This window comes from Planktothrix mougeotii LEGE 06226 (assembly GCF_015207485.1).
Taxonomy (GTDB): domain Bacteria; phylum Cyanobacteriota; class Cyanobacteriia; order Cyanobacteriales; family Microcoleaceae; genus Planktothrix.
Genome location: NZ_JADEWU010000010.1, coordinates 57,672 through 108,145 on the forward strand (window position 1 = coordinate 57,672; position 50,474 = coordinate 108,145).

General features: G+C 38.8%; 43 protein-coding genes, 1 tRNA gene and 1 pseudogene (1 of these 45 only partly in view). 32 read left to right on the plus strand and 13 right to left on the minus strand.

Translation table 11 applies throughout. The features are described 5' to 3' along the window. Nucleotides 1-194 carry the end of a heme-binding protein gene (locus IQ236_RS06920; protein WP_193868616.1) on the plus strand. Its footprint begins 325 nt before the window's first position, so only the last 194 of its 519 coding nucleotides appear in the window; its start codon lies off the left edge, out of view; it ends in the stop codon at nt 192-194. Nucleotides 195-586: 392 nt separating this feature from the next. On the opposite strand, the gene IQ236_RS06925 is transcribed toward IQ236_RS06920, so the two are convergent. Beyond that, nucleotides 587-1,138, minus strand: a complete 552-nt coding sequence (locus IQ236_RS06925) for an REP-associated tyrosine transposase (protein ID WP_193868573.1) — start codon at nt 1,136-1,138, stop codon at nt 587-589. Nucleotides 1,139-1,726: 588 nt separating this feature from the next. Between IQ236_RS06925 and IQ236_RS06930 the strand changes: the two genes are divergently transcribed. Then, a complete protein-coding gene (locus tag IQ236_RS06930; protein WP_193868574.1) occupies nt 1,727-3,682 on the plus strand; it encodes an alpha-amylase family glycosyl hydrolase in 1,956 nt (651 codons plus the stop codon). 60 nt (nt 3,683-3,742) lie between these two features. On the opposite strand, the gene IQ236_RS06935 is transcribed toward IQ236_RS06930, so the two are convergent. Further along, the gene (locus IQ236_RS06935; RefSeq protein ID WP_193868575.1) at nt 3,743-4,159 is read right to left on the minus strand and encodes a hypothetical protein; all 417 of its coding nucleotides are present in this window, start codon (nt 4,157-4,159) and stop codon (nt 3,743-3,745) included. Nucleotides 4,160-4,360: 201 nt separating this feature from the next. On the opposite strand from IQ236_RS06935, the gene IQ236_RS06940 reads away from it, so the two are divergent. The 3 genes from IQ236_RS06940 (at nt 4,361) to purQ (ending at nt 11,904) form a co-directional block, all read left to right on the plus strand. Further along, nucleotides 4,361-10,819 carry a DUF4347 domain-containing protein gene (locus IQ236_RS06940; protein WP_193868576.1) on the plus strand — a complete coding sequence of 2,153 codons (6,459 nt, stop codon included), beginning with the start codon at nt 4,361-4,363 and terminating at the stop codon, nt 10,817-10,819. 44 nt (nt 10,820-10,863) lie between these two features. Then, a complete protein-coding gene (gene purS, locus IQ236_RS06945) occupies nt 10,864-11,136 on the plus strand; it encodes a phosphoribosylformylglycinamidine synthase subunit PurS (RefSeq protein WP_193868577.1) in 273 nt (90 codons plus the stop codon). A gap of 90 nt (nt 11,137-11,226) precedes the next feature. Continuing rightward, nucleotides 11,227-11,904, plus strand: coding sequence for a phosphoribosylformylglycinamidine synthase subunit PurQ (purQ, locus tag IQ236_RS06950; RefSeq protein ID WP_193868578.1), 678 nt, complete (start codon nt 11,227-11,229; stop codon nt 11,902-11,904). 72 nt (nt 11,905-11,976) lie between these two features. Here the strand turns inward: purQ and IQ236_RS06955 are convergent, their stop codons facing one another. From IQ236_RS06955 to moaC, 4 genes are all read right to left on the minus strand, one after another. Further along, entirely contained in the window at nt 11,977-12,681 is a 705-nt protein-coding gene (locus IQ236_RS06955; RefSeq protein WP_193868579.1) for a glutathione binding-like protein, read from the minus strand. Between the two features lie 83 nt (nt 12,682-12,764). Beyond that, nucleotides 12,765-13,070, minus strand: a complete 306-nt coding sequence (locus IQ236_RS06960) for a DUF3181 family protein (protein ID WP_456107202.1) — start codon at nt 13,068-13,070, stop codon at nt 12,765-12,767. Nucleotides 13,071-13,121: 51 nt separating this feature from the next. Beyond that, complete coding sequence (locus tag IQ236_RS06965) at nt 13,122-13,376, minus strand: 2TM domain-containing protein (RefSeq protein WP_193868581.1); 255 nt, start codon at nt 13,374-13,376, stop codon at nt 13,122-13,124. A gap of 64 nt (nt 13,377-13,440) precedes the next feature. Beyond that, the gene (moaC, locus tag IQ236_RS06970) at nt 13,441-13,941 is read right to left on the minus strand and encodes a cyclic pyranopterin monophosphate synthase MoaC (protein WP_193868582.1); all 501 of its coding nucleotides are present in this window, start codon (nt 13,939-13,941) and stop codon (nt 13,441-13,443) included. A gap of 94 nt (nt 13,942-14,035) precedes the next feature. On the opposite strand from moaC, the gene IQ236_RS06975 reads away from it, so the two are divergent. From IQ236_RS06975 to IQ236_RS07010, 8 genes are all read left to right on the plus strand, one after another. Then, a tRNA-Arg gene (locus tag IQ236_RS06975) sits at nt 14,036-14,109 on the plus strand. A 299-nt stretch (nt 14,110-14,408) separates the two neighbouring features. Then, complete coding sequence (locus IQ236_RS06980; RefSeq protein WP_193868583.1) at nt 14,409-16,727, plus strand: VMAP-C domain-containing protein; 2,319 nt, start codon at nt 14,409-14,411, stop codon at nt 16,725-16,727. A gap of 21 nt (nt 16,728-16,748) precedes the next feature. After that, complete coding sequence (locus tag IQ236_RS06985; protein WP_193868584.1) at nt 16,749-17,795, plus strand: AAA family ATPase; 1,047 nt, start codon at nt 16,749-16,751, stop codon at nt 17,793-17,795. Further along, entirely contained in the window at nt 17,792-21,238 is a 3,447-nt protein-coding gene (locus IQ236_RS27995) for an SAV_2336 N-terminal domain-related protein (RefSeq protein ID WP_193868585.1), read from the plus strand. Before IQ236_RS06985 ends, IQ236_RS27995 begins: the two co-directional genes overlap by 4 nt. Before the next feature lie 782 nt (nt 21,239-22,020). After that, the gene (locus tag IQ236_RS06995; RefSeq protein WP_193868586.1) at nt 22,021-22,440 is read left to right on the plus strand and encodes a XisH family protein; all 420 of its coding nucleotides are present in this window, start codon (nt 22,021-22,023) and stop codon (nt 22,438-22,440) included. Beyond that, a complete protein-coding gene (locus IQ236_RS07000) occupies nt 22,428-22,766 on the plus strand; it encodes a XisI protein (protein WP_193868587.1) in 339 nt (112 codons plus the stop codon). Before IQ236_RS06995 ends, IQ236_RS07000 begins: the two co-directional genes overlap by 13 nt. A 314-nt stretch (nt 22,767-23,080) precedes the next feature. Further along, nucleotides 23,081-23,314, plus strand: coding sequence for a hypothetical protein (locus tag IQ236_RS07005; RefSeq protein ID WP_193868588.1), 234 nt, complete (start codon nt 23,081-23,083; stop codon nt 23,312-23,314). Next, nucleotides 23,307-23,705 carry a type II toxin-antitoxin system VapC family toxin gene (locus IQ236_RS07010; RefSeq protein WP_193868589.1) on the plus strand — a complete coding sequence of 133 codons (399 nt, stop codon included), beginning with the start codon at nt 23,307-23,309 and terminating at the stop codon, nt 23,703-23,705. The genes IQ236_RS07005 and IQ236_RS07010 overlap by 8 nt, the downstream gene beginning before the upstream one ends. A gap of 605 nt (nt 23,706-24,310) precedes the next feature. Here IQ236_RS07010 and psaB read toward each other — a convergent pair. Together psaB and psaA are read right to left on the minus strand one after the other, a co-directional pair. Further along, nucleotides 24,311-26,539, minus strand: coding sequence for a photosystem I core protein PsaB (gene psaB / locus IQ236_RS07015; protein WP_193868590.1), 2,229 nt, complete (start codon nt 26,537-26,539; stop codon nt 24,311-24,313). 91 nt (nt 26,540-26,630) lie between these two features. Further along, nucleotides 26,631-28,886, minus strand: coding sequence for a photosystem I core protein PsaA (gene psaA / locus IQ236_RS07020; RefSeq protein WP_193868591.1), 2,256 nt, complete (start codon nt 28,884-28,886; stop codon nt 26,631-26,633). A 661-nt stretch (nt 28,887-29,547) separates the two neighbouring features. On the opposite strand from psaA, the gene IQ236_RS07025 reads away from it, so the two are divergent. Next, on the plus strand, nt 29,548-31,245 hold the full coding sequence (locus IQ236_RS07025) for a ribonuclease E domain-containing protein (protein WP_193868592.1): 1,698 nt from the start codon (nt 29,548-29,550) through the stop codon (nt 31,243-31,245). 125 nt (nt 31,246-31,370) lie between these two features. Beyond that, the gene (locus tag IQ236_RS07030) at nt 31,371-32,297 is read left to right on the plus strand and encodes an alpha/beta fold hydrolase (protein ID WP_193868593.1); all 927 of its coding nucleotides are present in this window, start codon (nt 31,371-31,373) and stop codon (nt 32,295-32,297) included. Nucleotides 32,298-32,476: 179 nt separating this feature from the next. Here the strand turns inward: IQ236_RS07030 and IQ236_RS07035 are convergent, their stop codons facing one another. Continuing rightward, nucleotides 32,477-34,075, minus strand: a complete 1,599-nt coding sequence (locus IQ236_RS07035; RefSeq protein ID WP_193868617.1) for an ABC transporter permease — start codon at nt 34,073-34,075, stop codon at nt 32,477-32,479. Nucleotides 34,076-34,285: 210 nt separating this feature from the next. Between IQ236_RS07035 and IQ236_RS07040 the strand changes: the two genes are divergently transcribed. The 5 genes from IQ236_RS07040 to IQ236_RS07060 all read left to right on the plus strand — a co-directional run bounded on the left by IQ236_RS07040 (nt 34,286) and on the right by IQ236_RS07060 (nt 36,951). Then, nucleotides 34,286-35,374 carry an ABC transporter ATP-binding protein gene (locus IQ236_RS07040; RefSeq protein ID WP_193868594.1) on the plus strand — a complete coding sequence of 363 codons (1,089 nt, stop codon included), beginning with the start codon at nt 34,286-34,288 and terminating at the stop codon, nt 35,372-35,374. A 100-nt stretch (nt 35,375-35,474) separates the two neighbouring features. After that, nucleotides 35,475-35,771, plus strand: coding sequence for a hypothetical protein (locus IQ236_RS07045; protein ID WP_193868595.1), 297 nt, complete (start codon nt 35,475-35,477; stop codon nt 35,769-35,771). Between the two features lie 8 nt (nt 35,772-35,779). Next, complete coding sequence (locus tag IQ236_RS07050) at nt 35,780-36,184, plus strand: type II toxin-antitoxin system VapC family toxin (RefSeq protein ID WP_228041465.1); 405 nt, start codon at nt 35,780-35,782, stop codon at nt 36,182-36,184. 109 nt (nt 36,185-36,293) lie between these two features. Continuing rightward, nucleotides 36,294-36,521, plus strand: coding sequence for an antitoxin family protein (locus tag IQ236_RS07055; protein WP_193868596.1), 228 nt, complete (start codon nt 36,294-36,296; stop codon nt 36,519-36,521). Next, nucleotides 36,508-36,951 (plus strand): PIN domain-containing protein, encoded by a 444-nt coding sequence (locus IQ236_RS07060; RefSeq protein ID WP_193868597.1) that lies wholly within the window; start codon nt 36,508-36,510, stop codon nt 36,949-36,951. Before IQ236_RS07055 ends, IQ236_RS07060 begins: the two co-directional genes overlap by 14 nt. A gap of 86 nt (nt 36,952-37,037) precedes the next feature. On the opposite strand, the gene IQ236_RS07065 is transcribed toward IQ236_RS07060, so the two are convergent. The 3 genes from IQ236_RS07065 to IQ236_RS07075 form a co-directional block, all read right to left on the minus strand. Beyond that, nucleotides 37,038-37,364, minus strand: a complete 327-nt coding sequence (locus IQ236_RS07065; protein ID WP_193868598.1) for a type II toxin-antitoxin system RelE/ParE family toxin — start codon at nt 37,362-37,364, stop codon at nt 37,038-37,040. Beyond that, nucleotides 37,348-37,638 (minus strand): type II toxin-antitoxin system Phd/YefM family antitoxin, encoded by a 291-nt coding sequence (locus IQ236_RS07070; RefSeq protein ID WP_193868599.1) that lies wholly within the window; start codon nt 37,636-37,638, stop codon nt 37,348-37,350. Before IQ236_RS07070 ends, IQ236_RS07065 begins: the two co-directional genes overlap by 17 nt. 198 nt (nt 37,639-37,836) lie before the next feature. Further along, nucleotides 37,837-39,417, minus strand: coding sequence for a DNA methyltransferase (locus IQ236_RS07075; RefSeq protein WP_228041466.1), 1,581 nt, complete (start codon nt 39,415-39,417; stop codon nt 37,837-37,839). Nucleotides 39,418-39,542: 125 nt separating this feature from the next. Here IQ236_RS07075 and IQ236_RS07080 point away from each other — a divergent pair, with 125 nt between their 5' ends. The 10 genes from IQ236_RS07080 (at nt 39,543) to IQ236_RS07125 (ending at nt 48,049) form a co-directional block, all read left to right on the plus strand. Further along, on the plus strand, nt 39,543-40,880 hold the full coding sequence (locus IQ236_RS07080) for an ATP-binding protein (protein ID WP_193868600.1): 1,338 nt from the start codon (nt 39,543-39,545) through the stop codon (nt 40,878-40,880). A gap of 629 nt (nt 40,881-41,509) precedes the next feature. Continuing rightward, nucleotides 41,510-42,943 carry an MFS transporter gene (locus IQ236_RS07085; RefSeq protein ID WP_193868601.1) on the plus strand — a complete coding sequence of 478 codons (1,434 nt, stop codon included), beginning with the start codon at nt 41,510-41,512 and terminating at the stop codon, nt 42,941-42,943. A 119-nt stretch (nt 42,944-43,062) separates the two neighbouring features. After that, entirely contained in the window at nt 43,063-44,298 is a 1,236-nt protein-coding gene (locus tag IQ236_RS07090; protein ID WP_193868602.1) for an LL-diaminopimelate aminotransferase, read from the plus strand. A 92-nt stretch (nt 44,299-44,390) separates the two neighbouring features. Next, the gene (locus IQ236_RS07095; RefSeq protein ID WP_193868603.1) at nt 44,391-44,945 is read left to right on the plus strand and encodes a J domain-containing protein; all 555 of its coding nucleotides are present in this window, start codon (nt 44,391-44,393) and stop codon (nt 44,943-44,945) included. A gap of 2 nt (nt 44,946-44,947) precedes the next feature. Further along, nucleotides 44,948-45,976 carry a hypothetical protein gene (locus IQ236_RS07100; RefSeq protein WP_193868604.1) on the plus strand — a complete coding sequence of 343 codons (1,029 nt, stop codon included), beginning with the start codon at nt 44,948-44,950 and terminating at the stop codon, nt 45,974-45,976. Beyond that, a complete protein-coding gene (locus tag IQ236_RS07105) occupies nt 45,966-46,238 on the plus strand; it encodes a hypothetical protein (protein ID WP_193868620.1) in 273 nt (90 codons plus the stop codon). The genes IQ236_RS07100 and IQ236_RS07105 overlap by 11 nt, the downstream gene beginning before the upstream one ends. A gap of 1 nt (nt 46,239) precedes the next feature. Continuing rightward, nucleotides 46,240-46,776, plus strand: a complete 537-nt coding sequence (locus IQ236_RS07110) for a hypothetical protein (RefSeq protein ID WP_193868605.1) — start codon at nt 46,240-46,242, stop codon at nt 46,774-46,776. A gap of 101 nt (nt 46,777-46,877) precedes the next feature. Next, nucleotides 46,878-47,102, plus strand: coding sequence for a hypothetical protein (locus IQ236_RS07115; protein ID WP_193868606.1), 225 nt, complete (start codon nt 46,878-46,880; stop codon nt 47,100-47,102). Then, nucleotides 47,095-47,520: a type II toxin-antitoxin system VapC family toxin gene (locus tag IQ236_RS07120; RefSeq protein WP_193868607.1), complete on the plus strand. Its 426-nt coding sequence runs from the start codon at nt 47,095-47,097 to the stop codon at nt 47,518-47,520. The genes IQ236_RS07115 and IQ236_RS07120 overlap by 8 nt, the downstream gene beginning before the upstream one ends. A 163-nt stretch (nt 47,521-47,683) precedes the next feature. After that, the gene (locus IQ236_RS07125) at nt 47,684-48,049 is read left to right on the plus strand and encodes a hypothetical protein (RefSeq protein ID WP_193868608.1); all 366 of its coding nucleotides are present in this window, start codon (nt 47,684-47,686) and stop codon (nt 48,047-48,049) included. Between the two features lie 35 nt (nt 48,050-48,084). On the opposite strand, the gene IQ236_RS07130 is transcribed toward IQ236_RS07125, so the two are convergent. Beyond that, nucleotides 48,085-49,614: a YifB family Mg chelatase-like AAA ATPase gene (locus tag IQ236_RS07130; protein ID WP_193868609.1), complete on the minus strand. Its 1,530-nt coding sequence runs from the start codon at nt 49,612-49,614 to the stop codon at nt 48,085-48,087. A 108-nt stretch (nt 49,615-49,722) separates the two neighbouring features. On the opposite strand from IQ236_RS07130, the gene IQ236_RS07135 reads away from it, so the two are divergent. Together IQ236_RS07135 and IQ236_RS07140 are read left to right on the plus strand one after the other, a co-directional pair. After that, nucleotides 49,723-50,064, plus strand: a complete 342-nt coding sequence (locus IQ236_RS07135; RefSeq protein ID WP_193868610.1) for a histidine triad nucleotide-binding protein — start codon at nt 49,723-49,725, stop codon at nt 50,062-50,064. Nucleotides 50,065-50,254: 190 nt separating this feature from the next. After that, nucleotides 50,255-50,474: pseudogene (locus IQ236_RS07140) on the plus strand (photosystem II q(b) protein); the annotation flags it as partial.

Below are 50,474 nucleotides of genomic sequence, written 5' to 3' on the forward strand. Positions count from 1 at the left end.
GTATTGGTATCCAAGGCGCTTATACTTGGGAGAGTTATCAAATCCATTTACAACGGTTAAAAAATTGGTTAAAACAACATCCTGAATATGAAATAATTGGTTCTCCTCGTCGATTATTTTATAACTCTCCCATGACCCCTGAACATTTAAAATATAGTGAGGTGCAAATTCCAATTCAGGATTCTTTAACATAAAATATCATAATTCTTCATCATCCCCCGTAGGGTGCGTAAGCGCACGCGCACGCACCAATATTAATTAAAAGCGATCGCCTTTTTAATAATAACAACTTTTATTCATATTATTGATATTTCGCGATCGCTGTTTTTGGTGCGTGCGCGGAGCTTACGCACCCTACGGATGGGTAAATTAGAAGGTCTGAATACAAAACCACTAACCCAGTTAACTTTCCCATCTCTATATATACCAATCACCCCGTAGGGTGCGTAAGCGCACGGGCACGCACCAATATTGATTAAAAGCGAGATCACCTTTTTAATAATAACAACTTTTATTCATATTATTGATATTTCGCGATCGCTGTTTTTGGTGCGTGCGCTGTCGCTTACGCACCCTACGGGGTTTGTTATTCATAGTTTTCCGAATTAGGGAGATCAGGAATAAGATTTTTTCCCCAATCTTGAGGATAAATTCCTTTTTCTACAAATTGGTGAAAAGTAGAAAATTGCCATTGTTCAGGAGATTCACATAAACCATGTTTGACAGGATTATAATGAATATAATTACAATGGTTAGCAAAATCTTCTTCATTCCTGATCGTATGTTCCCAAAAACGAGTTTGCCAAAGGTTACTTTCCTTTCGTTTTTGACGAGATTTTGTTAAAGATAAATTTAAATTCAATTTTTCAGAATAATTTTGAGTCACATATTTTTTTATTTCTAAAATTCGATACGAGTAATTAGAATCTCCTTCCGGTAAAGTTAAAATAAAATGAACGTGATCAGGTAAAAGAACAATAGCATCTAGGAAAAAGGGACGGTGTAGACGGACATGATTTAAGGCATTTCTTAATCCTTCCCTTCCAATTTTACTACATAACCAAGGGTAACGTTGATAAGTGATAATGGTAATGAAATAAGTTCCTCCACTAACTCTCCAACGTCTATAATTCGGCATAAATAATCTCCTTAACTCTCCCATCTCTATATCAATCACCCCGTAGGGTGCGTAAGCGCACGGGCACGCACCAATATTAATTAAAAGCGATCGCTATTTTAATAATAACAACTTTTATTCATATTATTGATATTTCGCGATCGCTGTTTTTGGTGCGTGCGCGGAGCTTACGCACCCTACGGATGGGTAAATTAGAAGGTCTGAATACAAAACCACTAACCCGGTTAACTTTCCCATCTCTATATCAATCACCCCGTAGGGTGCGTAAGCGCAAGCGCACGCACCAATATTAATTAAAAGCGCGATCGCTATTTTAATAATAACAACTTTTATTCATATTATTGATATTCAGCGATCGCTGTTTTTGGTGCGTGCGCGGAGCTTACGCACCCTACGGATGGGGAAATTATAAGTTAAAATAGATGAAGGTGCGAATCAAATTCCGTAATAAAAATCAAAAGAGGGGTATAACTTACCTCAATCAATATATTCTTCTTTCTTTGGACAGATGTTGAATCTGCTGAAGGTGAATAATACTGAGGAGAAGGTGCAAACCCAACCATTAAATTTTTCTCCTATACTATCCCCATGTCAAATACAGTCTTTCCTCCCCAAGCTACATCCCCCAAAGAAGAAGTTTCTAGCGTTGAAGCTCAAAGTGAAATTCAGGAACTTGTTCAAGACCATAAGGCGGAATTTGATATTGATTTAGAGTTTCTTTATACCCGTGATATTGAATTTCGCCAAGAAACGATTTATTTTATTGTTGTAGATCGATTTTATGACGGTGATCCCAATAATAGTGAAGGCCCTAATCCTGAACTTTATGATCCAAAACAACAAGATTGGGGTAAATATTGGGGAGGCGATTTACAAGGAGTTATTGATAAACTTGATTATTTAAAAAACTTAGGAGTAACCGCAATTTGGTTAACGCCTTTATTTGAACAAATCGAAGATTTATTCTGTGAAACGGCGGCAGTTCATGGCTATTGGACAAGCGATTTTAAACGCTTTAATCCCCGTTTTATTGGCAAAGATGAAAACCCTTCTCTGAATGCGACTCAAGACACCCGTAACACAACTTTTGATCGCTTAATCGAAGAAATTCATAGTCGTAACATGAAGTTGATTTTAGATATTGTGTGTAATCATAGTAACCCCGATATTAGTGGAAAAAAAGGGATATTATATGATGATGGAGTCAAAATTGCTGATTTTAATAATGATGAAAAGAACTGGTATCATCATTATGGAGAAGTCACGAATTGGGAAGATGAATGGCAAGTCATGAATTGTGAATTGTCAGGATTAGCCACCTTTAATGAAAATAATATTGAATACCGAAATTATATCAAATCTGCCATTAAACAATGGTTAGATCGGGGTGTGGATGCGTTACGGGTTGATACGGTTAAACATATGCCAATTTGGTTTTGGCAGGAATTTAACGCCGATATTAAAACCTACAGACCCGATGTTTTTATCTTTGGTGAGTGGATTTATTCGAGTCCAGAACAAGATCGATCTGTGGAATTTGCCAATGAGTCTGGAATGTCGATTTTAGACTTTGGATTTTGTGTTGCAATTCGTCGAGCATTAGGCGCATTTGAAGAAGCCGGATTTCACTTAATTCAAGATGTTTTAGATTTGGATCATCGCTATTATAGTTCAACGGAATTGATTACATTTATCGATAATCACGATATGCACCGATTCCAAACCTTAAATCCTGATCCTGAAATTTTGCAAATGGCGATCGCTTTAATTATGACATCTCGTGGCATTCCGTGTGTTTATTATGGCACAGAACAATTCCTGCATAATGATACCAATGGAGACGGAAATCCTTATGGAAATAATGACCCTTATAATCGTCCGATGATGGAAACTTGGGATACGGATTCTCCCCTTTATCGAGAGCTTCGATTATTATCAGGTTTAAGACGCTTAAATCCTGCCGTATCATTAGGAAGTCAATGGCAAAAATATATTACTCCTGATGTTTATTGTTATGTTCGTCGCTATCGAGATTGTCTGTTATTTGTAGCGATGAATCGGGGAGAAACAGTAACTCTTGAAGAAGTCGAAACCGAGTTAAATGATGGAGAACATACGGATGTCATGTCTAAGAATAAATATGAAGTCAAAGACGGAAAAATTTATAACCTAGAACTCGCTTCTAAACAGGTCATTATTTTGTCTCAAGTCGGGGAACGTTTGAAAGCACAAACCATTGTTCGAGTCCAATTAAATGGAATTCAAACTCAACCCGGAGAACGAGTGGTTGTCATTGGGGATTGTCCTGAATTAGGAAATTGGGATATTGCCAAAGCTTATCCTTTAGAATATATCAATACCAACACTTGGTTTGGGGAAATTCCCTTTAATGAAAGTGCAGGGAAATTGATTAATTATAAATATGTAATTTTACGAGAAGGAACATCCCCATTACGCGAAAATTTAGTATCCCGTCGTTGGGTTATTGCCAATGAAGGTATTGTTAAATGGCGGGATCTTTGGGCATCAGGACGAGAATCATAAATCAGTTATCAAGTATCCGCATCATCAGTTGTCAGTTATCAAGTCTCCTGGTCAGAAGTGCTATTTCTGATCTGTAATTAACAGCCGATAAGGATTTTGATTTTGTTGACGATCACCGATATAAATGTTATAATTACCTGGGATTCCATAACCGGAATATTGTAAAATTCCACTGTTGGCAGAACCCTCTGGTAACATACAATAACGTCCGCTAGGGCCATCAATTAATAATGTAGGTGAACCAGAGGTTGTGACCATCACTCGCCAATACGGTAAATCTTCAGTAATTTCAATAATATGATTGGGGGTTTGAGCAATAAATCCGCAATCTTGACTATTAACAGGCCCTCCAGAGGTACCTGATAAGGAAAGAGAACCCCCTTGGGTCATTTGTTGGCGATCAGCCCAAGCGTTGGGTGCTAAAGCTAAAACCATCCCGAAAACACATCCCAATACAGTTAAATTGCGTAGTTTCATTTTTAAGCTTCTCCTGAAGTCAGTAAACCCTATTTAAACCATACTGACAGGAAATTAGGCTTACAGGTTCATTTGTTACTCCTAATACCTTGATCTGAATTGATACTGCATAAGTGATCTAGGGCTAGACATATATTCAATTAACCGTTTTCCAATTCCCACAACCTATTACAGGGATTAACTTTTGGGTTAAGTCTGGCTATGAATTCTTCCCCCCTTGGATTTGCATCTTCCTATTGTGCATCGACCTCTGGCACCACCTTAGTGTTTATCGATCCTAATGTCACAGAGTGCGATCACTTGCTAACAAGTCTAATTCCAAACACTCTAGGAATTCTTCTCAATGCTGATGAAGATGGGGTTAAACAAATTACCACATCCCTCAGCCGTTATGCTGACCGGACACCAATTACTGCGTTGCATTTGGTGAGTCATGGGAGTCCAGGTTGTATCCAACTCGGTAATATCGCGTTAAGTTGGATAACAATCGATTATTATGCTCAACAACTCCAACACTGGAAAAATTATCTCAGTCCTGATGCGTCTTTAATTTTTTATGGTTGTGAAGTTGCAGCACAAAGTCGAGGTGCAGTATTTATTGAAAAGCTGCGGACTTTAACAGGTTTAAATATTATTGCCTCAACTCAAAAAGTCGGAAATCCTCAATTGGGAGGAAGTTGGGAATTTAATATTAATAGCAATCATCTGAACACAGCCATCGCCTTTCAACCGCAAATTTTAGCAACCTACTCCGGTATATTAGAAACAGAACGAGTATCGGTTAGTTCAACCGAAATTCAAGGAAATAATGATTCAGGACGATTTTCTAATTCCGATATTTCAGGAGATGGACGTTTTATTGTTTTTGCGTCAAATGCCAATAATTTAGTTGCTGGTGATACCAATAACGCTACTGATATTTTTATTCGTGATCGAGATCCCGATGAAGATGGCATTTTTGATGAAGTTAATAGCGTTACCCGCCGACTTTCTGTTAGTTCTGGCGGAGTTCAAGGAAATGGCACTTCATCTAATCCCAGTCTATCAACTGATGGGCGGTTTGTTGCTTTTACCTCTAGTGCTAATAATCTAGTTGCTGGCGATAGCAACAACACTTCAGATATTTTTGTTCATGATCGTGACCCGGATGAAGACGGTATTTTTGATCAAGGGAATGGTATCACAACCCGTGTTTCCCTTAGTTCTGGAGGTATTCAAAGTAATGATATTTCTAGTGAAGCAGAAATTTCTGGCAATGGTCGCTTTGTTACGTTTACCTCAGAAGCAGATAATCTGGTTTTAGGCGATACCAACGAACTGGCGGATATTTTTGTTCATGACTTGCAAACAGGTAACACCATCCGTGTTTCCGTCAGTTCAGAGGGCACAGAAAGAAATGAGGGATTTAGTTTTGGCTTAGATAGCGATGATATCGGCGCACCGACTATTTCGGCAGATGGTCGTTTTATTGCTTTTCACTCAAACTCAACAAACCTAGTCGCCGAAGATATTAACCAAGCAACGGATATTTTTCTGCATGACCGTGATCCCGATGAAAATGGGTTATTTGACGAAGGGAACAACACCACCACCCGTGTTTCTGTAGACTCAGAGGGAAATCCCAAAACAGGGAATTCTGTTGATCCTGTCATCTCTGCTGATGGACACTATATCGCTTTTCAATCTCAAGATGAGCAGTCCTTATATTCTATTGCAGATCGCAGTGTTTTTGTCTATGACCGACAAACGAAAGTGAGTCAGCGCGTTTCCGTTATAGGAGGAAGAATACCAGAACCCAGTAATTTAGCCACCGGAACACCTGATATTTCAGCCGATGGACGGTTTATAACCTTTGTGACGTTTGGTAATAACCTGGTTTCTGGAGATACAAATCAAAAACAAGACGTTTTCATCCATGACCGTGACCCCGATGGAAATGGGGTCTTTGATGATGGTAATGCAATTACTAATCGAGTTTCCATTAGTTCAACGGGAAATGAAGGAAATAATAGTTCTGAATCTCCAGCTTTATCGGCTAATGGTAATTTTATCACATTTACTTCCTTTGCCAATAATTTAGTTGCTGGAGATACTAATAACACAACCGATGTTTTTGTAGCGAATACTCTACCAACCGGAAACCCAAAAATTAGTGTAGTCCGGGGAATTACAGCAACTGAAACGGGAGCATTTAATGGCACATTTGAAATTCTCCTTGATCAACCTGCACCTGCTGGCGGAATTACCGTTAATTTTAATCTCGCTGGAACTGCCTCTAGTGGGGATGACTATACTGTAGTTCAGGGAAATAATGTTACGAATTTAACTATTAATAGTTTGATTATTCCCGAAGGTGCAACAACCGCAACCTTAGAAATTAATGGCATTGATGATGGCGTTCCTGATGCTAATGAAACCATTCAATTAACCTTACAAGGGGGTACAGGATATGATCTCACCAGTTGGAATAATGCTAATTTATTTCTCTGGGAATCTTTAACTGTTGTCAATACAAATGATTCGGGTGCAGGTTCCCTACGACAAGCTTTAATTGATAGCTATTATTTACCGGGAACCGATACGATTAGATTTAATATTCCCACAACTGATCCGGGTTTTAATAATTTAACCAACACCTTTACCATTCAACCGGATTCTAAACTTCCCAACATTGCTGATTCCGTTATTATTGATGGAAAAAGTCAACCGGGATATATTGATAAACCCATTATTGAATTGGATTTTGGTAACGCAGTTACGGTTTCACCCATTGATAGTTCAATTACATCTTCTACAACTTCTGGCTTAACCCTTACCGCAGGCAGTAGTACCATTCAAGGTTTAATTCTTAATAACTCTCAGCTTCCTGCTATTCAAATTAGAAATAAAGGGTTCAATTTAATTGAAAATAACTGGATTGGTACGAATGAAACGGGCACAGAATCCGTTCGAGATGATGGCTGGGGAGGCGGAATTTCTATTTTGGACTCTGCGAATAATACCATTAAAGATAATGTCATTTCTAGCAATGCTGTACCTGGAATTGGTAGTGGAGAAATCAGTATTACTGGGGGAAGTGCGTCTAACAACAAAATTATTGGGAATTTAATTGGTACAGATTATACAGGTACAGTTTTCCTAAGCGATAAAAGTTGGGGTATTACTCTTACTGATGCACCTAATAATATTATCGGTGGAAAAACCCCAGAAGAACGCAATATTATTGTTGCTAATTTCGGAATTTTGATGGGTTTATTAGCACCTGGTTCTCATAACGAAGGGGTTGCTAGTGGAAATAAAATTATTGGGAACTATATTGGCACAGATATTACGGGAACTCTTGCATTAGGTCGGACTGGAATTGATGGCAGCTTGGGTTTAGCACTGTTTGACAATTTGAATTATACTGAAGATCTTCCTCCTAATATTATTGGAGGTACAACTGCTGCTGAACGAAACATTATTTCTGGGAATAGTGTTGGTGTCATTTTTCAAAGTTCAAAACCAGCATACAACTTAATTGGTAATTATATTGGAACTGATCCAAGCGGAACAATTGCGGTCGCAAATGGAACAGAAACAGACGGTGCTGGTGTTATTATTGCGGGTTCTAATCTAACAATTGGTGGAAAAAATTCCGGTGAAGGAAATTTAATTTCGGGTAATACCGTTGGTGTTTTAATTTCTGGTGATCCCGGAATTCCTGATGATGTTGCTAATAATAAAATTTTAGGTAATTTAATTGGAACTCAAGCGGATGGTACTTCTCCGTTAGGGAATACTCAACAGGGAATTTTAGTTCAAGGTGCTGGAATTGGTAATATTATTGGGGGAACAGAAACAGGCGCGGGTAATACAATTGCTTTTAATGGCGGAAATGGCATTGAAATCCAAAATACAGATCGTTTTGCCATTTTAAGAAATTCTATTTTTGACAATAATAGTTTAGGCATTGATTTAATTGATGCTGCTAATAATAATCAAGTTGCACCTTCTCTGATTTCGGCAATTTCTGCCAATGATAAAACCACCGTTAAAGGGAGTTTAAATGATACCCCAAACACAACCTTTACCTTAGAATTTTTCTCAAATTCTATTCTTGATCCTTCCAGTAACGCTGAAGGAAAAACGTTTATTGTTTCTAGTACCGTGACCACCGACACCACAGGAATAGCCAATTTTAATTTAGAGCTTCCCGTTGATATATTAGAAGGTCAATTTATTACGGCAACAGCTACCGATCCTAATAATAACACTTCTGAATTTTCAACAGGGATTGAAGTGTTTCGTGTTGATATTAATATTGTTCCAACTGATGGAAATACAAATATTAGTGAAGATGGCGCTACCGATCAATATAATGTTGTATTAACACGACAACCGACAGCAGATGTTGCGATCGCAATTAATCCCGATAGTCAGTCAACCACCGATGTTTCGACTCTAACATTCACTTCCGCTAATTGGAATATTCCTCAAACCGTTACAATAACTGCGGTAGATGATACAGAGGTTGAAGGTGAACACGGTAGCATAATTCAGCATAGTGTTACAACAACGGATGAAAATTATGCTGTGGTTTCTATTCCTGCGATCGCAGCTACAATTACAGATAACGATATACCTCAACCAACACCAACACCAACTCCTCAACCAACACCAACACCAACTCCCCAACCAACACCGGAGCCTACACCGGAGCCTACACCGGAGCCTACACCGGAGCCTACACCAACACCGGAGCCTACACCGGAGCCTACACCGGAGCCTACACCGGAGCCAACTCCCCAGCCTACACCGGAGCCAACTCCCCAGCCTACACCCATACCAACTCCTCAACCTACACCCATACCAACTCCCCAACCTACACCCACACCAACACCTACACCCACACTGACTCCTCAACCAACGCCTACACTGACTCCCCAACCTACAGCAACACCAACTCCCCAACCTACACCCACACTGACTCCCCAACCAACGCCTACACCTACACCTACACCTACAGCAACACCAACTCCCCAACCTACACCCACACTGACTCCCCAACCAACGCCTACACCTACACCCACACTGACTCCCCAACCTACACCCACACTGACTCCCCAACCTACACCCACACTGACTCCCCAACCTACACCCACACTGACTCCCCAACCTACACCCACACTGACTCCCCAACCTACACCCACACTGACTCCCCAACCAACGCTGACTCCTCAACCTACACCCACACTGACTCCCCAACTAACGCTGGAGTTAACTCCTCAACCTACACCTACACCAACTCCTCAACCTCAACCTACACCCACACTGACTCCCCAACCAACGCCTACACCTACACCCATACTGACTCCTCAACTAACACTGGAGTTAACTCCTCAACCTACACCTACACCAACTCCTCAACCTACACCCACACTGACTCCCCAACCTACAGCAACACCAACTCCTCAACCTACGCTCCAGCCTACACTGACTCCCCAACTAACACTGGAGTCAACTCCCCAACCTACAGCAACACCAACTCCCCAACTAACACTGGAGTCAACTCCTCAACCTACACCTCAGCCTACAGCAACACCAACTCCTCAACTAACACCGGAGCCAACTCCTCAACCCACAGCAACACCGCCTATAGAAACTCAAGTTTCTTTAAACTCTGCAATAAGACAACAGAAAGAGTTTGACATTTTTGACCCGACTAACTTTATTATTCCTATCGTTTTCCCCACCTTAAAAACGGACTTGACAAATCCGATATCCCAAACTTCCAGTGATGAACCCGATTATCTTGTGGGAACCTCTAATGCTGATAACATCTTTGGTTTAGCCGGAAGCGATTATATTAAAATGGGTGATAGTGATGATTGGATTCAGGGAAATCAAGATAGTGATTTTATCGATGCTGGAAGGGGTAACGATACAGTTTTAGGAGGTAAAAATAGTGACCAAATTAACGGCGGTGAGGGTGAGGATAAAATTTTCGGTAATCTAGGAAATGATACGATTTCCGGGGGACTAGGAGATGATTGGCTCAACGGGAATCAAGAGAATGATTGGCTCAACGGTGGAGAGGGAGCCGATCAAGTCTATGGAGGTCAGGGAAATGACCAATTACAAGGGGGTTTGGGAAATGATACCGTCTCTGGGGATCAAGGATCTGACTTAATAGAAGGAAATGAAGGTGATGATCTTTTGGAAGGTGGACTAGATCACGATACACTGTCTGGGAACTCCGGTGATGATAGCCTTTATGGGGGTCAAGGAGATGACTGGCTCGATGGTAATGAGGGAAATGATCTGTTATGGGGAGAAAGCGGAGACGATACCTTGGATGGGGGTGAAGGGAATGATCAACTCAACGGAGGTCAAGGTAACGATGTGCTTGTGGGTGCACAAGGAATAGATAGTTTAACCGGAGGTGAAGGTCGCGATCGCTTTGTCCTCATTCCCGGCTATGGCTGGGATCTGATTATGGATTTTCAACAGGGTCAAGACTTACTGGTTTTGAGCGGAGGTTTGACTTTCGAGCAAATTAGCATGATTCCCTCTGCTGACGGGGTAACGATCCAAGTTGGGTTAGAAATTCTGGCTCTTTTACCCGGAGTTAATATAAACTTATTCACGGTTGAGGACTTTGTTTCTTCAGTGATCTAATAAAAAGTGATAATAAGAACTGTGCAGTTTAAGGAGGGATTGTTGTGACCCATCACTACCAAGCTAGAATTTATATTACCCTCCGTCCTTCTGTTCTTGATCCTCAAGGCGTGGCGGTCAAATCTGGCATTCAACATTTGGGATATGACAATGTTGAACAGGTGCGAATTGGTAAATATATAGAAATGACGCTTTCTGCAACCGATGAAGCGGAAGCGAGAACCCAGCTTGACCGTATTTGCGATCAAGTATTGGCAAATCCTGTGATTGAAATTTATCGATTTGATCTGACGGAGGTTGCAGCCGTTACAGCTTAATTTCTGAACAGGTGGGTTGATCAAAGATGAGGTGAAATATCTTTTTTTGATCAACTCGTTTCTATTTGTAATTTACTACATAAATTAACTATGAAATTTGGCGTTATTGTTTTTCCGGGTTCTAATTGCGATCGAGATGTGGCTTGGGTAACTCAAGGATTATTGGGACAACCCACCCGCATGATTTGGCATGAAGATACGGATTTATCGGATATTGATGTGGTGGTAATTCCGGGGGGGTTTAGTTATGGGGATTATTTGCGTTGTGGTGCGATCGCAAGGTTTTCAACCGTGATGCGTTCAACAATTGAACACGCCAACCAAGGCAAATTTGTCCTGGGAATTTGTAACGGATTTCAAGTGTTAACAGAAGCCGGATTATTACCCGGTGCGTTAGTTAGAAATCGGGATTTACACTTTATTTGTGAGTCTGTTCCGTTGACAGTAATTAATAATAATAGTCCCTGGATGTCTGAATACCAAGCTGGGGAAGTGATCAATTTACCCATTGCTCATGGAGAAGGGTGTTATTATGCGGATGAAAACACTTTAGCAGAATTAGAAGATAATCACCAAGTTCTATTCCGGTATGGAACAGATAAAACCCCAAAACCTGAAGAAAATCCTAACGGTTCTTTAAATAATATTGCTGGAATTTGTAACCGTCAAGGCAACGTTTTAGGAATGATGCCTCACCCAGAACGTGCTTCTGATCCAATGTTAGGAAATACGGACGGAATTAAGTTGTTTAAAACCGTATTGCGTTAGGAATTATGTCCCCTATCCCCCAAACTCTCTTCTGAAAGGTGAGGGGGAAAATAATTCCCTATTCCCTATTCCCTATTCCCTATTTTGAAGCGTTTTTGCACTTTGACCAAAGAGAATCTTTTTCGCTTCATCGGTCATTATTGCACCAGAAGAATAGGATTGTCCTTTTTCGTAAGCTCGGATCACCGCCGGACGAGATTGAATACGATTAAACCAAGCTTTTAAATAGGGAAAATCGTCTAAATTTTGCTGTTGTTTTTCATAAGGGACAATCCAAGGATAACAAGCCATATCTGCAATTGAATAGTCCCCTGCAATATAATCTCGCCCTTCTAATTGACGATTTAAAACCCCATATAAACGATTAGTTTCCTTTACATAACGATCAATCGCATAGGGAAGTTTTTCCGGTGCATACTGTAGAAAATGATGGTTTTGTCCTGCCATTGGCCCTAGTCCTCCCACTTGCCAAAATAACCATTCTAAAACGGTTTTGCGATCGCGCCAATTTGGGGGGAGAAATTGTCCGGTTTTTTCGGCTAAATAAATTAAAATTGCGCCAGATTCAAAGACAGATAAAGGTTCCCCACCATCAATCGGATGATAATCAATAATAGCGGGCATTCGGTTATTAGGAGCAATTTTAAGAAATTCCGGTTTAAATTGATCACCAACCCCAAGATTAATCGGAATAATTTGATAGTCTAATCCGGTTTCTTCCAAAAATATCGGGATTTTGTGACCGTTAGGAGTAGGCCAGTAGTAAAGTTCAATCATGGTTTTTATTAGGAAATATTGTAACAGATGACTGGCGCTTGACTCTAAAAATTCAGAGAGGCGTGAACGCCTCACTACAAAGTTTACAGTTCTTCTTGGAAGTCTTTTAAAATTCTCACCAAGTCTTGAATTCCCGAATTAGGAATTAAATTGACAAGGGAGGTGGTTTGTTTTCCTCCTCCTAAATTAACATAAATTTTTTGCAACACTTGTTGAACTTCGCTTTCGGTAAAGTCACCCTTTTCTAAAAGGGGATACAGTTGTTCAGCTAATTGAGTATGTAAATGCGCTTCAGCTAAATACAGATGCCATTTAGCGACATCAATATAGATATTTTCTCCAATTTCAGCCGCTAATTTTTCAATGTTTCTTGTATCTAAAACAGACATCATTAATCTCCTAAATAATTGAGGGTTAACGGTTAACCGTTAACTTTAATGTTATCGCTTTGAAGTTACAGGAGAATAGTCGGCGATCGCAAAAATATAAAAACCATGAATAGCGATCGCCAATAACCAAACGCCCGTAAATCCAATTAACCAAGACCAATCAGCCGATTGTAAATTATGAAAAAACCATAAACCTGAATTAATCGCTGCAAAAATAGCAACATGGATGGCAAAATTCATCCGATCATCTAAACGACGATAATCAGGATCTTTGCGATCGGGTTTACGGGGCCAACGAGGAGGCATAGACAGTTAATTCCCAAGCTTTTTCTATTCTATTTTAGGCTGAATGGGGCTTGACTTCTTCTATCTAGTGGTGGTAATCTCCCGATTTTCCCCCCGTTTTACTCAACAGGCGAATAGACTCAATCACAATCGACTTTTCTAAGGCTTTCGCCATGTCATATAAGGTCAGCGCCGCCACCGAAACGGCTGTTAACGCTTCCATTTCCACTCCAGTTTCAGCTTTGGTAATCACTTCCGCTTGAATTTGATACCCCGGTAATTCGGCATCGGGCAAAATTTGGACATCGATTTTACTTAACGGTAAGGGATGACACAAAGGAATTAACTGGGCTGTTTGTTTAGCCGCCATGATTCCCGCTAGTTTCGCTGTCCCTAAAACGTCTCCTTTGGGTGCGTTTCCGGCTTCAATGGCGGCAAAAGTTGTAGGTAACATCCGCACTTGTCCCCCCGCGATGGCTTGACGACGGGTGGCGACTTTCTCGGACACATCCACCATGCGGGCTTCCCCCGTCTCATCAAGGTGGGTGAGGCGATCAGAAGAATTTTCAGAAAAATTGCTTGCCATTTGGGAAAAATGTGTTAATATAAGAAAGCGGTGAAGAAAACACCCTCGTTCAACAGTGTATATTGTTCCTGGGGTTGTTGTTCAGAACTGGCAAGGGCTTGTAGCTCAGTGGACTAGAGCACGTGGCTACGGACCACGGTGTCGGGGGTTCGAATCCCTCCTAGCCCGTTTCAAAATCAATTATCTAACACAGGGGCGAGATCATCTCGCTCCTGTATTTTTGTGCGTAGGCTTTAGCTCCCTGCTAATATTAGAAGATGACAAAAACCCGGTTGTGAGGTATCCCCAAGAGGAATCACACACCGCTATATTTTGACAAAATTGCGATCGCTCTTATTAGAGGTATCCGGTTGTTTTTAGGTGTCTAATTCAGTAATAATAATTAAAGGTGAAGTATCGAGATTATTGATTAAATTAGAATCAATGCGATCGCCTGACTCAAATATTAACTAGACAAGGCTATAGGGATGGAAAAGTTAGTTATCATCAAAATTGGGGACGGCGATTTTCAACAGGGTTTTCCAGTAACTTTGTATATTGGGAAACAAGGCGATCACTTTCCCTGTAGTTGGGACGGAAAACTGCCTCCAGAACCCCAACTTCCTGTATTATATAATGAGTGGCAGTTAGAGTATGATGAATTTATCTACGACAGACAAACCAAGCTGCCAAGTCTCAAACAGAAAAAAGAAGGAAAAATACAAAAAGTTCGCCATCAAGATTTTATTGATGGTGTCAATAAATCGGCATCGGAATTAATTAAAACATTAAATAATTGGCTCAACTCAGAAACATTTCGCACTATTAAAGAAAAGTTACTAAAAGAATTGGACAAAAATGATATTGTACAGATAATTATTCAGACGGAAGATCCTATATTGCGACGACTCCCTTGGTGTCAGTGGAATTGGTTTGAGGACTACACTAAAGCTGAAGTTGCGATTAGTTTACCCAACAATGATCTCCCCTCTCAATTCGTGCAACCTAAACCCAAAGTCAGGGTATTAGGGATTTTAGGTGAATGTTCTCATCCTAACACAAATATTGCGATTGATACAAATCCAGATCAACAGTGTTGGGAGAATTTATCGAATGATGCTGAAATCGTATTTTTAGAAGAACCGACCCGACAAGAATTTAATCAAAAACTTTGGGATAAAAACGGATGGGATATTTTATTTTTTGCGGGACATAGTTGGAGTAACAATGATGCAACTACCGGAGAAATGAAGCTCACCCAGAATAATAATGTAACCATAGGCGATTTAAAGTTAGCTCTAAAAAAAGCAATTGAACGGGGGTTACAGTTAGCGATTTTTAACTCCTGCGATGGGTTAGGAATTGCACGAGATTTCGCAGAATTACACATCCCCCAAATGATTGTAATGCGAGAACCTATTCCTGATTTTGTTGCTCAAGAATTTGTGAAAAATTTTCTCACTGAATTTTCTAGTGGCCAATCTTTATATATGGCTGTCAGGGAAGCACGGGAAAAATTACAGGCATTAGAAAAGCAATTCCCTTGTGCGTCTTGGTTGCCTGTTATTTGTCAAAATCCGACCGTAAAACCTGTTACTTGGAAAGGATTTAATCAATCTCTTACATCTTTGTTAGTCGGAAATACTGTTAAAGATTTTTCTCAATCTCTTAGTCCTTTTGATGTAGCTTGGTTTTGTTCTCTTGTCAAAGATAAAAATCTTGATGAAACTATTAAAAAGGCATATCAAAACTCTTTACCTACCGATGCAAGATTGTACTTAGAAAACAATAATATTAAAAAAATGTTACAAATACTTGAAGGATTTAAAAAATTACCTCAGTTTTTAAATTGTCTTATTCAAGATGAAAATTTACCTGAAGAAATTCGGGATAAATTGCGGGATTTAAAAATAGAAGAAATGCGACTTTTTAGCAGTGATCAACTTTTAGAATCCTATTTAATTGTCACCGTTAAACCTGATGATAAGCCTAAAGAATTTGTACTGAATGCTTGGTTAATTATGGATGACTCAGTACCATTGGATCATAACCCCTATCGGTTTTTGTCTCTAATTGATGATCAAAATCAAACCGAACCAGAAATTAAATGTAAATTAGATAAAATTCCCGAATATTTAGACAAATTAATCGCAAAATCTGAGGAATATTTACAAACCCAAAAATATAACTTAACTCTTGAATTTTTCTTACCGATTGATTTAATATGTCAAGAAGTAGATCGCTGGAAAATTACTGATCCATTAGTTAAAGAAATACCTTTAGGATTTAGGTATCCAATCAGATTACGTTCACTCGAACGTCAGGAGAGGAGTTATTTACTTCGTTATGAATCTAATTGGCGCAAGACTTGGGATAAAGTTAGAAATGTTTTAGATCAAAAACCAACCCCAGAATTATTTGAACATCTTCAAGAAATAGAAAATTTTAATAATTGGAAAAAATTAAGCAGCAGCTTAAATGAAAAAATAGGACTTAAGTTAACTTGTGCTCCTCCTCAAGCTCCAGCTAAAAGAAAGGATTTATTTCTAGCAATTTTACAAGCTACAACACCTATAGCAATTTGGACAAGATGCAATCTTAAAAATTGTGATTTAGCAGCAGAAATAGAGAGAGTTTTAACCTTAAACACCTTAAGTTGTTTATGTGAATCTGTTCGGAAAGTTAGAGAAGAAGCTAACGCTGAAGAAAACGAGCAACATTTAGGGTTTCATTTAGCTCTAATGTGGGAAAATCCCTATCGTCTTATACCTGATGTTATGATACCATTAATCCCACCTGGACAATAATAAGGAGTTTAAACTAAAACCATGAATAACTGGAAAATATTTAAAGGAAATAGTCAACCCCATGATGATATTAACTGCCTTCCCCCTCCCCCTAGTTGGCGTAAATTTACGGGGGTAGATGAAGCAATTGTTACAGAAATTGAACAACGTTGGCTAAAATTTTGTCAAGGTTTAGAAACAAATACCAGGGATGAACAACGAGGTCAAAGTTTTCGGATTCAAACTGATAAGAGTAATGACCGCAATAGTGTGATTAATATGGTCAATGCGGCTTTATATTTAAGACGACCTTTATTAGTGACAGGAAAACCAGGGACGGGTAAAACGTCTTTAGCTTATGCGGTGGCTTATGAATTAAAATTAGGGACAGTTTTACCTTGGTATATTACTGCTCGTTCAACATTACAAGAAGGATTATATCGTTATGATGCGATCGCTCGTCTTCAAGATGTCCAAATGGGTGATAAAAGTAAAGATATCGGTCGGTATATTCAATTAGGGCCATTAGGAACAGCGTTGCTTCCTTCCCGTCGTCCCCGTGTATTATTAATTGATGAAATTGACAAAAGTGATATTAATTTACCCAATGATTTACTCAATTTATTTGAAGAGGGAGAATTTGAAATCCCCGAATTAGCCCGAATTTCTCAACAAGTAAATCAAGTTGAAGTTAGAACTTATGATGGCATAGATGTACCCATAAAAGAGGGTAAAGTCCGTTGTCTGAATTTTCCCTTTATTGTTTTAACCAATAACGGTGAACGAGATTTCCCTCCCGCATTTCTCAGGCGGTGTTTAAGGTTAAATATGCCTTATGATCCTGATGCAACTGCATTAATGGAAATTGTCAAAGCTCATTTAGAAACCGATGAATTAACTCAAGATCAAACAAAAATAGAGAATTTAATCCAAAAGTTTATAGAATTACGAGAAGGGGGAGATATTGCTACGGATCAACTTTTGAATGCAATTTATATGGTGACTCGTGAATTTAAACCCGAAGCAGCAGAAGAAAATGATCTCATTGATGTGTTAATGAAATATTTAAGCAGTGCGGAGGACAGATGATTAATCGATTAATTACAGCGTTGAGTCAAGAACTAGAATTGTCAGCCGAAGAAATAGCGGATACAATTTGGTTAGCACTGCAAATTGATCAATTTTCTTCTGAAGATATTGCTCCCACCCAACCTCAATTAGAAAGAAGGGAGTTAGATCAAGAAACAGTAAAAGGGAGTGATCCCCCCCAGCCCCCCTTAAAAAGAAAGGAGTTAGAGCAAGAAACAGTAAAAAATCACCCACCAGAGGAACAAAAAGCGGGTATCTACCCCCGAAATCAACAACAAACCCCAAAAACTTCAGGTTTAGTTTTAAAGGTTCCTGATGCTTCTTCTTTGCGGGAACCCTTAATATTAGCACGGGCATTTAAACCTTTAATGCGTCGGGTTGCTTCCGGTCAAAAATGGGTTTTAGATGAAGTTGCGACGACTGAACAAATTGCGGAAAAAGGGATTTGGATACCAGTATTAAGACCCACATTAGAACCTTGGTTAGATTTAGAATTAGTGATTGATGAATCGATCTCCATGCAGATTTGGAGACATACCATTAAAGAGTTAGAAAGACTGTTAAAAAATTATGGAATTTTTCGAGATGTGCGAATTTGGGGACTGATGACTAATGCTAATCAACAAATACAAATTCGTCGGGGTATTGGTGCTACTGCTAAGAATCAATCTCCCCGGAGTCCCAAAGAATTAATCGACCCCAGTGGTCGGCGTTTAGTATTAGTTGTGAGTGATTGTGTGTCATCTTTATGGCGCAATGAAAAGGTGACACCTATATTAGAATTATGGGCAAAACAAGGGTCAATGGCAATAGTTCAAATGTTGCCTAAATGGATGTGGAAAAGAACCGCGTTAGGGAAAGCTTCAGAAGTGAAATTGCGGGGATTAAACCCAGGGGTATTTAATCAGAATTTAATCGCTCAGAAAGTATCTTTATGGGATGAAATAGATGGGGGGGTGAAAGTTCCTGTATTTACTTTAGAACCCGATAAAGCTGGAAATTGGGCACTGATGTTATCAGGAAAGGGAAGTATTTGGGTATCGGGATATGTGTTTAAATTAGAGACAATTGCTGTTAAAAACGAAAGTGAGTTATTGAATTTAGCGGGAGATTTGAGTGCAGAATATCGCGTCCAAGGGTTTCGGGTGACAGCTTCACCAATGGCGCGAAAATTGGCGGGTTTATTAGCATCTTCTCCTGTGATTACTTTACCCATTGTCCGATTAATTCAGGAAACTTTCTTAAAAGATTCTCTCCAAGTTAATGTAGCTGAGGTGTTTTTAGGGGGATTATTAAAGCCGTTATCTGAAATTAATCCAGAAACAAATCCTGATCAAGTTCAATATGATTTTATGGAGGGAGTACGGGAGTTATTGCTTGATTCTGTTCCTTCTGATTATGTGTTGAATGTTGTTGATGAGGTGTCGAAATATGTGGCGAAGAAACTAGGTTTTTCGGTGGCGGATTTTGCGGCTGTTTTGAAAAAAGAGCAACCTATTATCAATAGTGATATTGTTGAGGAAGTTGGTTATTTTGCGACGGTTACGGCTCAAGTTTTGCGGCGTTTGGGTGGGGAGTATGTAAAGGTTGCGGATGAGTTAGAGGGTGGTAATAAACAAACTCTTAATTTTCTATGGAAAGAAGGTAATACAAAAATTTATAGTTTTTGTACAGATGAACCTTGGACTTTACCATTTGATGCTTTGGTGATTCCAAGTGGTTATAGAATCGGGTTTGGCGGTCAGTTTGCAAACAGTTTTATCAGTTTTTTAGGTAATGAAAGTTTTAGTTACGTAAATATTGCCATCAATAAAGCCAAAGATGAAAATAAACAAGCCGAAATTAGTCCTGAATTGCCTTTGCTTGTTCCTTTACCTTCTGAAATAAAATCTACATTCTCTAAAAGATATGCTGCTGGCTCTGATTTTTGGATCGTTTTGGCTACTGTAGAAGATTTACGACCTAGCGTTTCTAATGCGTTTCAAGCTACTCAATCAATAATTTTAAAAATAGCAGATAAAGGAATTAACCGTCTAGTGATTCCCTTATTAGGAACAGGAAATAATCATATACCTATAAATAAAGTGGTTATTGCCATGTTATCAGCAATTGTTGAATCTTTAAATAATCTATCATCTAATCCACTTAAAGAAATTATTTTTGTAGATAAAAGCGAAAACACTATTGAAATTATTAATCAAGTTACTCAGAGTTTATTAGCTCAGAAAAATATAGATGATGTTCAGCTACTTTCAGCCCAAGGAATTGACTACACTCAATTACGGGATTTATTAGCAGAAGGTAAATGGAAAGAAGCTGATGAAGAAACAGCAAAGGTAATACTTCAAGCATCCGGTCAAGAAAAAAGAGGCTGGCTTGATAAACAGGATATGGAAAAAATTCCCTCTATAGATTTACAAACGATTGACCAGCTTTGGTTAAAATATAGTAATGGAAAATTTGGATTTAGTGTACAAAAGCAGATATGGTTAAGTGTTGGTGGTCAACCTGGATACTATAATGATGAAATTTATGAAAAATTTGGTGAGAATGTAGGTTGGTATATCAAAGATCAGGAAAAATGGCTACTTTGGGATGAACATATTTTTACTTTAGATGCTCCTCAAGGACATCTACCCAGATATCTTCCCAGTCAACAAAAACGTATTAGACCTGATCTTTTTTCTCGTAATGATTTAGTTGTTTTAGAGAAACCTAATAATTTGGATAACTTAGATACAGATGTCAATCAAGTTGAGCTAATTTCAGAAAAAGAGATTGATTTTACTCAACTATCATTTGCCACCAATCCTGAACCAGCCCTTCCAATTGTACTACTCCTTGATACGTCAGGTTCGATGTCGGGTCAACCTATTAATGAATTAAATCAAGGATTAGTTACTTTTCAGAAAGAACTGAACAAAGATGCCTTGGCTTCTATGCGTGTAGAAGTTGCGATTATTGCCTTTAATAGTTATATAAACATTGTTCAAGATTTCGTGAAAGTTAATCAATTTCAACCTCCTCATCTCTTTGCTGAAGGTACAACTGAAACGGGCAAAGCTATTGAATTTACACTCAATTTGATTGAAGATCGCAAAGTAGTTTATAAAAAGAGTGATATTCAGTATTATCGCCCTTGGGTCTTGCTAATTACGGATGGTATGCCAACTGATAACTGGCGCAATTCCGCAAAAATGGTGCGAGGATTAGCTGCTAATAAAAAAATCAACTTTTTTGCGGTTGGTGTTGATGGAGCAGATTTCTCTATTCTCTCAGAGATTGCTCCTATTGATATGCCACCTCTTATGTTAAGAAAGTTGGCGTTCACTCAGTTATTTAAGTGGCTATCATATTCAATATCCACAGTATCTAGGAGTATACCTGGTGATCAAGTTACGCTTCCACCAACAATCTCATGGGCAAAAAGTAACGGAAATTAGGTTGTACAAATTCAAAGAGAGGTTATGAGTTTTGAACCGCTAAATAATATCCTCGATCTCGTTACCAATAATCAATATTCTGATATTAACATAATTGTTTTGAGTTTGTTTTTGAATTGAAGCGATCGCCCAAAAATTATAAGCACACCGAGAAACCGGGTTTCTGCGATCGCTTTTTGTGTATAACAGAAAGATAGTGGAAGAAACCCGGTTTCTGAGCCCCTATAAGCATACCGAGAAACCGGGTTTCTGCGATCGCTTTTTGTGTATAACAGAAAGATAGTGGAAGAAACCCGGTTTCTGAGCACCGATAAACATACCGAGAAACCGGGTTTGTGCGATCGCTTTTTGTGTATAACAGAAAGATAGTGGAAGAAACCCGGTTTCTGAGCCCCTATAATACACCGAGAAACTGGGTTTGTGCGATCGCTTTTTGTGGATAACAGAAAGATAGTGGAAGAAACTTGGTTTTTGAGCCCCGATAAGTACACCGAGAAACCGGGTTTCTGCAATCGCTTTTTGTGTATAACAGAAAGATAGTGGAAGAAACCCGGTTTCTGAGCCCCTATAAACATACCGAGAAACCGGGTTTGTGCGATCGCTTTTTCTGAATAACAGAAATATTGCGGAAGAAACCTGGTTTCTGAGTCCCTATAAACACATCGAGAAACCCGGTTTCTTTGTCTTGAGTTGGTTTTTGAATTGAAGCGATCGCGCCCTTAACCCCACCAATTTATAACAGAAAAAGTACAATTTCAAGTGAACTGGAGTAAACACTTTAGATGCCTGCCCTCGATATCTACCACAATACCGTAAAAACAGCGATTCAAAAGGATGGATGGTCAATCACTCATGATCCTTATCGGATTAAACTAACACGGGGTAAAAATCTGTTTGTTGATCTCGGAGCAGAGCGCTTAATCGCCGCAGAGCGAGGACTAGAAAAAATCGCCATTGAAATCAAAAGTTTTCGGCGAGCCTCTGATATGCGAGATTTAGAAGAAGCGTTAGGCCAATATATTCTTTATCAACGATTATTGGCTCGCTATGATTGGGATCGTAAACTCTACTTAGCGATTCCAGAAGAAGTTCGAGAATCAGTTTTTGAAGAAGAAGCCGGATCTGTTTTAATTGAAGATGGTTTAATTCAGCTTGTTACTTTTGATATTATAGAGGAGGTTATCATTTCATGGATTCCTTAACTCAAACTTTGCGTCAAGCCATTCATCAAATCCTGCAAGATTACCTAGAATTTTTGAAAAATGATCCTGAAGTAACTAGCGAAATGGTATTAGATATTGATCGAGATCGCTATCTACTGGTTGAAATCGGTTGGCAAAATAACAGACGCATTTATGGTGTACTGATCCATATTGATATTATCGATCAAAAACTTTGGATTCAACAAGATGGAACAGAAGAAGGCGTAGCCAACGAACTCGTTAACCTGGGCATCCCCAAAGATCGAATTGTATTAGGTTACAAATCATTAGAACGCCGTAAGATCACTGAATTTGCAGTTTTTTAGGCAACTCTTATGGCTTCTGTAATTCTCCTGCATAGACGCGACGCGATCGCATTGCTAATCATCAACATCCTGATGTTAACATAACTACCTTGAGTTGGTTTTTGAATTGAAGCGATCGCCCAAAAATTACAAGCGCACCGAGAAACCGAGTTTGTGCGATCGCTTTTTCTGAATAACAGAAATATTGCGGAAGAAACCCGATTTTGGCATTAGGTGGCTGTGTGATCCGAAACCCGCGATATGCCTCCTCAAAAATGCTATTATGGGATTAATATAAATCATTAAAAAACTTGCTTGAGAGCATTTTAATCATTATGATTCAAGAAATCAATGCCATATTTGATGGTAAATCCCTGCAACTGGAATCTCCCTTAAACCTGGATGTAGGTACAAGGGTTAAAATTATTGTTGAAACAATATTACCCCAAAAACAGCCCCCTAAAACATTTCTTGAAACCGCTCAGTCTTTACAGTTACAAGGGAATCCAGATTGGTCAGAGAAAATTGATCAGTATTTATATGGGGAAACTGTTTCTGATTATGAATGAAGTTTTTTTAGATACTTCTTTTGCGATTGCGCTTTCTTCAATTACGGATCAACATCATGCACGGGCTGTTCAATTGGCTGATCAACTGCAAGCTAGTCAAGCCCATTTAGTCACTACTCAAGCTATTTTACTGGAAATTGGTAATGCACTTTCTAAATCTAAATACAGAATGGGTGCTATCCAACTGTTAGAATCCCTTGAAGCCGATCCCCAGGTTGAAATTGTATTGTTGACCAATGATTTGTATATGGCTGCATTCAATTTGTTTAAACAGCGAAAAGATAAAGAATGGGGTTTAGTAGATTGTCTGTCATTTATCGTCATGGGAAATCGAGGAATTACTGATGCACTAGCTGCTGATACTCATTTCCAGATCCTGATGTTAACATAACTGCCTTGAGTTGGTTTTTGAATTGAAGCGATCGCCCAAAAATTACAAGCACACCGAGAAACCGGGTTTCTGCGATCGCTTTTTGGATATAACAGAAATATTGGGAAAGAAACCCGGTTTCTGAACCCCTATAAATACACCGAGAAACCGGGTTTCTTAAATAAGTTGTGGCTATTAACCGAAAATTTAAGGCAGAAACAGGGTTTCTTGGAAGGGTGCGATCACGTTAATTATAACCTAAGTTGCGTAAAGCTTTGACCATTTCTAAAGGAAAATTTTCATTAGCATAAAATTTAATCATCGATTTCTATATCTGCATCATCTTGATGGGAAGCGATCGCCCGATCTATTTCTGGTTTATGGGTTTCATAATAAGCCTGTACTTAGGACATATTCTTCAATCTCTAAAGAATCAATTAATTGCACTAAAGAATCAATTAATTTACTGTTCATTTTTCTATAAATGGGTTACTCGTTGGGGTTCGTGCTCTAGTGGAAAAAAACCCAGTTTCTGAGATCGCTTTTTCTGTAAAATCAAAATCCCCCACCCGAAGGTAGGGGATCTTTTTAATTACCTATCAAACGAGGATTCAGTTAACGTTACATCAACCGAACTTACCCGCAGTCGAGGCAATTAGGAAGGCTGCGTAGGTAATGATATAGCCAACGGTGAAGTGAGCTAAACCAACCACACGAGCTTGAACGATAGACAGAGCAACCGGTTTATCTTTCCAACGAACTAAGTTCGCTAGAGGAGTGCGCTCATGTGCCCAGACAATCGTTTCGATTAACTCTTGCCAGTAACCCCGCCAAGAGATCAGGAACATAAATCCAGTTGCCCAAACCAGGTGTCCTAATAAGAACATCCAAGACCAGACCGACAGGTTATTCGTTCCGTAGGGGTTGTAGCCGTTAATTAACTGAGCCGAGTTCAGCCACAGATAGTCACGGAACCAGCCCATCAGGTAGGTAGAGGATTCGTTGAACTGAGCAACGTTTCCTTGCCAAACGCCCAGATGCTTCCAGTGCCAGTAGAAGGTTGTCCAACCAATGGTATTCAGCATCCAGAACATCGAGAGGTAGAAAGCGTCCCAAGCAGAGATGTCGCAAGTTCCGCCACGGCCAGGGCCATCACAAGGGAAGGCATAGCCGAAGTCTTTCTTGTCGGGCATCAGCTTAGATCCACGAGCATCCAACGCACCTTTGACAAGAATCAGGGTGGTGGTGTGCAGACCCAGAGCGATCGCATGGTGAACTAAGAAGTCCCCAGGGCCGATCGTCAGGAATAAAGAGTTGCTACCAGAATTGATAGCTTCTAACCAACCGGGCAACCAAACGTTACCGTAGTTGGGCCAAGCGGTGCTGGCGATGCTGTCAGGGTTTGACAGTAGCACATCCATTGCATAGAGTGCTTTACCGTGAGTCGCTTGAATGAATTGAGCAAAAACCGGTTCAATCAGAATTTGCTTTTCAGGAGTTCCAAAGGCAACCACGACATCGTTATGGACATATAAGCCCAGAGTGTGGAAACCGAGGAACAGAGACACCCAGCTTAAGTGAGAGATGAGGGCCTCTTTGTGCTGTAACATCCGATCCAACACATTGCCTTTGTTTTGTTCGGAATCATAGTCGCGCACCAGGAAGATTGCCCCGTGAGCGAAAGCTCCGACCATTAAGAACCCAGCAATATATTGGTGGTGGGTATACAGCGCCGCCATCGTGGTGTAATCCTTAGCGATGAAGGCGTAGGGGGGCATGGCATACATATGCTGTGCCACCACAGAGGTGATCACACCCAGCGCCGCCAGAGCAAATGCTAACTGGAAGTGCAGAGAGTTGTTCATGGTGTCGTACAACCCTTGGTGTGGCAGGTTGAACGGCCCTTCATTTTTGAACCCGAACAGAGGATCTTTGGAATTCATCATTTCTTTGATGCTATGACCAATTCCAAAGTTTGTCCGGTACATATGGCCCGCAATGATGAACAACACTGCGATCGCCAGATGGTGGTGAGCCATATCCGTCAACCAGAGAGACTCGGTTTGAGGATGGAAGCCACCTAAAAAGGTCAGGATTGCAGTTCCAGAACCTGTAGAGGTTCCGAAAATGTGACCTGCGGTATCTGGGTTCTGGGCATATACACCCCAGTTGCCCGTGAAGAAGGGAGCCAGACCAGCCGGGTGGGGCAGAGTGCTGAGGAAGTTATCCCAACCGACGTGCTGTCCACGAGATTCAGGAATGGCAACGTGAACCAAGTGACCTGTCCAAGCCAGGGAACTCACCCCGAACAGACCTGCCAAGTGGTGGTTCAAACGAGATTCAGCATTCTTGAACCAGGACAAACTGGGACGATACTTGGGTTGAAGGTGGAGCCAACCTGCGAACAGGAAGATCCCAGCCAGAATCAACAGGAAGATAGACCCTTGATACAGGTCAGCATTTGACCGCATCCCAATGGTGTACCACCAGTGATACACCCCAGAGTAAGCGATATCAACAGGGTTAGAAGCACCCGCTTGGGTAAAGGCTTCTACCGCCGGTTTGCCAAATTGGGGATCCCAAATGGCGTGAGCAATGGGGCGAATATTTAAAGGATCTTTCACCCATTGTTCAAAATTACCTTGCCAAGCGACATGGAATAGGCTGCCTGAAGTCCAGAGGAAGATGATAGCGAGGTGACCGAAGTGGGAGGCAAAAATCTTTTGGTAAAGATTTTCCTCTGTCATGCCATCATGGGTCTCGAAATCATGGGCTGTGGCAATCCCATACCAAATCCGACGTGTTGTCGGGTCTTGGGCCAAGTCCTGGCTAAATTTGGGGAATTTAGTTGCCATAAGTCCTAACTAAATCGTGTTCTTTTTTGTTCCGCTTCAGGGGGAAGAAGAAAAGCGATTAAGCCTTCTCCCGCCCCTGAGCAGAGAGTTTTCATCCTACTGAAATAATTCGGGCTAGGAAGAATGCCCAGGTTGTAGCAATTCCCCCTAAGAGGTAGTGAGCTACACCAACCGCACGACCTTGAGTAATACTCAGAGCGCGAGGTTGAATTGCAGGGGCTACTTTCAGCTTATTATGGGCCCAAACAATAGACTCAATCAATTCTTGCCAGTAGCCACGGCCACTGAACAGGAACATTAAGCTGAACGCCCAGACGAAGTGGGCACCCAAGAACAACAGACCGTAGGCAGAAAGGGCTGACCCGTAGGAAGTGATTACCTGAGCAGCTTGCGCCCACAGGAAATCACGCAGCCATCCATTAATCGTAATGGCGCTTTGGGCAAAGTTGCCGTTGGTGATGTGAGAAATAGTGCCGTCCGCACCAACTGTTCCCCACACATCGGATTGCATCTTCCAGCTAAAGTGGAAAATCACGATGGAGAGAGAGTTGTACATCCAGAACAGACCGAGGAAAACGTGATCCCAGCCAGAAACTTGGCAAGTACCACCCCGACCCGGGCCGTCGCAGGGGAAGCGGAAACCTAATTCACTCTTATCAGGAATCAGGCGAGAGCTACGGGCGAATAAAACGCCTTTAAGCAGAATTAAAACCGTAACGTGAATCGTGAAGGCATGGATATGGTGAACCATGAAGTCCGCCGTACCTAACACGATGGGCATCATTGCCACTTTGCCACCGACGGCAACAACACCGCCGCCGAACACTGGACTGACACTCGCTAAAGCATGGGGTGCAGTGCTACCGGGTGCTAAAGCGTGAATGTGTTGAATCCATTGGGCAAACACAGGTTGGAGTTGAATGCCTGTATCAGAGAACATATCTTGGGGACGACCAAATGCACGCATTGTGTCGTTATGGACGTACAAGCCGAAGCTGTGGAAGCCCAAGAAGATACAGACCCAGTTCAGGTGGGAGATAATTGCATCGCGGTGACGAAGCACACGGTCGAGCAAGTTGTTGACATTGTTAGCCGGAACGTAATCGCGCACCATAAAGATGGCAGCGTGAGCGCCCGCACCCACAATCAGGAAGCCGCCGATCCACACATGATGGGTGAACAGAGACAACTGCGTGGGGTAATCCGTCGCAATGTAAGGATAGGGAGGCATTGAGTACATGTGGTGAGCCACAATGATGCTCAAAGAACCCATCAATGCGAGGTTAATCGCTAACTGAGCGTGCCAAGAGGTGGTCAGGATTTCGTAGAGTCCTTTATGGCCTTCTCCAGTGAAGGGGCCTTTATGGGCTTCTAACATTTCCTTCATGCTGTGACCAATGCCCCAGTTTGTCCGGTACATATGGCCAGCAATGATGAACAGGACTGCGATCGCCAGGTGATGGTGTACTGTGTCGGTTAACCACAGACCGCCTGTTTGTGGGTTTAATCCCCCTTTGAAGGTTAAGAAGTCAGAATAGACTCCCCAATTCAAGGTAAAGAATGGGGTTAACCCTTCTTTAAAGCTGGGATACAGTTCTGCCATCAGGTTGGGGTTGAGGATGAATTCATGGGGTAAAGGAATATCCTTTGCCGCTACTCCCGCATCCAGCAACTTGTTCACAGGTAAGGACACATGAATTTGGTGACCTGCCCATCCCAAGGAACCCAGACCTAATAATCCAGCCAGGTGGTGGTTCATCATCGACTCCGCATTCTGGAACCATTCCAGTTTGGGAGCGCGTTTGTGGTAGTGGAACCAACCAGCAAACAGCATTAAACCGGCCATTACCAGTGCACCAATGGCGGTGCAGTACAACTGGTAGGAGTTTGTGAAACCGGAAGACCGCCACATTTGGAATAATCCAGAGGTAATCTGAATTCCGTGGAAGCCACCGCCCACATCACCGTTTAAAATTTCTTGGCCGAAAATTGGCCATACAACTTGAGCGCTGGGCTTAATCCCCGTAGGGTTAGCCAGCCAAGCTTCGTAGTTTGAAAACTTAGCGCCGTGGAAGTAGGCGCCACTTAACCAGATAAAGATCACGGCTAAATGGCCGAAATGGGCGCTAAAGATTTTACGCGAAATATCTTCTAAATCGCTGGTATGACTATCGAAGTCGTGAGCGTCGGCGTGGAGGTTCCAAATCCAAGTGGTTGTACTTGGCCCTTTGGCTAAGTCACGGCGGAAATGTCCAGGTTTAGACCATCTTTCAAAAGAGGTAGGAACCGGATCGTTGCTAACCGTAACTTTTACTTTTGCCTCACGCTCTGGAGGACTGATTGTCATTTAGACTCTCCTCGACCTGTGACAAAAAATAAGTAACGTTGCAGATTTTGACAGAAGTTATACCCCTTTTTCAAAATCCTTCACAAAAGTTAGCGTTTCGTACAATTGTTTCATAGATAAATTTCTATGAGACGATTTATTCAGGTTTATGCCTGAACCTAAGACTAACCTTTGTTCGGGGGCAACAAGACACCCTTGTAGTTGCCATAAGGCTTTTTTATTTTTATTTCAACAGCAACGCCCAACTCAAAGCCTTACATAGCAAGGACTTCCCTGTGCAGTCGCTGTTGTCTTTAAATGATATATCATCTTTCTCAATCTGGGGGGAATGACTTGGTAACAATAATTAAAATTCACTCAGATTCTCTGACGATCATCAATTTAGCGTTCACAAGGGTTTAAAAAAGTCAAACTATTCTCGATAAATGTTACAAAACTTAAAATTTCTCCGACGGTCAAATTTTAGGGTACGGTAGCAGAGGATAGTGAACAGCAACCTGTGATTCCTTCAGTGATCAAAGTTACAAAATGTTGCTGATGTTTCACAAATTAGAAACATCATCTTCCAGAATTCCTCAAGGAACTGCAAATCGCCATGAACCCCCAGAACTGACGGATCAAGGTTGACTGCCATTGGCCGATCATTCTCAATGGAAGAGTTATGGACAAAACTGGATTAGGGTTTCTTCACAGGATTAACCTGTTAAAGCTTCTGCTTCAGGGGTGGATAACAATCAAAACCCCACTCACGACCTTATTAGCGGTATTAATAATAGGAACAATGGTTGGATGTGGTAATTCTGCGGTTGCGCCCCAGAGTTCTCCACCCCTGAGCGTGACCCAATCCACCGAACCCATTGGCGATGTTTCTCCACCCAAACTGATCCAAAAACTTCATCAAGTTCTCGATAGTTACCAGCCTCAAGTCAGTATTCTCAACCCCAAACCCGATGCGATTATCGAAGACGATACGATTAATCTGCAACTTCAGGTTCAAGGTTTACCCCTCTTCAAAGACCCGAAATCCGGTTTAGGGCCCCATTTACAGGTGATCCTCGATAACCAACCCAATCTCGATATTTACGATATTTCTACCCCCATCACTTTCTCTAACTTAGACCCCGGAACCCATACCCTGCGGGTCTTTGCCACCTATCCTTGGAACGAAAGTTATAAAAATGAAGGGTCTTTTTCCCAAACCACCTTTCATATCTTTACAAAAACCGATCCCGATTATCCTAACCCGGATCTTCCCTTACTCACCTATAATCGCCCGCAAGGAGAATATGGTGCAGAACCAATTTTACTCGACTTTTATCTTAGCAATGCCCCTCTGCATCTGGTCGCCCAAGAAGACCCCACAGATGAAATTGTAGATTGGAAAATTCGGATTACCGTTAACGGTGAAAGCTTCACCACTAACCAATGGAAACCCTTATATTTAAAAGGATTTAAACCGGGTAAAAACTGGGTACAAATTGAATATCTGGATGAAAATGGCAATCCTGTTGACAACGTTTTTAATAAAACAGCCCGTGTTATTACTTATAATCCCCAAGTAAATAATACCCTTTCCCAACTCATTCAAGGAAAATTATCCTGGGTAGACGTTAAGGGAATGGTGAATCCCAATGCAAACCAAGAAGATGTGATTGAACCCTCTGAACCGGAAGAAATTCCCTCTGTAGAACCTATTTCTGAACCCGAAGAAATTGCTCCGCCTGTTGAAGAACCTATTTCTAAATCTCAAGATTCTACTCCAGAAATAGAAGAGATTTCTCCTGCTATAGAAGAAACACCTTCTCAAATAGAAAATTCTATTCCCGAAATAGAAGAAACTTCTCCTGCTATAGAAGAAACACCTTCTCAAATAGAAAATTCTATTCCCGAAATAGAAGAAACTTCTCCTGCTATAGAAGAAACACCTTCTCAAATAGAAAATTCTATTCCCGAAGTTGAACAGATTCCATCGGAAATCATAGAACCTGAACAACTTCCTATAGAACCTATGGTATCCCCAACCCAGACCGAAGAAATCACACCGGAACCTGTTAAGACTCAAGCGGATATTCCTTCTCAACCCTTAGTTTCTCCTGAACCTCAACCTAACAAATTCAGTAAATTTTTAAGTCGTTTTCGTCTTCCTTTCTTAAATCCCATTTCAGTAAAATCTAACCCTCCGACTCCGCCAACAACTTTACCCGAAATTGTTGATCAAGTTCCCATTCCAGAACCTGTTACCGAACTACAACCCGGAGAAACCCCTAACCTAATTCAAGATTCAACCCTTCCAGTTGATTCTGAAACAGAAGTTTCTCAACCTGAATCAACTGTTGAATCTGAAATAATTCCAGAATAAAGCCTTCGGATTTCACTGATTTCTATTAACCTAAAACCTGGTTTTTGTGTAAATTATGCTAATCGGTGAAATCCTTTTAATTTGTTTAAATCTGCGTTTTTATTAACATAAATTCATCTTGCATTATGGTTTATAATCCTAAATTAGTTCCCGAACAAAAATCCTATAGTTGGCAAGGATATCAATGTTCCTATGAATATTATCCTGCTATTAACTCAATTAATAATAATGAATTGGCTTTATTATTAATTCATCCGATAGGTGTAGGATTGTCTGGAAAATTTTGGCATCGATTTTGCCAGGAAGGGCGAAAACAAGGGTTAAATCATGATATTTATAACCCAGATTTAATCGGTTGTGGTCATTCTCAAATGCCAAAGTTAGCCTATTATCCTGAAGATTGGGCAGAACAAGTTAATTATTTTTTACATAATATTATTCAAAAACCTGTTATTATTTTAGTACAAGGTGCATTATTACCCGTTGCGATCGCCCTGATTCAACTTCAAAAGAATTCTAATTCTAACTTAATCAAAGGATTAATTTTATCTGGCCCCCCCGCATGGCGAGTGATGACCGAACCTCGTTCAGAACAACAACAAAAACTCACCTGGAACCTATTTTTTGATTCTCCCATTGGTAATTTATTTTGGTTGTATGCTCGTCGTCGTCAGTTTATCGAATCTTTCTCCATTCGTCAACTCTTTGCAAAAGCAGAAGATGTTGATCAAAATTGGTTAGACTTGTTAGAACAAGGAGCAAAAAATGATAATAGTCGTTATGCAGTTTATTCCTTTTTAGCCGGATTTTGGAGAAAAAATTATACGGATATAATGGCAGAAATTTCGATTCCCACCTTAGCCATTTTTGGAACAACCGCATCCAGTATTAGCCGCAGTGGATTCTCGGAAACCCCAGAACAACGGTGTCAACTTTATGAAACAGGTTGGAAAAATTGCCAATCTGCTATCATTCCAGGGCGTAATGTTTTACCCTACGAATCAACAGCAGAATTCGTTAAACGTGTCATCAAATTCATCAACCACCCGTAGGGTGCGTAAGCGAAGCGCACGCACCATCTATTTTTTATAAAAACCACTAAAAAGACAATAAAAAATAGAAAAAATAGTAGAATTTTCCATTTTTATTGGTGTCTGTTAATCAGGAAGAGAAAAAAAATAGTAGGATTTTTTGTTTTTGGTGCGTGCGCTGTGCTTACGCACCCTACGGGTTAGGAACGATGGGATTGAGCTATTTTTAAACTGAGGAAAATAACGGGAATAATCCCGACAGCGACAATGGCTAATGCGGGTGCTGCGGCTTCCGATAATCGTTCATCTGAGGCTAAATTATAGACTCGAATGGCGAGGGTATCAAAATTAAACGGACGAATCACTAATGTAGCGGATAATTCTTTCATTACATCTACAAAGGTTAACATTCCAGCCGTTAATAATCCACTCCACATCATCGGGGTATGGACTTTAATTAATGTTCGAGTTGCGCCATATCCTAAACTCCGGGCGGCTTCATCTAAATTCGGTTTAATTTTACTTAAACTTGATTCTACTGCTCCTAAAGAAACCGCTAAAAATCGAACTAAATAGGCATAAATTAAAGCCATAATAGTTCCACTAAATAACAATCCAGTTGCAATCCCAAAGGTAGACTTCATAAACGCATCAATAGCATTATCTAATCGACCAATCGGAATTAAAATACCAACCGCAATGACTGAACCGGGAACCGCATAACCCATCGCTGCAATTCGGGTGGATAATCGCATTAAAGAATTAGAATTTAACCGGACACCATAAGCCATTATTAAAGCAATTAGAACGGCTAAAAGACCGCTAATCGTTGCTAAAGTTAAACTATGTAAGCCATAATTCAAAAATTCTAAATTGAAGAGGGTGTTTAAATTTTCCAGGGTCATTTGTAATAAAATTCCACTGGGAATTAAAAACCCTAAAATAATGGGAAATAAACAGATAAAACTTGCTAAAATTCCTCGAAATCCTTTAAGTTTAAATTGGTTTAAGGCTTGAAATCGATTTCCGGTTTGATAATATTGGGCTTGTCGCCGTGACCAAGTTTCAACTAAAATTAATCCTAAAATAAATAACATTAAAACGGCTGCTAATTGAGAGGCTGCAATGCGTTCTCCCATCCCAAACCAAGTTCGATAAATCCCTGTTGTAAAGGTATCTACCCCAAAATATTGAACGGTTCCAAAATCATTCAAAGTTTCCATTAAAGCTAACGCCAACCCCGCCATAATGGACGGACGAGCGAGAGGTAACGCAATCGAATAGAAACTTTTCCAAGGACTACAACCGAGGGAACGACTTGCTTCTAAGGTGCAGGTTGATTGTTCTAAAAAAGCAACTCTGGTTAATAAATAAACGTAGGGATATAACGTTAAAGATAATAAAAAAATTGCTCCCCAAACTGAACGAATATTAGGAAACCAATACTCATCAATACTATTCCATCCAAAGGTATCCCGCAGCAGGGTTTGTACCGGGCCATAAAAATCTAACCATTCGGTGTACACATAGGCGAGAATATAAGCTGGCGCGGCTAAGGGAAGTAACAACCCCCATTCAAACAAGCGACTCGCCGGAAATCGACACATGGTTACTAACCAAGCACTACTGACTCCTAGCAATAACACCCCGATGCCAACGCCAATAATTAGCAATAAGGAATTGAGGATATAACCAGGTAGAACCGTTGCAGCTAAATGGTTCCAGACCGCAGCAGAATTGGTGAAAATACTGCTTAATACAAATAATACCGGAGTGGCGATTAAAATTGCGATCGCCATGACAAACACAGTCCAAACGTCCAGACTCAAGCTCCGAAAGGCTTTTATCAAAGACTCCAATGGGGATAAGAACACCTGGAAGCACTCCCAAAAATTTAATCAAGTCTTAGTGAGAATATATCTTAAAAAGGGGGTATAATTAGAATTATGTTTCTGAATATAAGTTTCAACAATGGTGTTGAACTGTAAGCTCCATTGATTTGTGTAAAGATGATTCAATCTGTGATTCTGCATTTAGAGGATGTCGGTAAACAGTTTCCCCGAAGCCAGACACCAGCCGTTCAAGCCGTTAACCTGAAATTACATGAAGGGGATATTTTAGGACTGTTAGGCCCTTCTGGATGTGGGAAAACAACATTATTAAGAATGATTGCTGGATTTGAACAGCCAGATACGGGAACCATTGCTTTAGCAGGTCGAGAAGTGGCTGGGTTAGATTGTTGGATACCGCCAGAACAGCGAGACGTCGGGATGGTGTTTCAAGATTATGCCTTATTTCCCCATTTAACCGTTGAAAAAAATATTGCTTTTGGTTTAAAAAATAGTAAGAAAAAATCCAGTTTAGGGATTCAAAGACGGGTCGCTGAAGTTTTAGAATTAGTTGGGTTATCGGGTTATGAAAAACGCTATCCCCATGAAATATCGGGAGGACAACAACAACGAGTTGCTTTAGCTCGTGCTTTAGCGCCCCATCCGGCTTTAGTTTTATTAGATGAACCCTTAAGTAATTTAGATGTTCAAGTTCGCTTAAGATTGCGACAGGAATTACGGGATATTTTAAAAATAGCAGGAACTACCGCAATTTTTGTGACCCATGATCAAGAAGAAGCCTTATCGATTTCTGATTGGGTAGCGGTGATGCGAGAAGGACGCTTAGAACAGTTTGGTACACCGGAAACTATTTATCAGCAACCTGCTTCTCGGTTTGTTGCAGAATTTGTCACCCAAGCTAATTTTATTCCTGCTAAACGTCGAGGAGATTTTTGGGAAACGGAAGTGGGTTGTTTTGCGATTAACCCCTATTTGGTGAATGCTGTTACTCCTGATTGGGAGCAATTAGACCGGGTAGAATTAATGGTACGACAAGAAGATTTTATTCTTAAACCTGATGATAACGCGCCTGTTGTCATTCGCGATCGCCAATTTCTTGGACGAGAAAATCATTATAGTTTACAGGTTCCATCAGGACGGGAACTTATTGCTAGAACTAGCGCAACAACAGCTTTACCTGTGGGAATGCGCGTTAAAGTCTCTGTACCTGAAAATGCTTTACGAGTCTTTCCCAGTCGGAAACATTAGTGAGGGGTTGACAGTTGACCGTTGACCGTTGACCGTTGACTGTTAATAATTTGCTAGAATTAAAAGGGTTATCAATTACATTTTAACGGAGGCTATCAATATGTTATCAACGGATATGATGAAAGAATCCATGATGAAAAGAATTGAGAAAGTGGTTTCAAGTTTAATGGAAGAGCGTCCTTTATTTAAAGAGGATCTTAATTATTCAGAAATCGTTCAAAATTTAGTTAAAATATTTGAAGAAAACTTATCTTTAGAAGAAATTAATACGATGTCAGATCAAAGCTTAAAAAACCGTTGTAGTGGGATCATGTCACTAAAAGTTTTGGCAAAGATTGGCGAAGATTTTACTCCTGAACAAATGGCAATTTTTGACGAAGCAATTAAACGTAAATAGGAAATTAGATGATCAGTTATTTACTAGATACTAATATTGTTTCTGGTGCTATTAGGCAAAATTCTCAAATTCTTCAAAAGATTCAAGTAGCTAAAGCTCAAGAAGAAAATATTTTTATTAGCTGTATTACTTATTTTGAGATTAGGCGAGGATTTTTAGCGGTTGACTCACCGAAACAAAGAGAAAGATTTGAAGAATTTTACCAAGATTATCAAATTATTTTATTAGATGATTTAGCAATTTTAGAGAAAGCAGCCGAAATTCATGCTAATTTAAGGTTAAGAGGATTACCGATACAAACTGAAGATATTTTAATTGCGGCGACTGCTATTGTTAAAGGTTTAATTCTGGTTTCTAATGATAGTGATTTATTGAGAGTTGAGGGTTTAAGTTTAGAGAATTGGGTAGAGTGATCAGTTTAAGTTTTTGTGGATGTGTGAGATAGCGATAAACTTCGCCTGGGCAAAGGTGATCGCAAATTAGGTTATAATAGCAAGCAGTTAAATAATAACCTAATTCATTATGCAACAACAAAGTTTTGATGCAATTTTTGAAAATGGGGTTTTTCGCCCCTTAGCTGATTTTCAATTAACAGAAGGTCAAACCGTAAAACTGATTATAAAATTGGAATCTATTAAAAAAACGAAAGGCTTTCCTAAAACGGGGATTATTGCTCAATTAACAGCAAATCCTATTGTGATTCCTAACTTTCATCCCTTGACACGAGAGGAAGCGAATGAACGCTGGTAAACCTCAACGTTTTTTTGTGGATTCTAATATTTGGCTCTATCGTTTTATCGTTAATCCTAATGATTCAGATGCTAGAGCAAAACAACAAATAGCTACAAGTATTACCAGTCAAGAAAACCTGGTTATTAGCACGCAGGTTGTCAATGAAGTCTGCTCAAATTTAATTCGCAAAGCCAAATTTGATCATTCACAGATTCAAAGTCTAATTGAAGATTTTGGAGCGGGATGTGAAATTTTACCTGTTTCTTTTTCAACAATTCAGTATGCTGTAAAATTGCGGGATTACTATTCACTTTCATTTTGGGATAGTATAATCATTGCTAGTGCAATTTTAGGCGATATAACTGTTCTATATTCAGAAGATATGCAAGATAGTTTAATTATCGAAGATACTTTACAAATTATCAATCCATTCAGAGATTTAAAATGAGCGATCGCACTCCTAACTCCCTTACACCCCAAGAAGCGATCGCACCCTCAACAATTCTACAATAAAAAGCGATCGCATTAACAACTTTACTCCAAATCAAGGGGATTAAAAGTAATTGAAGATTGTGCGCTATGACGAAGATAAAGAATATAAACGATATCCTCTCGAATGGTGAAAATAATCCGGTATTTATTCCTTGATTTCCCATAAATAATTTGTCTAATTTCTTCAGGAAAATCATCATTTTCCCTAGCTAAAGCAAAACGTTTTGGCTTATCTTGCAAAGTAGCAATAGTATCCATTAAATCTCTAAACCATTGATCAGCATAATTAGGGTTAAGATTTTTTAACCAAAGATAAGCAGATTCTATTTCTAGTTTAGCATTCTGGGTTAATTTAACTTGAAATTCCATGTTTATGCTGCATTTCTTCGATGTATTGATTTAGAGGCTGTGTATCACCTGTCGCTATATCTTCTAATCCTTTTTTAATTCCAATAATAGTTTCTAATTTCTCTATAAAATCTAGTAATTTTTGATAAGATACAGCATCTTGTACTACTAATTCAGCTTTTCCATTAACAGTTAAAACGATAGGATTACCTGTTTCTTTCATTTGGGTAATCATTTCATTTGTATTCCGTTTAAAGGTTGAGAGAGATTTAATATCTCGATTTAGATTAATCATGGTTGGGGACTTTGCACTAAATTTGCATTAAATTTAATGTTAGCACAAAATAGCAAAAGCGATACCTACAGTAAGCTGCGCTAACGCACTCCTAACTCCCTTACACTCTAAAAAGCGATACCTACGGTAAGCTGCGCTAACGCATTCTCAACTCCCACACATCCCAAACAAGATTAAATTTGATCAGGATGAGATTGATCAAATATCTAAGTCTAACTCCATCTGATCACCTTTCACTTCTTTTTGTTTTTCAGCACTTTTAACTACTTCTAAACTTAAACGAATATTTAATCTTTTTTGAGTTTCGATAATATCTTTAACTGTGACAATTTGAACTTTATCACAACTATTGCTCATATATTTACTTTGATAAAAACCAGCAGACTTTGCCGTTTTTATCATCTCTTTACTGGGATTGTCTAAAGTTATAAATATGGCTATACTAGCATTTAATAGGGTCATTGTTCCTATTAAATCTCGAATATCACCTGATTTTACTTTTCCTGATTTGACTTGAAAAATTATCTTTTCTGGGTCATTTTGATCACCTTGAAAGTAAGCAATTCCATCTACACCTTGATCAGCACCTTTTTTTGTGTTAATTATTGCCCTATTATTCGTATAAGTTAAGATTGCCCATTTTTCAAATTCTTTACGAGTGCGATCATCTGCTTTATTGGCTAATGCTGTTGCACTTTCTATATCTTTAGGAATACCATGCAGTTTAATCGTATCTAAAACTCCTTTACCAAAACTATCTTCTAATCTTTTTAAGATTAAGCTAATACTTTGATAAGTAATATCAATTCCTATCCATTTTCGGTTTAATTTTTGCGAAACTGCAACCGTTGTACCACATCCACAATAAGCATCTAATATTGTATCATTTTCCTGAGAACTGGCTTTAATTATTCTTTCTAATAATGCTTCGGGTTTTTGTGTTGGATATCCTAAACGTTCTACCGAATTTCCTTGTAGTCGTGGAATTGTCCACCAATCCTCCGGTATTTTTCCATTAGGTTTTAAACGGTTGATATGTTTATGTTCTGGATTTTTAGATTTATATAGTCCTTGATTTCCTGCACCTCTTTTAGTTCTTGCTACTGTTTCATCTGAGTAGGGTATGGAAATTTCTTCAAAATTAAATTTCCAAGAGTTTGATTTTGTATATCTAAAAATTACATCGTGTTTTTTAGGGAAATTGTCTCTTGTATTTGTTGGTGCTGTATAACACCAAACTATTTCATTTCTAAAATCTCCTCCTTGGGAACAAAAAACAGCATCTAATACTAATTTTAAATAATGACTAGCAGTTGGATCACAATGTAAATAAAAACTCCCTGTAAATTTTAAAACTCGATGTATTTCTGTTATCCTTAAAGTCATACTTACTAAGTAAGCAAGTAAACTTCCTGTTCCTAAAACATTCCTTAAACCTGTAATTAAAGCAATACATTGTTGAGTAAATTTACCATGATAATTAGTAGTAATTTCCTCTATTCCATGAATAGCATAATCATCCCATTCCCAGGTATCAATAAATGCTTGAGCTTGGGCTTTATCCTCTGCACCAATATTATTATAAATTTGATTGTAATTGCGTTTAGAATTAAAAGGAGGATCGATATAACATAGGTCAACTGATTCATCTTTAATATAACGTCTTAAAACTTCTAAATTATCGCCATAATAAAGTTGATTAACCATTATTTTTAGCAAATTACTTTGCTTGAGTAAAACCGCATTAATCATTTTTATACTAAATTGATTTGTTGTCATAGCAGAAAATATCTGATATTACCTGATGTTTTATTAATAAATATTAAGACAATACCTGAAAAAACCTGATAATCTGGAATAAAATTGAGTTATAATGACTAAAAGTGTTACCGCATCTAACTTTTATGACTGTTACAGAAATTTTACAATTTGTAGATGGCTTAGTATTTTCTGAGACAGAGAAGCATTTAGATGATCTACAAAAAAAGATTGTTGAACAGGTATTTAAAGGTAAAACTTATAAGCAAATTGCAGAGCTTTATGATTATGATGAGGGTTATATTGGTGATGAATGTAGGAAGTTATTTAAAATTTTATCTGAACAGTTAGGAGAAAATATTAATAAATCCAATTTTTGTTGGACTATAGAAAGAATTACAAATTCAAAATTTTTTAATTCTTTAAACAATAATATCAATTTTTTTCCCAATCATCCATCATCAAATCAACCACAAAATCAACAAAATAATAATATTGATAATTCTAAAAAAAACGAATATTATTTAAGTTTAGCTCCTCAAATCATTAACTTTTATAACCGAGAAACTGAACTTAAAACCCTGTCTAATTGGATCTTTAAACAAAATAGTCGTTTAATCTCAATATTAGGATTATCGGGAATAGGTAAAACCGCCTTTGTCAAAAGATTTATTGATTTGAACTTAGAGGAATTTGAAGTAATTATATGGAACAGTTTAAAATATCCTAAACCCTTAGAGTTGCTGGTTAAGGATTTATTGAATATTATTAAACCCGAAGATAAACAAATTATAGACGATCAATTCAAACAATTATTAGATTTGCTCACCCATAAAAAATGTTTAATTATCCTTGATGATGTGCAGAATATCTTTACTCCGGGTCAATTCGCGGGACAATATCAACCGGAATACCAAAGTTATCAAAACTTTTTCACCTTGATCACAGAAACTGAACATCAGAGTAGTTTAATTTTAATTAGTCAAGAACAATGTGGAGAAATGGAAATTTTAGATGAGGAATTATATCCAGTTAAGTGTTTAGAATTATCGGGTTTATATGATAGTCAAATTTTGAATCATAAAGGATTAGGAAATGGGGAGTCTTGGTTAACGTTAATTAATTTATATGAAGGTAATCCCAATTATTTAAAAAGTATTGCTATTTTAATTAAAAATATATTTGATGGTGATGTGGCTGAGTTTCTGGCTGAGAATGAATTAGTGATTACTCAAGAGATGCGATCGCACTTTAACCAATTATATAATAGACTTTCACCCGTTGAACAACAAATCGTTTTAAAATTCAGTCAATTTGAGCAACCCTTATCCAGAGAAACATTGAGAGAAAGTGTAGAGTTATCATCAACGGATTTAATTAATGGATTACAATCTTTACAGCAACGGTATTTAGTTACTAAAATCAAAGAAGATAAAACTATGTTTAAATTATTTTCTGTGTTGAGAGAATATTTAGAAAACTAAAGATTAACCCTTAGCTGAATCTGCGAAATCTTTGATTATGATTTGTTTGGTTGCAATTTAGATACGGATTAGCTTGTTTTTCCGGCTTTAATCTCTATTATTCACTTAAATCTTGAGTTTGTTTATCTCCCAATGTTTAGTTAAAACAGATGAGTTTAATCGGTTAATTTATAGAATTTTAGTTGCGATTTTTTTAGCTCAGACTTACAATAAGATCAAGAAAAAACCAACGTCTTTGCTTGTAGGAATATCCGATGAGTTGAGAAGACAAACACAACAATTTTTAAGCAAACTGTTGTGTGTTTAAACAATGCGATCGCTTAAATTAACTGATAATTTATGCTCTTGATTCAACGAATTACGTTTCTAAAAATCCCTTTTTTTGTGCAAAATTACGGTTTAACAGAGGCTTTATATCACGATATTTATTTACTTTAAATCAAAGATTTTAATCTTGAATTTCACCTTGGACATAAAAATTTTCCAGTCTAATAGCTATCTAAAGACTGAGGTTTGTCATGTTTAAAAGCTATTGAGTTCTCTCTCTATACAGATGGAATTGTTTAGACATTTTCCTAAACTATAGCTTGATCTTTTCCATTTATATCCTCATCCTATTCTTTTAATCTGTGGAACAACTTTTAGGTAAATTAACCAAAACTGACATTCGCCGAAGTTTACGGGCTTCTACAGTAGATGGAGTATTTGCAGCCATCTTTACGAATGCAACAGGAGGCGTTTTACTAACTAAATTTATGCTGGATTTAGAAGCCAATACCTTGCAAATAGGGCTATTATCTGCTATTCCTATGATCGTTAATTTAGCACAACCTTTAGGTGCATTTTTAGCCGATAAAGCTACCAGCCGTTATCGATATTGTCGATTAGTTTATGGTACATCCCGTATTCTTTGGTTAATCTTAGGATTAGCCATTTTTATCATTTCTCCTTTCGATCCCTTCAGCCATCAAACTTTACTGTATTTAACCCTAGCTATTATTGCTATAACCAGTATATTAGGGGCATTAGGAGGCTCGGCTTGGATGAGTTGGATGGCAATCTTAGTCCCTAAAAAATTAAGAGGACGCTATTTTGGTTTACGCAATAGTGTATCTAGCTTGAGTAATTTGATATCCGTTCCCATCATGGGAATAATGATTTCTTACTATCCCCTTGGCCCTATTCGAGGTTATGGTGTGATTGTTTTATTCGGAGTCATCATGGGATTAATGAGTTTAGCTTGTCAATATTTTATGACAGATGTTAATCCTCAACTTCAGCATCCCATTGAAACCCTATCTTCAACCATTTTTCCCCTAACATCTGAACCGATTTCTAACAGTTCAGATTTTTTATTACAATTTAAATTATTCTCAAAAATCAATACTTTAATCCGTCAAAACTCTAATTTCTTTATTTTTCTAATTTACTATGATTTATGGATGTTTGCTGTAAACTTAAGTTTACCCTTTTTCAGCGTATATCTTTTACAAGGGTTAAAACTAGATGTCAGTTTAGTAACCCTGTATGCCAGTTTACAAGCGGGAATTTATATGTTAGTTTTACCCCGATGGGGACGATTAGCCGATCGCATTGGCAACCGTCCTTTGTTATTATTAATAGGAATGATTGTATCGACTATTCCGCTTTTATGGATAGAAGCTCATCATAATTCCTTTTCCATTTGGGTGTTATTGCCTTTCCTCTATTTATTCATGGGAGGAACCTGGGCGGCTCTTGATTTATGTAATCAAAATCTACAAATGGCTTTAGTTCCCCTGCGTAACCAAGCCAGTTATTTCGCCTTCACCTCAGCGAGTACGGGAATTAGTAGCGCATTAGGCACAACCACCGGAGGAATTTTAGCTCAGTTTGTTTGTAAAAATCCAGAGAATTTATTAGTCTTATTTGCGCTTTCTAGTGTTTTAATGTTAACTGCATTATTGCCCTTAACCTTAACTCAAGAACCCGGAGGAAAATCTCCAAAAGACTTACTGCAAAAATGGGGTGGAGTTATCCGAATTAATCGAACGATTACTCTCAAAAATAAACCCGCAGCTTAACATTAAACTGATTTCTCTAGTTAAGGTGTTCCCTGTTCCCTATTCCCTGCTATATGATAGAAAGTTCGGTTACTTTTGAACATTGAAATTACGTCCTGAATGGGCGTTTGTAATCAACTATGGCAACCCTGAACGACAACTATCTCAAACTGAAAGCCGGTTACTTATTCCCCGAAATTGCCCGCCGGGTGAATGCGTTTGCAGAAGCCAACCCCGACGCGAAAATCATCCGTTTAGGCATTGGCGATGTCACCGAACCCTTACCCGCAGCCTGTCGTAGCGCAATGGTTCAGGCGGTGGAAGACATGGGAAACCGTGACACTTTCAAAGGTTATGGCCCCGAACAAGGTTATCCTTGGTTACGGGAAAAAATCGCTACCAACGATTTTCAAGCCAGAGGTTGCGATATTTCCGCCGATGAAATCTTCATTTCTGATGGTTCAAAATGCGATACAGGCAATATTTTAGATATTTTTGGAGACGATAATATTATCGCCGTCACTGACCCCGTTTATCCCGTTTATGTGGATACAAATGTGATGGCAGGACATACGGGAGATGCCAACGAAAAAGGGGAATATGGGGGATTAGTTTATATTCCCATTACGGCTGAAAATAATTTTACTGCCGCAATTCCTACTCAAAAAGTTGATTTAATTTATCTCTGTTTTCCTAATAACCCAACAGGGGCAACGGCATCAAAAGAACACTTAACTGCCTGGGTTGAATACGCAAAAGCTAACGGTTCAATTATTCTCTATGATGCCGCCTACGAAGCATTTATTTCTGACCCCAGTTTACCCCATTCTATTTATGAAATTCCAGGGGCGAAAGAGTGCGCTATTGAGTTTCGTTCTTTCTCCAAAACCGCAGGATTTACCGGAACTCGTTGTGCGTTTACGGTCGTTCCAAAAACCTTAACCGCTAAAGCTAAAGATGGTTCTGATGTGGAATTATGGAAGCTTTGGAATCGTCGTCAAGCCACTAAATTTAACGGTGTTTCCTATATTATTCAACGGGCAGCCGAGGCGGTTTATTCTGAAGCAGGAAAAGCCCAAGTTAAGGCGTTAATTCAATTTTATATGGAAAACGCCAAAATTATTCGGGAGCAATTAACGGCGGCAGGATTAAGCGTTTACGGAGGAGAAAATGCCCCCTATGTTTGGGTGAAAACACCCCAAGGTTTATCGAGTTGGGATTTCTTCGATAAACTATTACAAACCTGCAATGTTGTGGGAACTCCAGGTTCTGGTTTTGGTGCCGCAGGTGAAGGTTATTTTCGGATTTCTGCGTTCAATAGTCGGGAAAATGTAGAAGAAGCCATGGGTCGAATTACCGAGAAGTTTAAAGTTTAAATTGTTGGGTGGGCAATGCCCACCTGATGATCACTTTACAAATGTCGTAAATGATAGCTATAATCAAATAAAGTTATGTAGTGGTATACAGTATGGCTACAGCAGTTATAAACCCACGAGTAAAGGACGAAATTGCCAGACTTTCGCAATCTCAAAACGTTGATCCAAAGGTCTTAGAACAATTTGCTAACTTTGTTATCCAAGAAAATTATATTTTAAAAAATAAGCGTTCTACTCAAGAACTGTCAATAAGTGCCGTCAAGCAAGCTGTTTATCATTACTTTAAAGTTAAGAATACACAGGAGTTAAAGAAATCAGGTTTGTTTAGAATGTCTACAGATGGCATGGATACACTTGATTTTCGTTTAGCTTCGACATGGAAAATGCTATATCGCAAGTTTGTGGGTGTTCTTCCTAATGAAAAAAATCAAGAAGGATATGGTTGTATTAATGGGATTAACATTTTTGATTACTTTAAACCTTGGAGAGTTTTCGGATTAAATCCTAAAATTGCAACGAAAGAAGATATTAAGAAAGCATATTACAATTTAGCCAAAATTTATCACCCAGATAATCCCACAACAGGAGATCGAAAAATTTTTGAACAAATTGATATTATGTATCAAAGTATTATTGAGGTTTTTTAAGAATGCAAGAATATCTTAGATTTTCTATTACAGAACAAGAAATTGCTATAGCATTAAAATTAGAAAGGAAGCAGCTTGATGAAATAGTTTCTGATTTAGAATTATCTTTGGATAGTTCGATTGAATTTAAGGAATATATACATTTTAGATACTTAAATAGGAAATTACAAGAAAGAATATTTTCTCAAGAAGGAGCGTTAGCTATTGCAAGTTATATAGACAATAAATCTAACGATACAATGAATATTAAAGAAGTTTTAACTTCAGTTATCGAATTAGTTGAAAAGCATAGAATTAACAGAATTGATAATAGTATTCGCCAAACTGTATATCATAATAGTTCTTCTTTAACAGTTATGAGAGATCTACATTGGTTAAGTAACCGAGATGTTGTTAAAATTTTTCAAACCAAAGAAAGTAAATTAGAAGAATCTTTTAAAAATATTCAAATATCAGATGATCCTATGAAAAAAGGAGAGCATTATGAGCATATAAGTGCTGTCCGTTATTTTTCTTTTCGTGGTTTAGCAAAACTGAGTATAGAACTAGCAGCAAGTTTATATAAAAAAGAAAGAAAGGATTATTGTCAAAGAGTACCAATCGTTGTTCCTCCTGTTGTTAGGGATCTTTTAGCTCTTACTCCGTCTGAAATTCCATCTCCGAAAGAGATTGAATCAGCCATGAGATATGTCAACAAGAGAGATAAGGAAAGATGCCAAATAACAGGTAAATTTAGGGAGAAAATAGATAAAATTGACTTAGCTAGACATCACTTATTTGATCAAACCAATTATAGCTATCTAGCTGCTGAAATTGATAATATTATTACAATCACCAGAGAAATTCATGATAACTTTCACCAGTGGATCGGGGGAACAGATAAAACCTGTACAATAGATGATTTCATTCGTTATATTGAAACGTTTTATAATGAAAAACACTCAGTAATTTTAATGCTATATGATCGTCGGCAGCTACTTCACTTAAAATTAAGCCAATTACAACGTTATTTACCGGAAAGTGAGCCTTAATAATTATCGTGTTTTTCAAGAACCTAATGGTGACTATATCATTCGTGAAGTCTTCTATACTGAAGATGGATCAATTATCAGTCTGAGGCAGGTTGATGCGATCGCTAGAGAGTTTAGGATGGGAGGTGAATTAAGGATTGCTTTTGGGTTATTCCTGGAAGAAGAAAAGAAAAATGGTTATGGTGGAACTTTAAACCGTAGAGGAGATTTTACTTATGAAGAACTTCGCCAGAAAGCAAAAGAATTTTTAGAGGATCTTTAAAATGGCTACTCAAATATCTATTGCTAATCAAAAGCCAGATATCGAACAAATTATTTCAGTGATTACTAAACCGATGATCGGAGAAATTTGTCATCAGGTTATATTTAGTTATGGGGATGAATTACGGCTAGACTTCGGTGAAATGTCTGCTTATACTCATCCTAAATTGGCACATTTACGCAAAGGGTGTTGGCAATTGGGTACAAGGGCAACACCTTGGATTTTAAAGCAAGGAGATCAAGTCTTAACCTCTTCGTTGCCAGTTAATATAGATGCAGAAATAGATGATTCAGAAATAGATGCTGTTAAAAAAGTTTTGCAGCAATTGGAAAACAAAGAATTGATTTATTTTCTGATTTATGCTCATAATATTAGTCTCACTCTATTGTTTGAGGGGGACTATAAACTTATTTTAGAGCCGGATTTGCAAGATGATTCTGGACTGGCTTATTGGGAATTGTTCATGCCAACTGACCAAGTTTTGACGGTTGGGCCTGGATTTTCTTGGGAATGTAAACAGTTATCCCATAAAAATTAAGTTTCAAATAAAAATGGTTGTTAAAGTGGTAGATTTTTACTGGATACGAATATTATTATTGCCTTGTTTGATTACCTTCTTAATTATAGAGGATTAAAATTATGGAGAGTTTAAAGGTAAATACTTATGTTGGGGATGATGGAGTTTTGCAAGTTCAGTTACCTGTTAGCAATGAAGAGTTAGAGGTAATGGTCATTTATCAACCCATACCCAAGAGAAGCCATCGTGAATCAAAAAAAAGGTTTGAAAAATTGTTAAATCAATATGGAGGAAAGGTTTTGAGTGATAGTGTTGAATTATTACGGCAGGATAGAGAACGTGGCTAAATTTGTTGTTGATGCGAATGTTGCGATTAAATGGGTTATTCCTGAAGTTCATACAGAGATTGCTCTACGTTTATTAGATGATGATGCTAATGTTTTATTAGTTCCTGATTTCTTTTTTCCAGAAATAGGTAATATTCTCTGGAAACGGGTAAGGAGAGGAGACTTAACCTTAGAACAAGCTAAAGACAGTTTAGATGAATTAAAAAGAATGAATTTACAAATTTGCTCTTCTGAACCCTTAATATCCAGTGCTTTAGAAATAGCAACTAGAGTAAATCAAGCGGTTTATGATTGTGTATACTTAACGTTAGCGGTTAACCATCATTGTTCAATGGTGACAGCAGATGAACGCTTTGTAAATGCTACCCGCAATGATGTTTTTTCTTCCTCTATTTGTTGGATTGAAGATTTACCTTGAATCTCTATTTTATCTTTAAACTATTAATTAATAAACTAACTCAAAATTTAAAATTGTCAAGATCAGAAACCCCTACCCCAGTAGAGTATAACCCTCCCAACAAATAAGTCAAGAAAACGAGAAAATAGAAGAATAAATCAACACTTACTTTTAACTCCTCATTATGTACCTGAAAGATTACCCCCACGCCATTGCAAAACGGCAATATGAACTTTTAGAACTGAACCGAGAAATCCGTCGTCATACTCAAAGTGTTAACTTTTTCCTGGCTTCTGTTGACCGTCAAATTGCCTATGATACAACGTTAAAAAACGAAGCTCAACGAAAAGCCAAACGCTTTGAGTTAATGCAGGAAGATACTGATTATTTAGCCGCTTCCCAAGCCTTAGATGAAGCAACGGAAAAACGCGATAAATTAACAGTAGAACTGGATTTCCTTCGGAATCAATTTGGGATTTTAAAACTTGAATTACGAGATGCGATCGCAACCAAAGAAAACCTCACCACCTCCCTTCCGGTTCTACCTTAATTAATCTAACTTCTTGAGTTCTAAAAGTCAGAATCTTACTGCATTCGATCAATGGTTCGATATTGAATCGCCTCAGCAACATGGGGCGGTTTAATATTCTCTTCTCCGGCTAAATCTGCAATCGTTCGGGCTACTTTTAAAATGCGATCGCTCGCCCTTGCAGATAACCCTAATTTTCTGATAGCATTTTCTAATAAACTTTGTCCAATACTATCTAATTGACACCATTTTTGAATATGACGACTTTGCATTTCTGCATTCGATTTTAATTGGGGTTCATCTTGAAATCGTTGACAAGTTCGTTCACGGGCTGTTATCACTCGTTCTCGAATTTTAGAAGAACTTTCTCCTTGAGATTGTTGTAGAATTTCTTCGGGTTTCAAACGATTAACAGCCACTTGCAAATCAATTCGATCCATCAATGGCCCTGATAATTTTGCCCAATATTGTTCTCGTTGACGAGGAGAACAGGTACAAGGTTGAATTGTATCCCCATAATAACCACAGGGGCAAGGATTTGTACTCGCCACTAACGTAAATTTAGCTGGAAATACAACCGATTGTTTAGTTCGGGAAACTGTTACAAATCCATCCTCTAACGGTTGTCTTAAAAACTCTAAAACATCCCGTTTAAATTCCGTTAGCTCATCAGCAAACAAGACACCCCGGTGAGCTAAAGAAATCTCCCCTGGTTTCGGATAGGTTCCTCCCCCAACTAAAGAAGGGCCAGAAGCGGAATGATGGGGACTTCTAAAGGGGCGATCGCTCACTAAAGTTCCGCGATTTTTTAATAATCCAGCCACCGAATAAATCCGAGTCACTTCTAAAGATTCTTCAAAACTTAAAGGCGGTAAAATCCCCGGTAAACGACGAGCTAACATCGTTTTTCCGCTTCCGGGTGGCCCGACAAAAATTAAATTATGTCCTCCCGTTGCTGCAATTTCTAACGCCCTTCGAGCGTGAGCTTGTCCTTTAACTTCACTTAAATCTAACCCGATTGTTATTTTTTGAGCTAATAAATCTGTTGCAGTTAATTTAACAGGTTGGTAATGTTGGGGATGATTCAAAAAATCAGCGACATCTAATAAATTTTTAAATCCATAAACTGATAATCCTTGAACAACTGCTGCTTCTTGAACATTATCTTCAGGAACTACTAACCCTATAATTCCCATGTTTGCCGCCGCCGCCGCAATGGGAAGCACACCTGCAACGGGTCTTAAGCTACCATCTAAACTAACCTCACCTAAAAATAAAAAATCTCCTAATAAATCCGGTTTAATTTGTTCTGATGCTGCTAGAATTCCAATACTAATGGGAAGATCAAAACTCGGCCCTTCTTTGCGTAAATCCGCAGGGGTTAAATTAATCACAATATTTCGCATCGGGAAAGCATACCCGGCATTTTTCAACGTCGCTTTTACCCGTTCTCGTGATTCCTGAACCGCCGCATCGGGAAGTCCCAACACCGTAATTTTAGGCAGTCCCCCCGATATATCAACTTCAACACCGACTTTAACGGCATCAATCCCAACAATACAGGCACTCCAAACCCTGGCTAACATGGTGTTTAATTTTGATAATTTGTTCCTTTTCTATATTCTGCTATAAGTGACGTAAGCTCTACGATTAACGGTAGACTTGCAAGTAATAGCAACTGCACCGATACAGATATGACTGATACGATTTTTAGCAAAATTATCCGTCGGGAGATTCCGGCTGATATTGTTTATGAGGATGATTTATGCCTCGCCTTTCGGGATATTGCCCCTCAAGCCCCGGTTCATATTCTGGTAATTCCTAAAAAACCCATTCCTAAACTTGCTGATGCGATATCTGAAGACCATGCCCTGATGGGACATTTGCTGCTGAAGGTAAAACAGGTCGCTGAAGAAGCGGGACTAGAGAACGGTTATCGCGTTGTCATTAATACGGGTGTCGATGGTGGACAAACCGTTGATCATCTTCATCTGCATATTCTTGGGGGTCGTTATATGGAATGGCCTCCGGGTTAAGTGCTTTGGGCGAGAGAACCTCGCCCCTACACCCCTTCTTCCCATCTATAAGTTGTTCTTATGCTATAAATTTACAAAAATTTTCTTAAAACCACTTTACAAAACGCAATCATCTGTGTCATATTACTAATCAAGGTAGAGAAAACACTACCGACGTACCTCGAAAAATACATAGCAATACATACCAAACATGACAACCACGATTCAGCAACGCGAAAGCGCCTCAATCTGGGATCGGTTCTGTAACTGGGTCACATCCACCAACAACCGCATTTATGTGGGCTGGTTCGGTGTTCTGATGATTCCGACCTTGTTAACCGCCACCATCTGCTACATCATCGCCTTCATCGCTGCTCCTCCAGTGGACATCGATGGTATCCGTGAACCCGTCGCTGGTTCACTGTTATACG

Coding starts and splice junctions, on each gene's coding strand:
- IQ236_RS06925 (WP_193868573.1), bottom strand. CDS start 1,138: ATGCCGAATTATAGACGTTGGAGAGTTAGTGGAGGAACTTATTTCATT.
- IQ236_RS06930 (WP_193868574.1), top strand. CDS start 1,727: ATGTCAAATACAGTCTTTCCTCCCCAAGCTACATCCCCCAAAGAAGAA.
- IQ236_RS06935 (WP_193868575.1), bottom strand. CDS start 4,159: ATGAAACTACGCAATTTAACTGTATTGGGATGTGTTTTCGGGATGGTT.
- IQ236_RS06940 (WP_193868576.1), top strand. CDS start 4,361: ATGAATTCTTCCCCCCTTGGATTTGCATCTTCCTATTGTGCATCGACC.
- purQ (WP_193868578.1), top strand. CDS start 11,227: ATGAAATTTGGCGTTATTGTTTTTCCGGGTTCTAATTGCGATCGAGAT.
- IQ236_RS06955 (WP_193868579.1), bottom strand. CDS start 12,681: ATGATTGAACTTTACTACTGGCCTACTCCTAACGGTCACAAAATCCCG.
- IQ236_RS06960 (WP_456107202.1), bottom strand. CDS start 13,070: ATGTCTGTTTTAGATACAAGAAACATTGAAAAATTAGCGGCTGAAATT.
- IQ236_RS06965 (WP_193868581.1), bottom strand. CDS start 13,376: ATGCCTCCTCGTTGGCCCCGTAAACCCGATCGCAAAGATCCTGATTAT.
- moaC (WP_193868582.1), bottom strand. CDS start 13,941: ATGGCAAGCAATTTTTCTGAAAATTCTTCTGATCGCCTCACCCACCTT.
- IQ236_RS06980 (WP_193868583.1), top strand. CDS start 14,409: ATGGAAAAGTTAGTTATCATCAAAATTGGGGACGGCGATTTTCAACAG.
- IQ236_RS06985 (WP_193868584.1), top strand. CDS start 16,749: ATGAATAACTGGAAAATATTTAAAGGAAATAGTCAACCCCATGATGAT.
- IQ236_RS27995 (WP_193868585.1), top strand. CDS start 17,792: ATGATTAATCGATTAATTACAGCGTTGAGTCAAGAACTAGAATTGTCA.
- IQ236_RS06995 (WP_193868586.1), top strand. CDS start 22,021: ATGCCTGCCCTCGATATCTACCACAATACCGTAAAAACAGCGATTCAA.
- IQ236_RS07000 (WP_193868587.1), top strand. CDS start 22,428: ATGGATTCCTTAACTCAAACTTTGCGTCAAGCCATTCATCAAATCCTG.
- IQ236_RS07005 (WP_193868588.1), top strand. CDS start 23,081: ATGATTCAAGAAATCAATGCCATATTTGATGGTAAATCCCTGCAACTG.
- IQ236_RS07010 (WP_193868589.1), top strand. CDS start 23,307: ATGAATGAAGTTTTTTTAGATACTTCTTTTGCGATTGCGCTTTCTTCA.
- psaB (WP_193868590.1), bottom strand. CDS start 26,539: ATGGCAACTAAATTCCCCAAATTTAGCCAGGACTTGGCCCAAGACCCG.
- psaA (WP_193868591.1), bottom strand. CDS start 28,886: ATGACAATCAGTCCTCCAGAGCGTGAGGCAAAAGTAAAAGTTACGGTT.
- IQ236_RS07025 (WP_193868592.1), top strand. CDS start 29,548: ATGGACAAAACTGGATTAGGGTTTCTTCACAGGATTAACCTGTTAAAG.
- IQ236_RS07030 (WP_193868593.1), top strand. CDS start 31,371: ATGGTTTATAATCCTAAATTAGTTCCCGAACAAAAATCCTATAGTTGG.
- IQ236_RS07035 (WP_193868617.1), bottom strand. CDS start 34,075: ATGGCGATCGCAATTTTAATCGCCACTCCGGTATTATTTGTATTAAGC.
- IQ236_RS07040 (WP_193868594.1), top strand. CDS start 34,286: ATGATTCAATCTGTGATTCTGCATTTAGAGGATGTCGGTAAACAGTTT.
- IQ236_RS07045 (WP_193868595.1), top strand. CDS start 35,475: ATGTTATCAACGGATATGATGAAAGAATCCATGATGAAAAGAATTGAG.
- IQ236_RS07050 (WP_228041465.1), top strand. CDS start 35,780: ATGATCAGTTATTTACTAGATACTAATATTGTTTCTGGTGCTATTAGG.
- IQ236_RS07055 (WP_193868596.1), top strand. CDS start 36,294: ATGCAACAACAAAGTTTTGATGCAATTTTTGAAAATGGGGTTTTTCGC.
- IQ236_RS07060 (WP_193868597.1), top strand. CDS start 36,508: ATGAACGCTGGTAAACCTCAACGTTTTTTTGTGGATTCTAATATTTGG.
- IQ236_RS07065 (WP_193868598.1), bottom strand. CDS start 37,364: ATGGAATTTCAAGTTAAATTAACCCAGAATGCTAAACTAGAAATAGAA.
- IQ236_RS07070 (WP_193868599.1), bottom strand. CDS start 37,638: ATGATTAATCTAAATCGAGATATTAAATCTCTCTCAACCTTTAAACGG.
- IQ236_RS07075 (WP_228041466.1), bottom strand. CDS start 39,417: ATGACAACAAATCAATTTAGTATAAAAATGATTAATGCGGTTTTACTC.
- IQ236_RS07080 (WP_193868600.1), top strand. CDS start 39,543: ATGACTGTTACAGAAATTTTACAATTTGTAGATGGCTTAGTATTTTCT.
- IQ236_RS07090 (WP_193868602.1), top strand. CDS start 43,063: ATGGCAACCCTGAACGACAACTATCTCAAACTGAAAGCCGGTTACTTA.
- IQ236_RS07095 (WP_193868603.1), top strand. CDS start 44,391: ATGGCTACAGCAGTTATAAACCCACGAGTAAAGGACGAAATTGCCAGA.
- IQ236_RS07100 (WP_193868604.1), top strand. CDS start 44,948: ATGCAAGAATATCTTAGATTTTCTATTACAGAACAAGAAATTGCTATA.
- IQ236_RS07110 (WP_193868605.1), top strand. CDS start 46,240: ATGGCTACTCAAATATCTATTGCTAATCAAAAGCCAGATATCGAACAA.
- IQ236_RS07115 (WP_193868606.1), top strand. CDS start 46,878: ATGGAGAGTTTAAAGGTAAATACTTATGTTGGGGATGATGGAGTTTTG.
- IQ236_RS07125 (WP_193868608.1), top strand. CDS start 47,684: ATGTACCTGAAAGATTACCCCCACGCCATTGCAAAACGGCAATATGAA.
- IQ236_RS07130 (WP_193868609.1), bottom strand. CDS start 49,614: ATGTTAGCCAGGGTTTGGAGTGCCTGTATTGTTGGGATTGATGCCGTT.
- IQ236_RS07135 (WP_193868610.1), top strand. CDS start 49,723: ATGACTGATACGATTTTTAGCAAAATTATCCGTCGGGAGATTCCGGCT.